The organism is Rheinheimera sp., assembly GCF_037442345.1.
In the GTDB taxonomy this organism is placed as follows: Bacteria; Pseudomonadota; Gammaproteobacteria; order Enterobacterales; family Alteromonadaceae; genus Pararheinheimera.
In genome coordinates this window covers 56943-114291 of record NZ_JBBIQL010000004.1, presented here as the reverse complement: position 1 = coordinate 114291, position 57349 = coordinate 56943, and the positions used below count along the sequence as shown (strand labels likewise).

General features: G+C 52.5%; 52 protein-coding genes (2 of these 52 only partly in view). 20 read left to right on the top strand and 32 right to left on the bottom strand.

All coding sequences use genetic code 11. The features are described 5' to 3' along the window. The 4 genes from WKJ04_RS03405 to WKJ04_RS03390 form a co-directional block, all read right to left on the bottom strand. Nucleotides 1–505 carry the beginning of a Na(+)-translocating NADH-quinone reductase subunit A gene (locus tag WKJ04_RS03405; protein ID WP_337879124.1) on the bottom strand. Its footprint begins 833 nt before the window's first position, so only the first 505 of its 1338 coding nucleotides appear in the window; its start codon is at nt 503–505; its stop codon lies beyond the left edge, outside the window. A gap of 357 nt (nt 506–862) precedes the next feature. Then, a complete protein-coding gene (gene fabV / locus WKJ04_RS03400) occupies nt 863–2053 on the bottom strand; it encodes an enoyl-ACP reductase FabV (RefSeq protein ID WP_337879123.1) in 1191 nt (396 codons plus the stop codon). Nucleotides 2054–2214: 161 nt separating this feature from the next. Next, nucleotides 2215–2553: a BolA/IbaG family iron-sulfur metabolism protein gene (locus tag WKJ04_RS03395; protein WP_337879122.1), complete on the bottom strand. Its 339-nt coding sequence runs from the start codon at nt 2551–2553 to the stop codon at nt 2215–2217. A 112-nt stretch (nt 2554–2665) separates the two neighbouring features. Beyond that, nucleotides 2666–3289, bottom strand: a complete 624-nt coding sequence (locus tag WKJ04_RS03390) for an alpha-ketoglutarate-dependent dioxygenase AlkB (RefSeq protein WP_337879121.1) — start codon at nt 3287–3289, stop codon at nt 2666–2668. Nucleotides 3290–3321: 32 nt separating this feature from the next. On the opposite strand from WKJ04_RS03390, the gene WKJ04_RS03385 reads away from it, so the two are divergent. The 5 genes from WKJ04_RS03385 to WKJ04_RS03365 all read left to right on the top strand — a co-directional run bounded on the left by WKJ04_RS03385 (nt 3322) and on the right by WKJ04_RS03365 (nt 7388). After that, nucleotides 3322–4458: a methyltransferase gene (locus tag WKJ04_RS03385; protein ID WP_337879120.1), complete on the top strand. Its 1137-nt coding sequence runs from the start codon at nt 3322–3324 to the stop codon at nt 4456–4458. 2 nt (nt 4459–4460) lie between these two features. After that, nucleotides 4461–5015, top strand: coding sequence for a YajG family lipoprotein (locus tag WKJ04_RS03380; RefSeq protein ID WP_337843051.1), 555 nt, complete (start codon nt 4461–4463; stop codon nt 5013–5015). Nucleotides 5016–5021: 6 nt separating this feature from the next. Then, nucleotides 5022–5621, top strand: a complete 600-nt coding sequence (locus WKJ04_RS03375; RefSeq protein ID WP_337879119.1) for a peptidylprolyl isomerase — start codon at nt 5022–5024, stop codon at nt 5619–5621. A 65-nt stretch (nt 5622–5686) separates the two neighbouring features. Continuing rightward, on the top strand, nt 5687–6007 hold the full coding sequence (locus WKJ04_RS03370) for a hypothetical protein (protein WP_337843049.1): 321 nt from the start codon (nt 5687–5689) through the stop codon (nt 6005–6007). A gap of 61 nt (nt 6008–6068) precedes the next feature. Beyond that, nucleotides 6069–7388 carry an MFS transporter gene (locus WKJ04_RS03365; RefSeq protein ID WP_337879118.1) on the top strand — a complete coding sequence of 440 codons (1320 nt, stop codon included), beginning with the start codon at nt 6069–6071 and terminating at the stop codon, nt 7386–7388. A 32-nt stretch (nt 7389–7420) separates the two neighbouring features. Here the strand turns inward: WKJ04_RS03365 and WKJ04_RS03360 are convergent, their stop codons facing one another. The 3 genes from WKJ04_RS03360 to WKJ04_RS03350 all read right to left on the bottom strand — a co-directional run bounded on the left by WKJ04_RS03360 (nt 7421) and on the right by WKJ04_RS03350 (nt 9076). Beyond that, nucleotides 7421–7666 (bottom strand): helix-turn-helix transcriptional regulator, encoded by a 246-nt coding sequence (locus WKJ04_RS03360; RefSeq protein ID WP_337843047.1) that lies wholly within the window; start codon nt 7664–7666, stop codon nt 7421–7423. 295 nt (nt 7667–7961) lie between these two features. After that, the gene (gene erpA, locus WKJ04_RS03355; RefSeq protein WP_337843046.1) at nt 7962–8303 is read right to left on the bottom strand and encodes an iron-sulfur cluster insertion protein ErpA; all 342 of its coding nucleotides are present in this window, start codon (nt 8301–8303) and stop codon (nt 7962–7964) included. 47 nt (nt 8304–8350) lie between these two features. Beyond that, a complete protein-coding gene (locus WKJ04_RS03350) occupies nt 8351–9076 on the bottom strand; it encodes a DUF6776 family protein (RefSeq protein WP_337879117.1) in 726 nt (241 codons plus the stop codon). Between the two features lie 57 nt (nt 9077–9133). Between WKJ04_RS03350 and WKJ04_RS03345 the strand changes: the two genes are divergently transcribed. The 4 genes from WKJ04_RS03345 (at nt 9134) to hemL (ending at nt 13685) form a co-directional block, all read left to right on the top strand. Next, on the top strand, nt 9134–10828 hold the full coding sequence (locus WKJ04_RS03345) for a chloride channel protein (RefSeq protein ID WP_337879116.1): 1695 nt from the start codon (nt 9134–9136) through the stop codon (nt 10826–10828). Continuing rightward, on the top strand, nt 10825–11250 hold the full coding sequence (gene hemJ / locus WKJ04_RS03340) for a protoporphyrinogen oxidase HemJ (RefSeq protein ID WP_337879115.1): 426 nt from the start codon (nt 10825–10827) through the stop codon (nt 11248–11250). The genes WKJ04_RS03345 and hemJ overlap by 4 nt, the downstream gene beginning before the upstream one ends. Nucleotides 11251–11365: 115 nt before the next feature. Next, on the top strand, nt 11366–12379 hold the full coding sequence (locus WKJ04_RS03335) for an aspartate carbamoyltransferase (RefSeq protein WP_337843042.1): 1014 nt from the start codon (nt 11366–11368) through the stop codon (nt 12377–12379). Between the two features lie 25 nt (nt 12380–12404). After that, nucleotides 12405–13685: a glutamate-1-semialdehyde 2,1-aminomutase gene (hemL, locus tag WKJ04_RS03330; protein WP_337879114.1), complete on the top strand. Its 1281-nt coding sequence runs from the start codon at nt 12405–12407 to the stop codon at nt 13683–13685. Between the two features lie 3 nt (nt 13686–13688). Here the strand turns inward: hemL and WKJ04_RS03325 are convergent, their stop codons facing one another. The 7 genes from WKJ04_RS03325 to WKJ04_RS03295 all read right to left on the bottom strand — a co-directional run bounded on the left by WKJ04_RS03325 (nt 13689) and on the right by WKJ04_RS03295 (nt 25356). Beyond that, on the bottom strand, nt 13689–15767 hold the full coding sequence (locus WKJ04_RS03325; RefSeq protein WP_337879113.1) for a winged helix-turn-helix domain-containing protein: 2079 nt from the start codon (nt 15765–15767) through the stop codon (nt 13689–13691). Nucleotides 15768–15883: 116 nt separating this feature from the next. Continuing rightward, a complete protein-coding gene (locus tag WKJ04_RS03320) occupies nt 15884–16147 on the bottom strand; it encodes a hypothetical protein (RefSeq protein WP_337879112.1) in 264 nt (87 codons plus the stop codon). Nucleotides 16148–16239: 92 nt separating this feature from the next. Then, entirely contained in the window at nt 16240–18360 is a 2121-nt protein-coding gene (locus WKJ04_RS03315; protein ID WP_337879111.1) for a winged helix-turn-helix domain-containing protein, read from the bottom strand. Between the two features lie 13 nt (nt 18361–18373). Beyond that, nucleotides 18374–20632 carry a penicillin-binding protein 1B gene (mrcB, locus tag WKJ04_RS03310; RefSeq protein WP_337879110.1) on the bottom strand — a complete coding sequence of 753 codons (2259 nt, stop codon included), beginning with the start codon at nt 20630–20632 and terminating at the stop codon, nt 18374–18376. Beyond that, a complete protein-coding gene (gene hrpB / locus WKJ04_RS03305) occupies nt 20629–23067 on the bottom strand; it encodes an ATP-dependent helicase HrpB (protein ID WP_337879109.1) in 2439 nt (812 codons plus the stop codon). Before hrpB ends, mrcB begins: the two co-directional genes overlap by 4 nt. A gap of 113 nt (nt 23068–23180) precedes the next feature. Beyond that, a complete protein-coding gene (gene pepB, locus WKJ04_RS03300) occupies nt 23181–24473 on the bottom strand; it encodes an aminopeptidase PepB (RefSeq protein WP_337879108.1) in 1293 nt (430 codons plus the stop codon). Between the two features lie 61 nt (nt 24474–24534). Next, nucleotides 24535–25356: a sulfite exporter TauE/SafE family protein gene (locus WKJ04_RS03295; RefSeq protein ID WP_337879107.1), complete on the bottom strand. Its 822-nt coding sequence runs from the start codon at nt 25354–25356 to the stop codon at nt 24535–24537. 219 nt (nt 25357–25575) lie between these two features. Between WKJ04_RS03295 and dksA the strand changes: the two genes are divergently transcribed. The 6 genes from dksA (at nt 25576) to panC (ending at nt 30744) form a co-directional block, all read left to right on the top strand. Continuing rightward, entirely contained in the window at nt 25576–26025 is a 450-nt protein-coding gene (gene dksA, locus WKJ04_RS03290; RefSeq protein ID WP_337843033.1) for an RNA polymerase-binding protein DksA, read from the top strand. Between the two features lie 2 nt (nt 26026–26027). After that, the gene (gene gluQRS, locus WKJ04_RS03285) at nt 26028–26930 is read left to right on the top strand and encodes a tRNA glutamyl-Q(34) synthetase GluQRS (RefSeq protein WP_337879106.1); all 903 of its coding nucleotides are present in this window, start codon (nt 26028–26030) and stop codon (nt 26928–26930) included. Between the two features lie 177 nt (nt 26931–27107). After that, nucleotides 27108–28427, top strand: coding sequence for a polynucleotide adenylyltransferase PcnB (pcnB, locus tag WKJ04_RS03280; RefSeq protein WP_337879105.1), 1320 nt, complete (start codon nt 27108–27110; stop codon nt 28425–28427). Next, the gene (gene folK / locus WKJ04_RS03275; RefSeq protein WP_337879104.1) at nt 28424–28906 is read left to right on the top strand and encodes a 2-amino-4-hydroxy-6-hydroxymethyldihydropteridine diphosphokinase; all 483 of its coding nucleotides are present in this window, start codon (nt 28424–28426) and stop codon (nt 28904–28906) included. Before pcnB ends, folK begins: the two co-directional genes overlap by 4 nt. Nucleotides 28907–29099: 193 nt before the next feature. Beyond that, nucleotides 29100–29894, top strand: coding sequence for a 3-methyl-2-oxobutanoate hydroxymethyltransferase (gene panB / locus WKJ04_RS03270; RefSeq protein WP_337879103.1), 795 nt, complete (start codon nt 29100–29102; stop codon nt 29892–29894). 7 nt (nt 29895–29901) lie between these two features. Next, nucleotides 29902–30744 (top strand): pantoate--beta-alanine ligase, encoded by an 843-nt coding sequence (gene panC, locus WKJ04_RS03265; protein WP_337879102.1) that lies wholly within the window; start codon nt 29902–29904, stop codon nt 30742–30744. A 47-nt stretch (nt 30745–30791) separates the two neighbouring features. Here the strand turns inward: panC and WKJ04_RS03260 are convergent, their stop codons facing one another. Continuing rightward, nucleotides 30792–30983 carry a PspC domain-containing protein gene (locus tag WKJ04_RS03260; RefSeq protein WP_337879101.1) on the bottom strand — a complete coding sequence of 64 codons (192 nt, stop codon included), beginning with the start codon at nt 30981–30983 and terminating at the stop codon, nt 30792–30794. 134 nt (nt 30984–31117) lie between these two features. Further along, nucleotides 31118–32764, bottom strand: a complete 1647-nt coding sequence (panP, locus tag WKJ04_RS03255; RefSeq protein ID WP_337879100.1) for a pyridoxal-dependent aspartate 1-decarboxylase PanP — start codon at nt 32762–32764, stop codon at nt 31118–31120. 264 nt (nt 32765–33028) lie between these two features. Here panP and WKJ04_RS03250 point away from each other — a divergent pair, with 264 nt between their 5' ends. Next, complete coding sequence (locus tag WKJ04_RS03250; protein ID WP_337879099.1) at nt 33029–34903, top strand: EAL domain-containing protein; 1875 nt, start codon at nt 33029–33031, stop codon at nt 34901–34903. Here WKJ04_RS03250 and WKJ04_RS03245 read toward each other — a convergent pair whose 3' ends face one another. The 14 genes from WKJ04_RS03245 to mpl all read right to left on the bottom strand — a co-directional run bounded on the left by WKJ04_RS03245 (nt 34904) and on the right by mpl (nt 52953). Further along, on the bottom strand, nt 34904–36742 hold the full coding sequence (locus WKJ04_RS03245; RefSeq protein WP_337879098.1) for a M48 family metallopeptidase: 1839 nt from the start codon (nt 36740–36742) through the stop codon (nt 34904–34906). A gap of 8 nt (nt 36743–36750) precedes the next feature. Further along, complete coding sequence (locus tag WKJ04_RS03240; protein ID WP_337879097.1) at nt 36751–37344, bottom strand: LemA family protein; 594 nt, start codon at nt 37342–37344, stop codon at nt 36751–36753. A gap of 88 nt (nt 37345–37432) precedes the next feature. Next, complete coding sequence (locus tag WKJ04_RS03235) at nt 37433–38737, bottom strand: MFS transporter (RefSeq protein WP_337879096.1); 1305 nt, start codon at nt 38735–38737, stop codon at nt 37433–37435. Continuing rightward, nucleotides 38734–39876 (bottom strand): N-acetylglucosamine-6-phosphate deacetylase, encoded by a 1143-nt coding sequence (nagA, locus tag WKJ04_RS03230; RefSeq protein ID WP_337879095.1) that lies wholly within the window; start codon nt 39874–39876, stop codon nt 38734–38736. Before nagA ends, WKJ04_RS03235 begins: the two co-directional genes overlap by 4 nt. Continuing rightward, nucleotides 39873–40865 carry an SIS domain-containing protein gene (locus tag WKJ04_RS03225; RefSeq protein WP_337879094.1) on the bottom strand — a complete coding sequence of 331 codons (993 nt, stop codon included), beginning with the start codon at nt 40863–40865 and terminating at the stop codon, nt 39873–39875. Before WKJ04_RS03225 ends, nagA begins: the two co-directional genes overlap by 4 nt. Further along, a complete protein-coding gene (locus WKJ04_RS03220) occupies nt 40862–41800 on the bottom strand; it encodes a BadF/BadG/BcrA/BcrD ATPase family protein (protein WP_337879093.1) in 939 nt (312 codons plus the stop codon). Before WKJ04_RS03220 ends, WKJ04_RS03225 begins: the two co-directional genes overlap by 4 nt. A gap of 36 nt (nt 41801–41836) precedes the next feature. Then, the gene (locus tag WKJ04_RS03215; RefSeq protein WP_337879092.1) at nt 41837–42913 is read right to left on the bottom strand and encodes a hypothetical protein; all 1077 of its coding nucleotides are present in this window, start codon (nt 42911–42913) and stop codon (nt 41837–41839) included. Nucleotides 42914–42955: 42 nt separating this feature from the next. After that, nucleotides 42956–45220: an alpha-N-acetylglucosaminidase TIM-barrel domain-containing protein gene (locus WKJ04_RS03210; RefSeq protein ID WP_337879091.1), complete on the bottom strand. Its 2265-nt coding sequence runs from the start codon at nt 45218–45220 to the stop codon at nt 42956–42958. 64 nt (nt 45221–45284) lie between these two features. Further along, nucleotides 45285–47945, bottom strand: coding sequence for a TonB-dependent receptor (locus WKJ04_RS03205; protein ID WP_337879090.1), 2661 nt, complete (start codon nt 47943–47945; stop codon nt 45285–45287). A 175-nt stretch (nt 47946–48120) separates the two neighbouring features. Then, nucleotides 48121–49146, bottom strand: a complete 1026-nt coding sequence (locus WKJ04_RS03200) for a LacI family DNA-binding transcriptional regulator (RefSeq protein WP_337879089.1) — start codon at nt 49144–49146, stop codon at nt 48121–48123. A 159-nt stretch (nt 49147–49305) separates the two neighbouring features. After that, nucleotides 49306–50070 (bottom strand): ABC transporter permease, encoded by a 765-nt coding sequence (locus WKJ04_RS03195; protein ID WP_337879088.1) that lies wholly within the window; start codon nt 50068–50070, stop codon nt 49306–49308. Further along, nucleotides 50067–50993, bottom strand: a complete 927-nt coding sequence (locus tag WKJ04_RS03190; protein WP_337879087.1) for an ABC transporter ATP-binding protein — start codon at nt 50991–50993, stop codon at nt 50067–50069. The genes WKJ04_RS03195 and WKJ04_RS03190 overlap by 4 nt, the downstream gene beginning before the upstream one ends. After that, a complete protein-coding gene (locus WKJ04_RS03185) occupies nt 50990–51604 on the bottom strand; it encodes a flavin prenyltransferase UbiX (protein WP_337879086.1) in 615 nt (204 codons plus the stop codon). Before WKJ04_RS03185 ends, WKJ04_RS03190 begins: the two co-directional genes overlap by 4 nt. Continuing rightward, a complete protein-coding gene (gene mpl / locus WKJ04_RS03180) occupies nt 51604–52953 on the bottom strand; it encodes a UDP-N-acetylmuramate:L-alanyl-gamma-D-glutamyl-meso-diaminopimelate ligase (protein WP_337879085.1) in 1350 nt (449 codons plus the stop codon). The genes WKJ04_RS03185 and mpl overlap by 1 nt, the downstream gene beginning before the upstream one ends. A 214-nt stretch (nt 52954–53167) precedes the next feature. On the opposite strand from mpl, the gene WKJ04_RS03175 reads away from it, so the two are divergent. The 3 genes from WKJ04_RS03175 to WKJ04_RS03165 all read left to right on the top strand — a co-directional run bounded on the left by WKJ04_RS03175 (nt 53168) and on the right by WKJ04_RS03165 (nt 56065). Continuing rightward, the gene (locus WKJ04_RS03175) at nt 53168–54139 is read left to right on the top strand and encodes a class 1 fructose-bisphosphatase (RefSeq protein ID WP_337879084.1); all 972 of its coding nucleotides are present in this window, start codon (nt 53168–53170) and stop codon (nt 54137–54139) included. Between the two features lie 72 nt (nt 54140–54211). Continuing rightward, complete coding sequence (gene ppa / locus WKJ04_RS03170) at nt 54212–54742, top strand: inorganic diphosphatase (protein ID WP_337879083.1); 531 nt, start codon at nt 54212–54214, stop codon at nt 54740–54742. A 270-nt stretch (nt 54743–55012) separates the two neighbouring features. Continuing rightward, nucleotides 55013–56065 (top strand): methyl-accepting chemotaxis protein, encoded by a 1053-nt coding sequence (locus WKJ04_RS03165; protein ID WP_337879082.1) that lies wholly within the window; start codon nt 55013–55015, stop codon nt 56063–56065. A gap of 12 nt (nt 56066–56077) precedes the next feature. On the opposite strand, the gene WKJ04_RS03160 is transcribed toward WKJ04_RS03165, so the two are convergent. Both WKJ04_RS03160 and WKJ04_RS03155 read right to left on the bottom strand, forming a co-directional pair. Continuing rightward, nucleotides 56078–56392, bottom strand: coding sequence for a metalloregulator ArsR/SmtB family transcription factor (locus WKJ04_RS03160; RefSeq protein ID WP_337879081.1), 315 nt, complete (start codon nt 56390–56392; stop codon nt 56078–56080). A 95-nt stretch (nt 56393–56487) separates the two neighbouring features. After that, nucleotides 56488–56883 (bottom strand): response regulator, encoded by a 396-nt coding sequence (locus WKJ04_RS03155; protein WP_337879080.1) that lies wholly within the window; start codon nt 56881–56883, stop codon nt 56488–56490. A gap of 119 nt (nt 56884–57002) precedes the next feature. Here WKJ04_RS03155 and WKJ04_RS03150 point away from each other — a divergent pair, with 119 nt between their 5' ends. Next, nucleotides 57003–57349, top strand: partial view of a M20/M25/M40 family metallo-hydrolase gene (locus tag WKJ04_RS03150; RefSeq protein WP_337879079.1) — the 5' end (the start) only. Its footprint extends 988 nt past the window's final position; the window shows 347 of its 1335 coding nt (coding positions 1–347); it begins with the start codon at nt 57003–57005; its stop codon lies beyond the right edge, outside the window.

Genomic DNA, 57349 nt, shown 5'->3' with positions numbered 1-57349 from the left:
GGGCAATGATCAGCGCCGGATCGGCTGCCAATGGATTGGTATCCATCGCAGTGACGAAAATAGCACGAGCGTCACTGTCTACCGCAGGAATGGCACTGAAAGGACGGGTGCGGAAAGCAGCCCATAAACCGGACTGCTGTAAGTTCTTGCGAACCTGTTCACCGGTCAGGCTGGCCAACTGAGCCGCATCGTACTGGTCAAAACTGATGGCATCATCACCATCGGCCTCAATCACCACAGATTGCAGAACACGTTTGGCACCGCGGTTGATCTCTTTGACTGTACCGGCAACAGCAGCGGTAAATAAAACGCCAGGGTTTTTCTTGTCTTCGAAAAGCGCCTGACCTTTTTTAACACGATCCCCAACCTCAACCAGCATTGTGGGACGCATACCGACATACTCTTCGCCAAGTACAGCGACATGTTTGATGGACGGACCATCATGGATTTCTTGTTTAGGACTGCCCGCGAGGGGAATGTCCAATCCTTTTTTGATTTTTATCATACGTACTTGCACTACTTTAACGGAAAGAAACTGGGCCTGGTTTTTCGGCTACTTGCCTTCGCAGCGCATCCTGAAACAGTAATGACTGAGCGACAATCCCACCATTAGGACACACGTACCAAAGTCGCGGATTCTAGCACTATTGCCGCGGTCTATCTATGTTAATCAACAAATTATTCAGGCATTTCGGCCGACCGAAACCTAGTGTAGTCAACTTTGTCGGCTTTGCCTCTGAAGCGACCAAACAAGCAATCCAACTTTAGTTTTAGACGAATTCAGCTCCTGAAAACAGGCGAGATGAGTCGACAGATGATCAGATCACCGGCAAAAAAAAGCCGCATCGCTGCGGCTTCTTCATTACACCAGATTTTTCAATGGCAATAAGGCCTCAACATCTGCTTCGTAGTTCACATGGCTGTAGCCAAAACCAAACAGCCGTAAAAACTCATTATGGTAGCCTTTGTAGTCCGTCAGGCTGTCAATAGTGTCAGTCGTCACCTGGCCCCACAATTCTTTCACAGCCCCCTGAATCTCGTCCGCCAGCTCTTTGCCGTCCATGCGCAGACGGCCAGCTTCGTCGAGCTGACGCTGACTGTTATACAGGCACTGCGTGAACAAACCATAAATCTGCTCGATACAACCTTCGTGGCTGCCCTGCTCTTTCATCACTCTGTACAGCAACGAAATATACAACGGCATAATTGGGATGGCAGAACTGGCCTGAGTCACCAATGCTTTCAGTGATGCTACATAAGCATGGCCTTTTAAGTTGGCTAATTTGTCGGTAATAGCGGTGGCAGCTCTGTCCAGATCCTCCTTCGCTTTCCCTATGGTTGCTTTGCCATAAATAGGCCAGGTCAGTTCTTTCCCTATGTAGGTGTAAGCCACAGTCTGACAACCATCAGCCAGCACACCAGCCGCCTGCAGTTGGTCCAGCCAACGCTCCCAGTCTTCGCCACCCATCACTTTGACGGTATTGAAAATTTCCTGCTCATTGGCCGGCTCCACTGAAACTTCTTCAATTTCACGTTTGCTGGTATTCAGATTCTTAGCCGTGTAAGACTGACCAATAGGCTTCAATACTGAGCTGTACACTTCACCAGAGACCGGGTCTTTCCTGCGTGGAGCGGCCAGGCTGTACACCACTAAATCAATTTTGCCCATCTCACGACGGATCAGATCAATAGCCTGAGATTTCAGCTCATCGGTAAAGGCATCACCGTTGATATGTTTGTTCCATAAACCAGCGGCAGAAGCGGCCTGTTCAAAAGCCACAGTGTTGTACCAACCTGCTGACGCAGTCTTACCTTCGGTTGGCTCTTTTTCAAAGAAAATGCCCAAGGTAGCAGCACCAGAACCAAAAGCGGCACTGATACGGGACGCCAGGCCATACCCCGTAGAAGCGCCAATGACCAGCACATTCTTCGGCCCCTGAGCAATAGCGCCTTGTTGTTTGACGTAATCGATTTGCTCTTTGACGTGTTCAGCGCAACCTACAGGATGAGCATTGGTGCAGATAAAGCCGCGGATCTTAGGTTGAATAACCATAACTAAACCTATTCGTGGTTGAAAATTGCCAGCTAGTTTAAGCCGTTAACCTGAAAAACAGGTCTGATCAGAGAAGATACCTGCAGCTTTACTGCAAATAAAGTACCAGGCGTCTCTTCGACCGAAAAAACCACAGGCAGAAAAAAGGCGCCCAAGGCGCCCTACTCCGTGACTGGCAGTTTATCGCGTTTGCTGCCGCCAAGGCATTTAGGTGATGCCGGTGGTTTTTCAGCGTAATACTCGTACCACTCGCTCGGTGTGTAGGTATGCAAGGCTAAAGCATGGATTTTTTCAGCCAGCTCCTCTGCGACCACAGCATTCACGGAACGGTGCCGTTGTAACAACCGCTGTCCTTCAAAAGCAGGGGTCACAATCACGACTTTAAAATGCGATTCTGCCCCTGGGCCAACACTGTGCATATGGCTTTCGTTCACCACATCCAGGAACACAGGATCAAAAGCGTGCAGCAACTTCTGTTCTATTAACGTATGAACCAACATAGCTCGTCTCCTTGATTGCTCCTCTTCTTCACTCTAGTTAAGGGCATCTGTGTTGTCAGCCCAGCATCGGTGCAAATACGGCTAAGCCTATGCTGCGGCTGAAAAAATATATTTATTTTGCAGTTTTTATCATTTTCCGAAAAGTCAGATTGATACGTCCCTGCTGTGCTTTCGCCATTTTGGCCACCCGGTGTTGCCAGTACCGCTGACACTCGCCGCCCATCAGCAGCAGTGAGCCATGCTGCAACATCAGTTTAAACTGCATCAACTGACTTTGGTGACGAAGTTCAAACCAGCGTGCTTCGCCAAGACTTAACGACGCAATCTGCGGTGCATCCCCCAGTTCAGGCTCATCATCGGCATGCCATCCCATGTGCTGCTCGCCGCTGGAATACCAGTTCAGCAACACCGCATTAAAGCCCAACCCCAGATGCTGATTCAGCCTGTTGGTCAGTTCCAGTACCAACGGATGCCAGGGTTCTGGTTCAAACAATACACCTGAATAACGGTAGCTGCAGTGCGGATCGCCCATCCAGACCTGACGCCTGGGGATGGGCACAGCCCGGCCATAAAGCCGTAATTGTGGTTGCTGCCAGTTCAGCTGGTATTGCAACTGATCAAAATACCTCTGAGCTTCGTTGGCACTGAGCCAATCTGGCCAGTAGTGCAGCGTAGCGCCGGGTAAACAGAGTTGCTGATAAGACTGACCGTTGTCGCCACCTGGGCCTTCTGTCAAAATAGCGCTCCTTTTGTTATGAATGATTCAGCATGACCATCAAATTTTCCTGTGCCGGCCTTGAACTGCAGTTGCACCGTTGGCCCCTGGAACAGAAAAACCGCAGTTTACAGGCCTGGGATGCGGCTGACGAGCTGTTGATTGAACAGGGTCTGCAGGCACTGCAGCATAAAGCCGGCAGTTCGGTGTTACTGCTCAATGACAGCTTTGGCACTTTATCCTGTGCCATTGGCGAGCATCCGCACTGCAGCATCGGGGATTCCTATATCAGCCAACAGGCCGCGTTGTTTAACAGAGCGCAAAACCAACTGTCTGCGTCCGCCTTGAACTGGCTAGACAGCCTGCAGGCCTGGCCGGATAAAGTGGATCTGGTGCTGTTGAAAATTCCCCAGCAACACAGTTACCTGCGTTTTCTGTTACAGAAACTGAGCCAGGTGATTCATCCCCATACTGTGATTCTGGCGGCAGGCAAAGCCAAAGATTTGCATCAGAATCTTCTGGATATATTCCGGCAGGAATTAGGTTCAGTGGAAGCTTCATTGCAACACAAAAAATGCCGTTACCTGCGTTGCCACTGGCATGGCCAGGTTCGTGACTTGTCACCAGCTGCCAGCTGGACTCTTGAGGAATACAACCTTAGCCTGAGCAATTACCCGGCGGTGTTTTCGCGCGAACAGCTGGATATCGGCGCCCGTTTCTTGCTGGAACACCTGCCTGTAACAGAAAATTCATTAGTGGCGGACCTGGGTTGCGGCAATGGCGTACTGGGGTTGGCATTAATGCAACAACAGCCTCAGACCCAGCTGCTGTTTTTTGACGATTCCTACCAGGCCATTGCGTCGGCGCAAGCCAGCTTGCAGGCGAACCCGGAGCTGTCAGCGGCTCAGGCGGAATTCAGGGTTGACGACTGTATGAGCCAGCAGCCGGATAAAAGTCTGGATTGGGTGATTTGCAATCCACCTTTTCATCAACAACAGGCGGTCACTGAACATATTGCCTTGCAAATGTTCAAAGATGCCAAACGTTGTCTGAAAGCAGGTGGCCGGTTGCGGGTAGTGGCCAACCGGCATTTGCCGTACTATGTCCATCTGAAACAAAGCTTTGGTCATTGCAGGCTGGTGGCTGGCAACCCGAAATTTGTCATTTTAGAAGCTATGAAGAGGAACTGATTATGCGTTATCTGCTTGTCGCTTTGTGTCTGGGCTTAACAGCCTGCAGCAACACCACCTCATCTTTTATCGTGTCACCTCAGGTGTTCTGGCATCAGAGCAATGAGTTAAAAGGCGCAGAGTTTAGCCTGCAGGTAATTGATCAACGGAATAGCGATCAGACGTTATTTTTGCGCGATGGTGCCAAAGTGAATTCCCGCCCAACCAGTAACAATCTGGCTGAAACCCTGGAGATCTCATTAACCAATGCATTTCAGGCGCAGGGGGCTCAGGTGGTATCAAGCAGCCCCACCAGCATTACAGTGCAAATTCTCCGCCTGAATGCCGATGCGGATCAACGTACCGTCGAGCATCTGGTGAAAAATGACGTCGAACTGAAACTGATCATTGAAAACAGTGCAGGTTCTTTTGACAAAGCTTATGCCGGTAAAAGCAGTTATTCAGGCCCCTTTAAACTGGATACAGCGGTCGCTGAAGGCAAACTGCGGGTACTGACAGAGCAGGTCCTGGCTGAGCTGTTAAAAGATCAGAGCTGGCACAGCTACGCCAAGGGGTAACAGAGCATGCGTCAGTTTTTGTATTTATGTGTTGCATTGTTGGGGTTCTCTGTCGCTCAGGCTGCAGAAGCCCCAAAAGGGCAGTATATGCAACCAAACAATCTGTTCCCCAAAGTACGGTTTATAACCTCGGCCGGTATGATCACCGTTGAGTTGGATCGGATCCGGGCTCCTATAGCGGTCAACAACTTTTTAAGTTATGTCAGTTTAAAAGCCTATGACAACACCATTTTTCACCGGCTGGAGCCCGATTTTGTGGTGCAGGGAGGCGGTTATAAACAAAACATGGCACAAGTTGAGGAATTTAAACCCATCTTCAATGAATCCGGCAATGGACTGAAAAATCAGTTTGGCAGCATTGCGATGGCGCGGCAGAATGACCCGCACTCCGCGACCAGCCAATTTTATTTTAACCTGAATGACAACAGCAGCCTGGACCCAGGCCGTGGTTGGGGTTACACGGTTTTTGGGCAAATTCAGGAAGGCTTTGAAGTGCTCGAAGCCATCAAAACCATGGAGACTCATACCGACCCCGTGACTGGCTGGCAGAATGTGCCTAAACAACCCATTCTGCTGAAACAGGTGGTGTTGCTGCCAGAGGCTTAAAGCCGTCTATACTTGCTTTCAGGCAATGGAGTTGGCAGGGGCCGGCTCCTCTGAGGGTCTCTGTTATGCTCAGTCGCTTTATCGATGTAAAATCCCGCCAGTTGGTGTTTTATCTCTCTCGCTTTTTACGTGGTCACCTGCCTTACCGTGAACTGCATTTATTTGTCTGGGATACTCTGGAGGAATGGTCGCAACTGAGGGTGCACGATCTGAGGCCTGAAAGTTTTAAAGAGCAGGTGTTCTGGCATCTGCTGTATCAGATTGAATACTGGTCTGAACCAGAACTTCGTCATAACAAACTGTTGCGCCGCGAATTGCAGTATTGCCTGGGGTTTTTGTATGGTCACGGCGATTTACCTCTGAGTTGTGTCGGGGTCCGCCCCTGACTTGACCTTCTGCACCGAACAGGTAAGCTAATCGGCAACGTCCTTCTGCTGGTATCTGTTTTTGTCTCTGCTGTCTTCTGCCCGTTCCGCCATCCAGCTTTATGCCCGTCGTTCGGTCCTGACTGTGTTTATTCTGGGCTTCAGTGGCGGCTTGCCTTTGATGTTGGTCTTTGGCGTTTTATCCTTCTGGTTACGCGAAGCTGGCGTATCACGTGAGCAAATAGGCTATTTCAGCTGGGTGGTGATGGCCTATGCCATTAAATTGTTCTGGTCACCTTTGGTGGACCATTGTGCCCTGCCCTTTTTAAAGAAACTCGGCAGGCGCCGAAGCTGGTTAGCCGCCTCGCAGTTGTTGATCATCCTGGCCATTGTCGCGATGGCAGGAACTGATCCACAACAACAACTGCATTTGATGGCGGCTTATGCCGTAGTGCTGGCCGTGGCTTCTGCGACGCAGGACATTGCGATTGATGCGTACCGCATTGAAAGTGCTCCGGATAAACAACAGGCCGCCTTAGCTGCATCCTATCTGGCCGGTTACCGGCTGGCGATGATCTTTTCGTCCGCCGGTACTTTATGGTTGGCCGCCTGGTTTGGTCAGCACCAGCCTCAGTACCAGCTGGTTGCCTGGCAGTCCACTTATCTGGTGATGGCGGCCTGTATGGGGCTGGCTCTGGTGAATACGCTGTTATCTCCTGAGCCTGAACAGCAGCTGCCACCTCAACATCAGACCACTCAGGCTTCAGCGTTCAACCGTCTGAAGCAGTGGCTCAATACGGCTATTTTGGGACCCTTTATCGATTTTTTCCGCCGTAACGGCTGGAATGCCCTTCTAATATTGAGCCTGATAGCCTGCTACCGCATTACCGACGTGGTGATGGGAGTGATGGCCAACGTGTTTTACGTTGATATGGGATTTAGCAAAGAAGAAGTGGCCAGTGTGTCCAAAGTCTTTGGTGTCATTATGACCTTATTGGGTGCCGCATTAGGCGGACTGCTGATCAACAGCTTTGGTATTTTGCGTATCCTATTGCTTGGGGCCGTACTCAGTGCCCTGACCAATTTACTGTTCAGCTATTTAAGCACCCAAGGACATCAGCTGAATTTGCTGATCGCGGTAATTTCGATGGATAACCTGAGTGCAGGCATTGCCACCAGTGCCTTTATTGCCTACCTCTCTTCGTTGGTGAATTTGCAATACACAGCCACCCAGTACGCGTTGTTCAGCTCACTGATGTTGTTACTGCCCAAATTCCTTGGTGGTTTTTCTGGCGGCTGGGTCGAAGTGCTGGATTACGACCGCTTCTTTATCATGACAGCGTTCATGGGCTTACCCGCCATTCTGCTTTGTTTTTGGCTGATAAAAAAAACGCCGCAATAAGCGGCATTTTTTCAGCTGAAAGAAGACAAGCTTCAGGCGTCTGCCAGCACTTGCCGTAAACCTTCCATAGGATCAATTTCCAATGCGTGGCAATAGCGCACGTATTCAATCACGTCCAGGCGACGCTCCTGATTTTCAACCTTGCCAATAAAAGAGTGGGGAGTTCCAAGAATTTCCGACAGGCTGCGCATCGTATGTCCTTTCTCCTGGCGCTGCCTTTTTAACCATACACAAAGCTTTTTGTTCTCGTCAGAGATTACACTTTTCGTGCCTTTCATTTAATTGTTCTCCTGGCGCATAAACACGCCCTTTTTACTACTTAAACTTCCTGCCAAATAAAAATCCAAAAGCTTATGGGATGTCCCAATAAGCAAAAAAATAAAGCTCTTTCATTAAATCATAGCTTCAGGAGAGCGTACAGCTCAGTGCAGAAAAAACACGGCATTTGTCGCTGATTTTTGTTGATTAAACGATGAAAAACTTGTGCTGTCAGGGGAACAAAGCAAAGAAAAAGATTAAGGAACTAGCTGGATGTGCGCAGCACGTCATGAGCTGACATGCTGCCTCAAGTGATCAGACTGAAAAGCTGGAACCACAACCGCAAGTGGTGGTCGCATTGGGGTTTTGCACAATAAAGCGGCTGCCGGAAAGACCTTCGGTGTAATCGACCGTCCCCCCCATCAGGTACTGCAGACTCATCGGGTCCACCACCATCACCACACCATTTTTCTCAACCACCAGATCGCCGTCATTGACCTTCTCGTCAAAAGTGAAACCATATTGGAAACCTGAACAGCCGCCACCTGTGATATAAACCCGCAGTTTTAACTCCGGATTTTCCTCTTCTGTGACCAACGCCAACACTTTATTGGCGGCAGCATCTGTAAACTGAATAGGAACCTGTAATTCAGACATAAAACCTCCGGTCAAACTGGGCGCGGATTATCCAATACCTGACTAATTTATTCAAGTATTTCGCCAGACTGGCCATTTGGCCAAAAGAAGCTCTTTTCTATACGGCTGCTGCGATTGCCTGCCACTTTCAACTGAACTTCTATTTTTTCAGCAGCAAAGCCTTCGGGCAGGCTGAACTCGCCTTCAATAATCTGAAAGTATTTAAAACTAAAGGCTTTATCACTTTTGCTGAAACCCGCGAGCTTCAACAAGTCCTGGCTGGCTTTTTGGTCCTGCTGCCAGCCGCTGAGCGTCAGCTCCAGCGTGCCTTTGGCGAATTTGCGTTGCTGGTCCTGTTGGATCAGCACCAGATTAAAGCGATAGTTTCCAGGGGCCGCACCTTTACTGATACTGAAACTGTCAATCAACACCCCTGATGCCTGAGGTTCTGACGACATAATGCGTTGGTAAAACGCCAGTTCTTTGCGGGTGTCGAACAACTTTTGCTGCAGGGCCTTCAGATCTTTCTGCAGCAGTTGTGAGGCACTTTTTTCCACTGCCAGTTCAGCCGTCAGGTAATCATTTTGTTTCAGCCGCTCATTCAGTTCAGCCGTCACTTTATTGCTGCGTTGCTGGCTCTCTTCCAGCCGGGACGACAACAGATTCACCTGCTCCAGATAATAATAATTACCAAAGATCTGGCCCGCCCACCAGGCCAGCCCAAGTAAGCCCAAAGTCAACAGCAACTGACGCCAACGGCTGCGTAACCAAAATAACAACTGCACTTGATTCATCAAACTACTCAATAAGTTATGTTACACTTGCCACAGGTTCGAACAGCCGATCATAGCATGTTATTACCCCGAGACTGGCAAGCAAAATTACGCCTCAGACTGGCATTTCCTCTGACCTCAGTGCAATTGTGTCTGTTGGCTGTGGTTGCCGGTGCGGCCGCTGCATTGCTGATCCTGTTGTTCCGTCTGACCATTATTGGTATCCAAAGTTTCTATCTGGACAGAACGGATGATTTTTCCGGCATTGCTGCGGAGTACCGCTGGATCCTGCCCTTTGTCGCAGCGCTGCTGATCAGCCTGATGGTGATGCTGATTGGTCTGGCTCATTACCGGCTCGGCATTGCCTATGTGATCCACCGAGTAAAAACCCGCTACGGTGTGCTGCCTTTTCGAAATACCTGTTATCAGTTTTTTGGCGGCATCATTGCTTTATCCAGCGGATTTTCGGTCGGACGCGAAGGCCCTTCTGTGCATCTGGGTGCTTATGCCGCCGGTCAGCTTGGACACTATCTGCAACTGCCTTACAACAGTATCCGTATTCTGGCTGGCTGTGGTATTGCCGCCGCCATTTCGGCGTCGTTCAACACCCCTCTGGCGGCAGTCATTTTTGTCATGGAAGTGGTGCTGCGTGAGTACCGCATTCATGTATTTATCCCTGTGATGTTGTCAGCCGTGGTTGGGGCACTGCTCAGCCGCGGCGTCTTTGGCATGGGAAACGATTTGGCCGCGCTGCAAATTATCAGCATCAGCGGCTGGCACCTGCCCTATCTGGTGCTCTGTGGTATCGGGATTGGCGCTGCTGCTTATGGCTTTAACCAGAGTATTTATTGGTTGCTAAAACTCAGCAGAGGCTGGCACCTGGCAGTGAAACTGCTGGTGGCTGCAGCATTGACTGCAGCAGTCGGTCATCTGATCCCACAAGCGCTGGGAGCTGAAACAGGCGCTATTTTCTATTCTGTGACCGCCTCCGACCAGTTCTGGTTACTGTTGGGGATCCTGCTGGCAAAGTTTTTACTGACAGTGGTTGCTGTCGGCCTGGCCGTGCCAGGAGGCGCTGTGGGTCCGGTATTTGGTATTGGTGTGCTGATGGGCACCATTTTGTCGATGCTGCCGTCCTGGCTGGCGGATGCGCCTGAATTTTCCGGCACTTACGGTGCTTTGGGTATGGCCGGTTTTATGGCCGCCACTTTGCATGCCCCACTGGCTGCTTTGGTGGCTGTGATGGAGCTGTCATACAACCCCGACGTCATAGTGCCTGCCATGCTGGTGATTATTTGTGCTTATGTCACCACAGTGCAGTTGTTTAAAAACAAATCCATTTTTGTGTTGCAGCTGGAGCTGCAGCAATTGCCTTACAAGCTGGCGCCTGCTGACGACGTGCTGCAGAAAGTAGGGGTGCTGGCCATGCTGGATAAAAACTACCTGTTGCTGCACAACGCCAGCGACCAGGATATTCAGGCCGTGCTGGACCAGAAAGAACCGCAGCAGCTGTTACTGGTGCAAAGCCAGCAAGGTCTGGACTGGCTGGATTACGACCTGACTACCGCGATGACAGAGCAAACTGTGCTGAAACGAGACACAGTACAGAAGCTGGATCATCAGGCCACCATGGCCGACGTGCATGCGGTACTGGATGAACAAAAAGGTGGCCTGGTCGCTATTTACGACCCGGCTCAGGCTGAATCCCTGCTGGGTATTATCCGCTGGGATCAGGTGCGTGTTTTATTGACCAAAGAGAACAATCTGATATGACTTTGTTATGGCTGAAAGCTTTTCACATTATTTTTATGGTGTGCTGGTTTGCCGGTCTCTTTTACCTGCCGCGGCTTTTTGTTTATCACGCCCAAAGTCAGAGCGCCGATGTCGATGCCCAGCTGAACATTATGGAGCGGCGCCTGCTGTATTTCGTCACGCCTTTTGCCGTGCTAACCGCTGTTTTTGGTCTGGCTCTTATTTATCTGTATGGCAACACCTGGTTTGCCGCCAGCCATTGGTTGCATCTCAAACTGGTGCTGGTCAGCCTGCTGTATCTGTACCATGGTTATTGCTTTAAGTTACTGGCCGACTTCCGTCACAGCCGCAACAAACGCAGCGCCAGGTTTTACCGCATTTTTAATGAGCTACCGGTACTGATCCTGTTTGCCGTAGTGATTCTGGCGGTGATTAAACCCTGACATAACAACCTCTGCAGCACAGCAGACAATCGTTTTGTGTCAGCTTTTTTGCTATGATCACGGCCGATTTTTTGCCGTTCCGGCACAGCACAACCTCAGCAGAAGAGCAACTGATATGAGCTTCAAAGGCGAACACATTCTCTCCGTTAAACAGTTTGACCGTGACAAAATTCAACAGGTGTTTGACATTGCCCGTAGCATGGAACCTTATGCAAGACGGCAGAAACGCACCAAAGTGCTGGATGGAGCCATTTTAGGTAACCTGTTTTTTGAACCCAGCACCAGAACCCGTGTCAGTTTTGGTTGTGCTTTTAACCTGCTTGGCGGCGAGGTGCGCGAAACCACCGGCATGCAGTCGTCAGCGCTGTCCAAAGGCGAATCCTTGTTTGACACCGCCAGGGTGATCAGCAGCTACAGCGATGTGATTGCGATGCGCCACCCACAGGCCGGCTCAGTCGCCGAGTTTGCGGAAGGCAGCCGGGTGCCTGTGCTGAATGGCGGCGATGGTGCCAACGAACACCCGACTCAGGCACTGCTGGATTTATTCACCATCGAAAAAGAGCTGGCCGCCAGCCAGCAGCAGATGGACGGTATGCATATTGCCATGATTGGCGACTTAAAATTTGGCCGTACCGTGCACTCGCTGTCAAAACTGCTGGCACTGTATAAAAACATTCAGTTCACCCTGATTGCTCCCAATGAGCTGGCGATGCCGGATGAAATTGTCAGTCTGATTGAAAATGCCGGTCATCAAGTCCGGATCACCGATGTACTGGAAGGCAACCTGAACGCCGATATTGTCTACCAGACCCGCATTCAGGAAGAGCGTTTCCCGTCGCAGGAAGAAGCCAACAAATACCGCGGTAAATTCCGGCTGAATCAGGAAATTTATACCCGCCACTGCAAATCCAACACTGTGATTATGCATCCGCTGCCTCGGGATTCCCGGCTGGAAGCCAATGAGCTGGATAACGACTTAAACCTGAATCCGAACCTGGCGATCTTCCGTCAGGCCGATAACGGCGTCCTGGTACGGATGGCACTGTTTGCATTGACCTTAGGGGTAGAACAACTGGTCAGCAAATACGAGTGTGAAGTGCCTTGGTACAGCAATAAAGGCCAAAGCTAAGCAAGGCTGTTTTTAAGGAAATTTTATGTCCCGTTCCGAACAATTATTTCAACAGGCACAACACACCATTCCTGGCGGTGTGAATTCGCCAGTGCGCGCTTTTAAAAGCGTCGGTGGCACACCGGTTTTTATTGACCGGGCCGATGGTGCCTACCTGTTTGATGTCGATGGCAATAAATACATTGATTACATAGGCTCCTGGGGCCCGATGTTGCTGGGCCACAACCACCCGGCTATTCGCGAAGCTGTGATGAAAGCCGCCGAAAAGGGCCTGAGTTTTGGCGCCCCTTGTCCCGCCGAAATTACGATGGCCGAAACTGTGTCTGAGCTGGTACCCAGCATGGAAATGGTACGAATGGTCAGCTCAGGCACTGAAGCCACCATGAGCGCGATTCGCCTGGCCCGGGGCTTTACCGGCCGCAACAGCATTCTGAAGTTTGAAGGCTGCTACCATGGCCATGCCGACTCATTACTGGTGAAAGCTGGCTCAGGGGCTTTAACTTTAGGTGTCCCCAACAGCCCGGGCGTACCGGCCGATTTCGCTAAATACACCTTAACGGCAGAGTTTAACAATATCATCCAGCTGGAGCAGATGTTTGCTGAACATGGCGCCGATTTGGCCTGTGTGATTGTGGAACCTGTTGCCGGCAATATGAACTGTATCGCACCGGTGCCAGGCTTTTTGGAAGCCTTACGCCGCTTGTGTGACCAGCATGGCACTGTGCTGATTTTTGACGAAGTGATGACAGGCTTCCGGGTAGCCTTGGGTGGTGCTCAGGCCTACTACGGTATCAAACCTGACCTGACCACTTTGGGTAAAATTATCGGTGGCGGTATGCCGGTTGGGGCTTTTGGTGGCCGCCGCGACATTATGCAGCACATAGCCCCTTTGGGTGGTGTGTATCAGGCAGGTACGTTATCCGGTAACCCTATCGCGATGGCGGCAGGTCTGGCCGCCTTAACCGAGATCCGTAAAGCAGGTGTCTATGAAACCCTCGCCGCGAAAACCACTCAGCTGATCAGTGGTGTTAAACAAGCCGCAGATAAGGCAGGCGTTCCACTGGCCACTGCACAGGTAGGAGGCATGTTTGGCCTGTTCTTTACCGCAGAGACTCAGGTGACCAATTACCATCAGGCCACCCGTTGTGACATTGAGGCCTTTAAACGCTTTTTTCACCTGATGCTGAAACAGGGCGTGTATCTGGCCCCTTCGGCTTATGAGGCAGGTTTCCTGTCTCTGGCCCACAGTGATGCGGACCTCGCTCAAACTATTTTCGCCGCAGAACAAAGCTTTAAAGCACTTTAACTGTTACTGCTCAGGATGCAGCCAGACCACATCCATGTCCGTGGTTCTGGCCTGCTCCACAAATAACTCCCCTTGTGACAGATACAACGCCTGCACTGGCTGCGGCAGTTGCCATTGGGTTATATTTTTGCTGTGCCAGTCATAGCGGTTCAGTACCCGATTCAGGTTGGAGACCCAGAATAGTGCCTGTGGATCACTGACCATATGGGCGCTGTCGATGCTGCGCCAGTCCAGTTGAAGGCCCAGATCCCTTAATTTGCCGTGTTCCAGCAGCTGTAACTGATGGTGTGTATCAAATTGCACCAGCAGTTGCTGCTCTGGTCCGCACAGTACCTGAACTGCATGTTCCAGCAGCTTTTTTGGCTGACGCTGATGCCACTCAAACAAAGACCAGCCCACGCTGTCACGCTCAGTCCAATAGAGTCTGTCGTTGCAGATTTCAAAGTGTTCTGCACCTGCACGGGCTTCAAACAAGGGAAGTAGCTGCCCCGTATTGTCATCCCAGCGCCAAAGACGCTGCTCCATCACCAGCCAGAGTTGTTGTTGCCACCATAACAGCTGTTCTACCCGTACCTTCTGCACAAACTGGGTCAGTTGCCTGAGTTTGCCTTGATCCAGCAACCAGAGCTGCGGCAAACCAGAACGCTCCGACATAAAATAATACTGACCAGGGCGGCGCAGCATCAGAGTCTCGCTTCGGTTACTGGGGGAAAAACTGCGTAATTCAGGGACGTCCCCGTCAGCCCATTGCAGCTGAAACAAATCTGTGACTGCGTCTTTAGGGCTGACAGCCAGCAGCGAATCTCCCACCCGGCTGACATCTGCCAGATTGGTGGTCAGCTCGCCAAAAACACGTTCATTGCCTGTACGTAAGGACAAAGCGGCAAAACGCTCAGGCCCATGGTTGATCAACAGCTCCTGTTCATCCCACCAGGCCAGTTGATCAGCGCGGAAGTTAAATAATTTCAGCTCCCGCCAGATCAGCGAATCCAGATCCAGTTCAATCAGCATGGACTGACTGAACCCAAGCTGCACCAACATATAGGCTTTATTCAGACGGTACAGCAGATGACTGACCTCACGCCAGTCGGCCGGGAAATTCAATAACAACTGCTGACGCTGATTTTTCCAGTGCCAGAGCTGCATCTGCCCCGACTCTTGGTCTTTATCCAGCCACAACAATCCATCCGCCAGCCGGACCTGACCTTTTTCGACGAAAAAGTGGCAGGAAAACAAGGTACTTGCCGGTTGAAATTCTGGTTGAACCTGTTGCCGCCAGAATACACATTTGTCGTCCTGTACTGCACGGAAAATAATCTCTTCAGCATTCAGCCAACTGGCTTCAGATAACTGCTGATAGGCCGCATTGTCATGCCGCACCTGCATCGAATTCAGTTGCTGTGCGGCCCAGCGCCATTCCTTGCCATCGCCTGGCCCCTTGTGCTGATACAACAACATCGATTTCAGGTTATCCAACAATGGCATACGTTCAATGCCATCCTGCGCACTGAGCGGCGTCATCTGCAGGTAACGTGGCAGGCTGGCTTTTTGGTTCATCTGATTAAACAAAAACACAAAAGCAAAGCTAAAAAGCAACAGCACTACGCAGCTGACCCAGATATGGCGCGCCTTTTTCAGCCTTAATTTACGCTGCCATTGCCAATGCAGCACTGCTGACCCGTCATGGGCAACAGGCTGAGATATCAGCTGCTGCCCATCTCCAACCGGAATAGCCGGTGCAACCGGCGCCTGCTCCACTTTTACAGGAGCCATCCAGCAGTAGCCTTTTTTAGACAAGGTTGCTATGTAAGTGGGCTGAGTGCGGCTGTCCTGCAAAATCTTGCGCAGTGCGGCAATAGCGCGGGTCAAAGCTTCATCTGAACCAGCCCCATCTCCCCAGACATCAGACAGCAGGGTATCGCGGCTTAATACCAGCTCAGAATGATCAATAAAATAGTTCAGCAGTTTATGCAGACGGGGTTCCAGCGTCAGACTTTCCTGCGCCTCAAAATGCTGCAGTTTGCCCACAGAACGCAGATACCGCCATGGTCCGAAGCTCAGGTACTCTGCTGTTTCCTGCATAAAAAATAAACCCGCCTGTTGCATATGCCCAAGCGGATTATAACGAATTCAGCGGTAATGTTGAGACTCTTAAAAAATGATACAAAAAACAAGCCTCAAGCCGTTACAGGAATTATTCATGCAAGTTCAGATGCAAACTCCTGCTTGCAAGTTGGGTAAATAGGGCAGGTATTAGCCATCAATGGCATCTGTTTTTCTTCGATTGTTACAGTATCTGTAACTACAGATTGAAATTCTTGCTTACAAGTTGGATAGATTGGGCAGGTATTAACCAACCATTGCTGATACTGAGCTCCTAACACAGATTCAACATTTGAATTCCCCTGAACAGAAGCAAACATAAATAAGGAAACAGCTACCAATTTTACTAAGCTTTTCATCGATTTGACCTCAAGTGGTGATTAGACGCCACTGAGTTTGCTCGACAACTTGAAAATTGAGCTGATGAATTACATATAATTTTTTAATTAATTTATGGTGTAACGTTCAGTACCGCTATATCAATATCCCTGGTATCACCAATAACAAGATAAATAAAACGCTCGTCTGAGCTAAGGCTGAAGCGGCTTGTATACAGCTCTGACCCTTCTCCGGTAGCCACTATATTCTGTTCCTTAAAAGAATAAAAAAGCACATTGTTGTTATTCTTTTCATCCTGACCACTAAAATAAATTCCTTGTTCAGAAACTTCGATTCGAGGATCGAATACCAGTCTGTTAAGTAATTCAGCAGACAATTCCATTTCTTTATTCTGATACAACAAGCTATATTTTCGAGTTTCCGCATCTCTTGTTAACAAATAATTTCCTTTGCTGCTGTATTCATATAAATCAGCCCCTGCTAAAACCAGTTCAGAGCTGTTATTTAAAGGATCGTACTTCATCACCTTCCAGCGTCCTAAAGTATTGCTTGAATAAAAAAATGCGTCAGAGAGTGGATCTATGCTGATATTTTTCGTTGGAGTATTGTCTTCAGCTAAGGCTTTTTTGCCACCCTCAGCGGTAAAAACCCAGAGTTGTTGATCAATAAGTGCCAATAAATAGTTTCCTGACATAGAAAACTTCATCTCAGAAATAGTAACCTGCTTCTTAAAATTGCTGATCATCTTCTGTTCGCCGTTGGCAGAAGACAGCCAGATTTGTGGCAATCCCGTCCGCTTAGAAACAACTGCTAACGGCTTATCTGCTTTTGGATTGACAGCAACCAAATTTTCATCTCGGTTTGATTTAAAAACTGTTTCATTCCGTTGCTCCGCATTTACCACTTTGTTGTTATATTTCTTTACGTAATAAGCCCCAAAGCGGCCTATGCTGCCAATAAATCTATTTTGTGGGGTAAGCAAAATCTCATAGATCCTGTTGTCCGTTACTATCGCAGTTTTCTGGACTGGTTTTGCCAGATCAACTTTCTCTATACTGTTGGCAAATGATGGAAAAAAGATCGTTTGATCGTCTTTAGACCAAACCAGATCTCCCGGATAAGCATTTTCCAACTTTAACAGCATCGCAGTTTCCTGACTTCGCAAATCCATCAGCCATAACTGCACCGCTTCACTGGCAATATCCCGCAAAAAAGCGATCTGATCGCCTTTATTAGAGTAACGAGCGACAAAATCACCAAAGCCTTGGGCCGAAGGTAGTAACAGCTTTCTGGCATTTTTTGTCTGAAAATCATAACTGAATATGGCCATCCGAGCTTCTTCAGCTTCGGAGCTCGAATACAACAAAGAATTCCCGTCCGGTGACCAGCTAATTCGGGCTGACACGCTGTTTTTGCCGCAGTCTGTCAGCTTTTCGTCTTTCAATACGGAACGGTATTCATCGTCAGCCAGGGTTAATAAGCGGATTTCGCAGTGTTCTCTGAAGTGCAGGCGTTGGTAAGCAATCTGACGGCCATCCGGACTGAAACCTGCTCCAAAATTATCGGTGCCATTGTCCACCAGGGTGTATTTTTGCTGGGTGGTTAAATCCTGCAGCATCAGTGCATGTTTTAACTGACCGGCTTTGGCATAGCTGTACGCCAGATAGCGGCCATCTTTGGACAGGCTTGGGTAGTATTCAAAACCATCCATAGAGGACACCGGAGCCCAATGACCAAACAGAACTTTATCTTCAGTTTCTTCCGGGTCCGGTTGCAGATAAAACCAGCCGAACACCCCGGCGATCAGAACACTGGCAACCCCAGCAGCCCACAACCACTGTTTAGGTGTTTTCACTGGTTTAGCGTCAGGAGTTGCAGGGGCGCTGATTTCAACGACTTCCACTGTCGCGATAAAGCGATACCCCCTTTTATTGATCGTTTCGATATAAGTGGGGGATTTGACATCGTCAGACAACACATCCCGCAGAATGCTGATCACCCGGGCAATCCGGCCGTCTGTGACCGAACTCAAATGCCAGACTTCTTTTAACAGCTCTTCTTTACTGATCAGGCGGCCGGGGTTCAGCAAAAAATAATTCAGCACACTCTGGCACAAATTATCCAGCTCCAGCTTCTGCTGAACCTTTGCCTGTTCATCCAGCTTCACCAGTTTGTCGAGCTGGGGTAAATACCACCAATCCCCAACTTTTAATTGTGCCGAAGGTCTGTTCAATGTGTCTCCGTGTTCAGTCGCAATCCGATAATGGAAGCCGGGTTATAATCTTAGGCAAAATCAATGCATTATCACAGTAGTCTTCTACTTCCTGACCAGAAAAAACAGAAAAACGGCCTAATGTTACATCCACAGGTACAGCCCTGAACAAGGAATTCGGTGGTGTCTGGCGGAAGTACTGAGCAAAGAGCGTCAGTGCACCTGAACCGCCGGTTAAACCTATCGCTTTATTGTCATCCCGGCCCAGCCAGATGGTCACCGATGTTTCATGATCAAAACCGGTAAACCAGCTGTCCCGATGATCACTGGAGGTGCCGGTCTTGCCGGCAAAACGGACTCCGGGGAACTGAGTTGCCAGTGATTTAGCTGTACCACTGCGGGCGGCCTGCTGCATAGCATACTGCAGCAGATAATCGGCTTCTTCTGTAATTCTTTGTTGCACAATGTTTCTGCGCTGATAAATGGTCTGGCTTTGTGGCCCGGTAATGGCCTCTATGGCAGCCAGCTGCTGGTATTTTCCTTTGTTCGCTATGGTCTGATACAGTTGAGCCACTTCGGCCGGAGTCAGTTCTATCGCCCCTAAAAAGGCCGAAGGTTGCAGTGTTAAATCGCGCTGCAATCCCAGCTGTTGCATACCACTTTTTAATGCAGGCAACCCCAGCATCAATCCCAGCCGCACGGTCGGCACATTCAATGACTCCGACAACGACTGCAACAGGGTCACATTGCCTCTGAATTTTTTATCGAAATTTTTGGGGGCCCAGGGTCCCTGACTGGTTCGCAGCGAAATGGGGCTGTCATCCAGCACGGTCGCCAGACTGAACTGAGCAGGCCTGCTCAGAGCCTGCAGGTACAGCACAGGTTTGACAATACTGCCGATTTGCCGCCTCGCATCGAGCGCTCTGTTGTAACCGGCAAAATGCACATCCCGCCCGCCGACTATGGCTTTGTAAGAACCGGCCTGATAGTCCGTCACCACCATGGCAGCTTCAAGCTTCTCTGACAACGCGTTCAAACGTTGCCGTACCGCTTCCTCTGCCGCCAGCTGCGCCTGCGGGTCCATATAAGTGTAAATTTTCAACCCGGATTGCAGGATGCTTTGCTCCGGAATCAGTTGTTTCAGTTCACGTTTCACCGCATCCAGATAGGCCGGAGCCTTGGCTTTTAAATGCTGCCCCAGCGGGATCACCGCCAGCGGTTGTTCCAGCGCACTTTGGTACTCGGCGGCACTGAGCAACTGCTCGTCCCTGAGCAGTTTCAGTACCAAGTCACGCCGGTCTTTTGCCCGGGCACCAAAACGGCGCGGATCATAATAAGAAGGGCCTTTGACCAGGGCTATCAGCAATGCGTATTCGGCGGGGCGCAGTTCATTCAGTGGTTTACCAAAATAAAACTTACTGCCCAGACCAAAACCATGCACTGCATTGTTGTGAAACTGGCCGACGAAAATTTCATTCAGATAAGCTTCCAGAATTTCGTCTTTGCTGTATCTGTAATCCAGTATCAGGGCAATCAGGGCTTCATTCACCTTACGGATCAGCGTCTTATCTTCTGTCAGGTACATGTTTTTAGCCAGCTGCTGAGTCAGGGTGGAGCCACCTTGCACAGTACGGCCCGCCTGCAGATTGACCCAAAACGCCCGTAACACCGACCAGAGCGACACCCCATGGTGCTGATAAAAATCCCGATCCTCGACCGTCAGTAGTGCATCTTTGATCTTCTCAGGTACATCCTGCAGACTCACCAGTTCGCGGTCTTCCTGCTGTTTGGATACCAGATGATGAATCAGCTGGGGCTCCAGCCGCGCCTTGTTGACTGCTTTTTTCAACTGGTGATCATAAATGGACGCCACCCGGCCAGCACCAAAACTGACGGTAAAGACTTCCTGCTCATCAAAACCATCGGCAAACTGGGCACTGCGCCGGTAAATAATCACCTGCCCCCCTTTTGTCTGGTACTGTCCGGGGCCTGTCAGCTTGTCTACCTTGCGGTACTGCAATAGTTCCAGCTCCTTCAGTAACTGGCCCTGTGTCAGGTTTTTTCCCGGTTTTAATTCCAGACTGCGGGCATAGACCTGAGCAGGAACTTCATACTGATGATTGGAAAACAGTTGGGTAATTTTACTGTCGAGGTAAATCAGGTAAATGCCGAGTGCCAGCATTACCGCCAGGCTTAGTTTAATACTGAGCCACAACAGGTAGCGGCCAAAACCTGAGGTTTTTGCTGTGGCTTTCTTTTTTGTCCGGCTGGTTGTTTTGGTTTTGTCTGTCATTGGTGCATAGCTTTTTTGGTTTTATTGGTTGGCATCGCCTGGGCCGGGTCGTCAGGCCAATAATGTTTCGGATACCGTCCCTTCATTTCCTTTTTTACGTCCTGATAACTGTTGCGCCAGAAACTGGCCAGGTCCTGCGTCAGTTGCAAGGGGCGACGGGCAGGCGATAACAGTTCAATACGTACCGGCTTTTTCCCAAGAACAACGGTAGGAGTGTCAAGCTGTCCGAACATTTCCTGAATACGGATGGAAAGCAACACTTCACCATCGTCCTGATAATGCAAGGGGATCATAGAGCCTGTAGCTGAACGCCAACTGTCTGGGCAGAGTTGCTGCAGTTGCTGCTGGCTCTGGTAGTCCAGCCGTTGCCAGAGCAGCCTGTACAGATCCAGTTTGGCTAAATCTGCCAGCTTATAAGTTCGCCCCAAATAAGGTAACAGCCAATCCGCCGCTTCACGCAATAAGCTTTGTTCATCCATGGCTGGCAGGCTGCTTGCCGACAGGCGTCGTGCCAGTTCAACCCTGTGTTGCAGCTGTCTGGCCTGTTCAGTCCAGGGCAACTGTGCCAGTCCCTGTTCCGTCAGATAGGCTAACCAGCCTTGTTGAATATCCTGCTCCGACAACGCCTGTGTCAGGGTTTTGCGTTCCAGCACCAGTTTACCCAGACAAAGCTGCTGTTCAGCGATGAAACGCCCGGCTTTGTCATCAAAGCCGACAGAATGCAGCTGTTGTAACTGTGGCTGCCAGTTGATTTTCAGTTCATCCAAAGACCAGGGCACCGCCAGACTGGCGATGGCCGTTTCACGAAACAACACATCGGCCACGACCAGCAGTTCTGCACCCTGCAGGCTGCTGTCCGGAAACAGCTGAACCCCGGCACCATTGGCAAGCAAGTACCCCTTACCGCGTTTTTGCGCAATACGGTCCGGAAAGGCCCGGCTCAGTAATAAAGCGGTCAGATGCAAAGGAAACTGAAATGCGCTGTTGATATTCAACTGGCGGGCCTGCAGCCTGGCCTGCTGTAACAAGGCCGCAGGCAATGGCCGGCTTAGCAACTGATCCAGGTGATCTTCGCCACCGGGCCGACGTTGTTCCAATAAGGTCATGAGCACCACGGCTAACCAGGCCGCACCTTGTTCACCTTGCAGTTCCAGCTCCTGTCCATAGTGCAACATAGCCGCCAGTCGGGGGTCGCTGCCTCGTTGCAGCAGCTGGCGGCCAAGCCCAGTAATTTGCTGCTTAGAATCCAAAGCCCCCAGTTGCTGCAGTACCCAACGAGCCTGAGACAGGTTGGCCGCAGGCGGAGCATCGAGCCAGAACAGCTGTTCAGCAGGACAACCCCAGGCTGCCGCCTCCAGCACCAGACCGGTCAGTTCGGATTGAAGAATGGCCGGTTTGGTATACGCCTGCCGGCGTTGCCACAGTTCTGGGCTGTCAAGCCGGTAACAGACCCCGGGCCCTAGACGGCCAGCCCGACCAGCCCGCTGGGTGGCCGACGCCTGACTGATGGCTACGGTTTCCAGCCGGGTTAAACCATGCCGCGGATGAAATACCGCCTCACGCGCAAGGCCGGAATCAATGACCAGGCGGATCCCTTCAATGGTCAGGCTGGTTTCAGCAATATTGGTACAAAGCACTATTTTGCGCCGCCCGGCCGGGCTTGGGGCTATCGCTAACTGTTGTTGTTCCAGTGTGAGCGCACCGAGCAAGGCGTAACAATCCAGCCTTGGGTCTTGATGGTGTTCCAGCAAAAATTGCTGAGCTTGTTCGATTTCACGATGGCCAGGCAAAAACACCAGCATACTGCCCTGCTGCAGCTGGCTTTCCCGCAGCGCCAACCTGGCACATTGCAGCCAGACAGGCTCGGAGGAAGGGGCCTGATAGCGGATCTCCACAGGGTAACTGCGGCCCTCACTTTGCAACACCGGAGCCTCCAGTTGCTTCGCCATCGCTTCCAAATCCAGAGTAGCCGACATAATCAGCAGCTTTAGCTGCTCATTCAACTGCTGTACTTCCAGACACAATGCCAGCGCTAAATCGGCCTGCAATGAGCGTTCATGAAATTCATCGAAAATGATCAGATCGATGCCGGACAGTTCAGGGTCTGACTGAATTTTTCGCAGCAGAATACCTTCGGTGACAATCAGCAAACGAGTGTGGGCAGAAAACTTTTGTTCATGACGGATCTGATAACCAATACGCTGTCCCAAAGGTTCATTCAGCTGAGAAGCCAGATAAGCCGCAATGCTTTTCGCCGCCAGACGCCGGGGTTCCAGCATCAAAATAGTTTTGTGATGCCATTCAGGCTGTTGCAGCAAAAACAGCGGCAAATAAGTGGACTTGCCTGCGCCAGGTGGCGCAGACAACAGGACTTTGCTGTGACGTTGTAAATGGTCCAGCAAAGCAGGACAAATGTCAGCGACAGGTAAGGTCATCGGGTTCTGAGGTTCAGTGTAGATATCCCCATGGTAACGGCTTTTTCCGCTGAACCGAAGCTTGAAAACCCTGACTGCTGAATTGTACAGCAGCCAGCTCTTTTGGAATTGAACTATTCTGCCTGCAGCGTATGGGCGATTAAACGAATGCCCTGGCCTGTGGCGCCAGCCCCCCAGAAACCATTGGCACTGCTGTTGAAAGCTGCGGCCAAATCCAAATGCAACCAGCCTTTGCCGTCATTTGGCACAAAGCGGCTTAAAAAACCTGCCGCATTGCTGGCCCCACCTGTGCCGCCACCTTTGACAGCGCGGCTGTTGGCTGTATCGGCATAGGGTGACGGGCATTGGCCCTGGTGCCATTTTTCCAGCGGCAATTGCCAGGCCGGTTCTGACACTTGCTCGGCATAACCCAGTACCCGGCCAGCCAGCGCTTTATCCAGCGCAAAAACCGCATTGTATTCAGTGCCCAACGCCATCATGGCCGCACCTGTTAAAGTCGCCGCATCAATAATCAGCGGCGCTTTCGATTCAGCAGCGCACATCAGGCCATCCGCCAGCACCAAGCGGCCTTCAGCGTCCGTGTTGACGATTTCGACGCTGACACCATTTTTATAGGTCAGAATGTCGCCCAGTTTATAAGCCCGGCCTGAGATCAGGTTTTCTGCACAGCACAGCACCAGACGGACACGTTTGCTGAAGCCCTGCAGAATGGCCAGAGCCAAAGCCGCCGTCACTGTGGCCGCCCCGCCCATATCGCATTTCATCGTCACCATACCTTCGCTGGCTTTAATGGAATAGCCACCGCTGTCAAAGGTAATGCCTTTGCCCACCAAAGCCGCGGCGACTGGCGCATCCGCCTGACCTGTGGGGTTGTAATCCAGTACCAGCATGGCCGGGTCGCGATCACTGCCACGACCAACGGCATGCAAGCCCACCCAACCAGCATCCAGCAAGGCGGTGCCTGCAATGACCTCGTAACTGACAGCACCTTGAGGCGCAACAGAGGCAATAAAAGCAGCGGCTTGCTCAGCCAGCACCTGCGGCGCTAATTGGTCCGGCGTCTGGTTGATCAAGGCCTTGGCCCAGCTGAAACACTGGTGCAGCTGCTGCAGTTGTTGCTGCTCGGCTGCAGAGCCAGCCCAGCCAATAGCGCCGAGTTTTTTCGCATTACAAAAGCCCTGGTACAAAGCCCACTGAGCATCGACAGTCCAGCCTTCTCCCACCAGTTGTAATTGCTGAATACCTAAGCCATCCAGCTGACGACCGGCTTTCTGCACAGAGCGCAGCAGATCCGTGGCGTTGGCGTGCAGTTGATAACCTGCTGCGGCAGGTGTGAGTAACACATTTTTGCCCCAGCGGCTTTCTGCCGCCTGGGTACCAAAATAAAGTTGAATGGATTCAGACATTACAAAATTCCTATAGCAACTGCAGGCCATGGCCTGCCAGACGGGCCAAGTTTATCACTTTTTAGAGGGCCACTAATACGCTATGCAGCATCTTGGCGCTCAGCAGCACCAGCAATGCGGCAAAAATTTTCTTTAAGGTACTGACCGGCAGCCGGTGCGCCAGTTTCACCCCAACAGGAGCCATAAAAAAGCTCACCAGTGAAATGCAGATCACCGCAGGCCAATACACATAACCACTGCTGTACTGAGGGGTATTCTGTGCGTTCCAACCTGACCACAGGTAACCGACAGTACCAGACAAAGCTATGGGCAAACCGACAGCTGCGGATGTAGCGATTGCATTGTGCACCCGTACATTACACCAGGTTAAAAAAGGCACGGTCAGGGAACCGCCTCCTATGGCCACCAGCGCCGACACGCCGCCAATGCTGAGCCCGGCCAGGCTAAGCCCCCCCCAGCCCGGCAACTGACGGCTGGCTTTGGGTTTGACATTCAACAGCATTTGCAGGGCTATATAGCCCATAAAGCAGCAAAAAAACACCGCAAGCGCCAGCGAAGGCAAAGCACCGGCTATCCATGCGGCTCCTAAAGTACCAGCCACTATAGCCGGGCTTAAACGCCAGACGACGGGCCATAAAATGGCGCCATGCTGGTGATGGCTGCGGATACTGGACACAGAGGTCAGCACTATAGACGCCATGGAGGTTGCCAGTGCCAGATGCACCGATTGCGCTCCGAGGCCCTGCGCCAAAAACATAGAGGTCAGTACCGGTACCATAATACCGCCGCCGCCCACCCCAAGCAGACCGGCAAAAAAACCAACCGCAGCACCTAAGGCTAAATAGGCCAGTAACCATTCCGACAGCATTACCATCTCCATCATGATAAAAATCAATATTTTAATCAAAGATACCACGAAATAAGCTGTTGAATTCCGGCCTGAGACTGAGAAAAAGTGTTCAAAATTTCGAAAAGCGGATGACGCTGCCCCTTTGCCTCTGTATACTTCGGCCGCTTTTTTAATAGTGATTGCGGCTGACATAAATTTCTGCTATCACTAGCCGCCAACTTTTTGCTTGGCACTGTTTTACAGGAGATGATCATGCCAGAAGGCAAAACCATAACAACTCTGGGTCTGTTGGCCCTGGCCGGTGTTGAGCCCTACCAGGCTGCACCAGGCGAAGAGTATATGAACTCAAAACAGCTGGAGCATTTCCGTAAAATTCTGGATGCATGGCGTCAGCAGTTACGTGAAGAAGTCGACCGCACCAAAAACCATATGGCGGACGAAGCAGCCAACTTCCCGGATCCGGTCGACCGTGCCGCTCAGGAAGAAGAATTCAGTCTGGAATTACGCGCCCGGGATCGTGAGCGTAAATTATTGAAAAAGATTGAAAAGACACTGCAAAAAATTGAAGACGAAGATTTCGGTTATTGCGATACCTGTGGTATCGAAATTGGTATCAAACGTCTGGAAGCCCGTCCAACAGCCGATATGTGTATCGACTGTAAAACACTGGCGGAAATCAAGGAAAAACAACTGGGCGGCTAACGATGCCTGAGTTGAACTCCCGCTACAGGGGCCGGTTTGCGCCATCGCCATCCGGCCCTTTGCATTTTGGCTCCTTAGTCGCTGCAGTCGGCAGTTATCTGCAGGCCAAATCCCAACAAGGCGACTGGCTGGTCCGGCTGGAGGATATCGACCAGCCCAGGATGGTCAAAGGGGCTGCCGATGCCATTTTGCGCAGCCTCGAACTTTATGGGTTGCACTGGGATGGTGATGTCTGGGTGCAAAGCCAGCGCTTAGAGCGTTACCAACAGGTACTGGACCAGTTAAGCCAACAACAGCGGGTTTACGGCTGCGACTGTCCACGTGCCAGAACCTCCCAACTCGCGCAAGGCTACGACGGCCATTGCCGGCAACGTCAGTTGAGCCAGGGTTCTTTGGCGTACCGGCTGAAAGCGCCTCCGACGGCCACTGAATTTACCGACCTGCTACAAGGCCAAACCTTGGTCCCTGCGGCTCTGGCGCAGGAGGATTACATCCTTAAACGTCGCGACGGCCTCTTTGCTTATCAGCTCGTGGTGGTGGTGGATGATATCGACCAGGGCATCACCCAAGTGGTACGGGGCGCCGATCTGATTGACGTCACCTCCCGCCAGCAGGCGCTGTTTACCCTGTTGGGCGCTCCGGCACCTTCTTACCTGCACCTGCCTCTGGCGGTGAAAGAGCCAGGCTTTAAACTGAGCAAACAAAACCATGCGCCCGCCATTTCAGACTGGCCCGTCAGCCAAACACTGAGCACAGCGTTAAGTTTTCTGGGCCACCCTCCCCCATCAGAGCTGAAAGGCGCCCCCGCCCATACATTATTACACTGGGCGGTCTGCCACTGGGATCTGGCTGCTGTACCTGCAGTCAGAGAATTGCCACTCACCATGACGCTTCCTGCGCTTTAACCTTTCATTTTCTCCTTACGCTGCGGTATCATAAGCCGCTTTTTTCAGCGCTTGTTCAGGAGCATTATCATCATTTCGCGTGTTTTGGAATTCTGCCGCCGCACTTTCGGCCAGAGAGCATCAGAGGCAGCCGTCAAGGTAAAAGACGGTGAAAAACGCAGCACAGTGTTGCCTGCGATGAAAAAAATCCCCCGTGACGCGCATGCGGTGTCCCGCAAAGACATCAGCCCTAATGCGTTAAAAGTCTTGTACCGGCTCAAAGACGCAGGTTATGAAGCTTATCTGGTTGGTGGTTGCATCCGCGATTTACTGCTGGGACTGAAACCGAAAGACTTTGATGTGGTCACCAATGCGCACCCGGAGCAAATCCGCCAGGTATTTAAAAACTGTCGGCTGATTGGCCGGCGTTTCCGTCTGGCCCACGTGGTGTTTGGCCGCGAAATTATTGAAGTCGCCACCTTCCGTGGCCACCACAGCGGCGATGAAAGCACCCCGAAATCCAGCCAGAGCGATGCCGGCATGATCCTGCGTGACAACGTCTATGGCAGTATTGAAGAAGATGCAGAACGCCGCGACTTCTCTATTAACGCCTTGTATTATTCGGTCAATGATTTCTGCATTTATGATTTTGCCAACGGCATTGAAGCCATAGCCGAACGCAAAATTGAACTGATTGGTGACCCTGAGACCCGTTACCGTGAAGACCCGGTGCGGATGCTGCGGGCCGTGCGTTTTGCCACCAAACTGAATATGCAAATCGCCCCTGGCACGCTGGAGCCTATTCAGGAGCTGGCTGTGCTGCTGAAAAACATCCCGGCGGCACGGATGTTTGAAGAAACACTCAAGTTATTCCTGGCAGGCAAAGGGTTTGACAACTTTATGCTGCTGAACGAGCTGGGCATCATCAAACAAATACTGCCGTTGGTGGCGAAAAACCTGAAACAGGACAGTGAAGGCAAAATGCTGCAGCTGATCACCAGCGCCATGCAGGACACCGATGAGCGGGTCGCCGTAGACAAACCTGTGACGCCGGCATTTACCTTTGCCGCTTTGTTATGGTACCCGGTGGAAGTGCGGGCTCAGACCTTGCTGATCGAAAGCGGCCTGAATGAGCTGGACGCCTTTAATATTGCCATGATGGAAGTGCTGGACGACGTGCAGCGCAGTATTGCCATTCCGAAACGTTTTACCCTGACCATCCGTGATATCTGGTCTTTGCAGTCCCGTTTAAGCAAAAGAGCTGGCCGCCGTGCTTTTAAGCTGCTGGAGCAGACAAAATTCCGTGGCGCTTACGATTTTCTCTGCCTGCGGGCTAAAGCCGAAGGCGGTGATTTACAGGAACTGGCTCAGTGGTGGCATAGCTTCCAGCAGGAAGATGAAGCCGGCCGGGAACAACTGGTGCAGCAGTTGGGCAAAGAAGGCATTGAACGTCGGCCAAAACGCCGCCGTTCTTACAACAAAACCCGGCGCCCCCGCACCGATCAGAGCGGGTCATGATCCGCTGTTACATCGGCCTTGGTGCCAATCTGGAACAACCAGTGCTGCAGCTGGAACAGGCGGTGCTGGCGCTCAGGCAGCTGCCTGACACTACGCTGGTTGCCGTTTCGGATTTCTATGGATCCAAGCCTATGGGACCGCAGGACCAGCCAGATTATGTCAATGCAGTGGCAGCGCTGGATACCGAACTGGGCCCGGAAGCCTTGCTGGACCAATTGCAACAGATTGAACAGCAACAAGGCCGGCAACGTAAAGCCCTGCGCTGGGGCCCCCGCACACTGGATTTAGACCTGTTACTTTACGGCAATCAGCATATCCACAGTGAACGGCTGACCGTACCGCACTATGGCATGAAACAACGCGAATTTGTGCTTTACCCTCTGCACCAGCTGGCACCTCAGTTGGTACTGCCTTGTGGTACGGCGCTCACCAGCCTGCTGGCGCTGGTCCCTGAAAACGGCTTAACGATACTCAAGTAACTTGACGTTGCGGGGAGACGGCAAGCCAGTGAGACCCCAGGATCATAGTACTCTATGTGACTGGGGCGAAATGGCGCAGCCAACAAAGCCGCAACCTCAAGTACGACGGGTATATACTTTAACCCTTGCTGGCGGCGTAAATTTATGCGAAGGTTCGCGCCGAAAACTCCCTTCGTGGTCGGATGAGAATAAGATGGCCAAAATTACCACTTCAGCCCTGCTGAAAATGAAACAGAAGGGCGAAAAAATTACCGCCCTCACCGCTTATGATGCCAGTTTCGCCAAGTTGTTTGCTGACGCTGGTGTGGAAGTTTTGTTAATTGGTGACTCGCTGGGCATGGTGTTGCAGGGGCACAGCGACACACTGCCGGTGACCACAGCAGATATTGCTTACCATACCCGCAGCGTCCGTGCCGGTGCGCCTTTGGCTTTTGTGATTGCCGATATGCCTTTTATGAGTTACGCCTCTGTTGAGCAGGCTCTCAGCAATGCCACCCCTCTCATGCAGGCTGGCGCCAATATGCTGAAACTGGAGGGGGGCAACTTCTTATTGCCTACCATTCAAGCCATGACAGAACGGGGTATTCCGGTGTGCGGCCACCTGGGTTTAACGCCTCAATCTGTGCATGTGTTTGGCGGTTTTAAAGTGCAGGGGCGGGACGAACAGGCGGCAGAATCCATGTTGCAACAAGCCCTGGCTTTGCAGGACGCTGGCGCTCAGTTGTTGGTGCTGGAATGTATACCCTCCACCTTGGCCAAACGGATCAGCCAGGCCCTGACCATTCCGGTGATCGGCATTGGTGCCGGTGCTGACACCGACGGCCAGATTTTAGTGATGCACGATTTACTCGGCATCAGCTCGGGTTATATTCCGAAGTTCTCGAAAAACTTTCTGCAGGAAACCGGCGATATCAAACAGGCCATCATCAAGTATATTCAGGACGTCAAATCCGCTGCTTTTCCTGGCGCAGAGCACAGTTTCAGCTGAGGTCGGTATGAAGATTATTCAGGATATCCACGAGTTACGTGCCACAGTTCGGGCCTGGCGTCAGGCCGGTGAACGCATTGCCTTTGTGCCCACTATGGGCAACCTGCATCAGGGCCACTTCAGTCTGATTGATGTGGCGCACCAGCAGGCTGACCGGGTCATTGCCAGTATTTTTGTCAATCCGATGCAATTTGGCCCAACCGAAGATTTGGATAACTACCCCAGAACCCTGCAACAGGACTGTGACGGTTTAATTGCTCATCAGGCTGACGCTGTGTTTACACCAACCCCACAACTGATGTACCCGCGTGGCCTGGACGTGCAAAGTTATGTCGAAGTGCCAAAACTCGGCGACCACCATTGTGGTAGCAGCAGGGCCGGTCATTTCCGCGGAGTCTCCACCATAGTGACCAAGCTGTTTAATCTGGTGCAGCCCGATGTCGCCTGCTTTGGCCAGAAGGACTACCAGCAGCTGGCCATTATCCGTCAGATGGTCGAGGACTTATCGATGCCCATTGAGATTATTGGGGTGCCGACCAGCCGGGCTGAGGATGGCCTGGCGCTGAGTTCGCGCAATGGTTACCTGAGCGCAGAACAACGGGCCGTTGCACCAGCGCTTTACCAGAGTCTGCAATGGCTGAAAGCACAACTGCAGACGGGGACCGGTGATTTACGCGCGCTGGAGCAGCAAACCAAACAGCGTTTAGTGGACGCAGGCTTCCGGCCGGATTACCTGAATATCAGCCACCGGCAAACACTGGAACCTGCAAGCAGCACCGCAGAGCCATTGGTGGTGCTGGCCGCCGCTTATCTGGGCAGCACCCGGCTTATCGATAATATTGAAATTTAACCCCTGGGGTCAGAGTACGACTCTGACCCCAGCATGTGTTAAGTTGTTCAGTCTGCTTTAGGCATCAACAGCCACAGCACCAGGTACACCAAAATGCCGGGGAAAGCCGCAGACAACAGACTGATCAGCATATAGAGCAGCCGCACCACGCCCGCAGACCAGCCAAAATAATCGGCAATGCCACCACAAACCCCAAAAATCCATTTGTCGTTGGACAGTTTCAGTACTTTTTCGCTCATCAGCAATCCCCTTTGGCCTTTTGCTCTACCCTAAAGGGCCTGGTGCTGAACTGCAAGCGGCAAAACGCAACAAAATTTGTCGGAAAAAAAACAGCGGCAAGCCGCTGTTTTTTTATGCCTTCTTGGACACCTCTTCAGGCTGCACTATCCCGCGCCAGTTGCAACAGCTTGGGTAAATACTCAGTGTCCTGTGCCGCGATCTGTTGTTGCTCAACCAACACATCCTGCAGGATCTGATCAGTCGTCAGCGGGTTCGCCAGCACCACCCGGAATACCACTGTGCCTTGCCTGTGGTACTGTGCTGGCTGAATACGGGTACGGGACACAAAAGACAGACCCTCTTCGCGCTGACGTTTCTGAATAAAACGGGTCAGGCCGTTGAGCAGCTCATTAAATTTTTGCAGTCGCTCGGCATTGGCCCCTTGCATAGCGGCCTGTACTTCGGCCGGCACATAACGGTAAGTCAGCAGGCAGAGTTCAGGTTCTGTGATCAGTTCAAATTCGCTGTGCTGCTGAATTAATCCGGCAAAATAACGCGCTTTGTCCAAAGAACGGTTAATCAGAATTTCATAACCTTTGCGGCCAATCACCTGCAGACAGGCATGCACCAGCATCGCCATGCCTGGACGGGACCCCTCCAGCGTCTGGCTGCCTAAGTCTTTGGAGCCTTTACGCAGAATATATTCGGCATGATGTTCAATTACATGGGCGGATGAGGGGTGTTTAAACACCACCATACCAGCGCCCATTGGCACATACATTTGTTTATGAGCGTCGATAGTGACCGAATCAGCCCGCTCAATACCAGAGAGCAAGTGGCGGTATTTCTCAGAAAGTAAGGTCGCGCCCCCCCAGGCGGCATCCACATGGAAATGACAGCCCAGTTCGTGCGCTAAATCAGCCAGTTGATGCAAGGGGTCGACATTACCGGTTTCAGTGGTGCCGGCCACGCCGACAATCGCCATCACCTTAATCTGTTTGCGTTGCAGCTCTGCCGCTACCCGGCGCATTTCATCAAGCCGGACTTTGTTGTTCTCGTCAGTCTGCACCGGCACCAGGTACTCACGGCCTATGCCTAACAAGTCGGCGGCTTTGCCCAATGAATAATGACCACGCTCTGACACCAGAATGGCCAAACCTTCATAGCCATAATGCTTCATCGCACGGAATAAACCTTCTTTGGCGACACCTTTAAAATCGCCGTCGGCTTTTAACAAACGGTTACGGGCTATCCAGAGTGCCGTGATATTGGCAATGGTGCCGCCAGAACAGAACGCACCCAGTGAGTGGTTGGCGCTGTGCATCCATTTTTTATAAAAACCGTCCGTTTCGCCGTAGACCAGATGGTGCATCATGCCCAGTACCTGACGCTCCAGCGGGGTAAAGGCTTTGGAGGTTTCAATCTTCACCAGATTCTGGTTCAGCCCCACCATCATCTTCGACAGTGGCAACACAAAATAAGGCAAAGCCGAGGTCATATGCCCAATAAAACTGGGCGCGGCCGTGTGAACTGAATGCGCCACCAGTTGCTGCATAATCTGTTCTGCATAGTCAGAAACAAAACGTGGATCGGCCGGAATTTGATGCGCCTGAAAATCGCGTTCAATCTGCCACAAGGGTTTTTCAACCGCGACAATACTTTCACGCAGAAAACCCGCCAGATTCTGCGAGATATTCTGTTCGATAATGCTTAGCGTAGAATCTGGTGCCTCAGGCACAGTAAAAATCCGCCACAGTGCCTCTTCTGAAGCCGTGGCCAGACGTTTGCTCTGTTCTGTCATTCTATCCTGTCTCGCCGGGTCGGAACTGGCCTGTAATTTTTATTCAGGTGGCCAGATTTTCAGGTCGTTCTAAAAGTCGCCACTGTAATCAATTGCCCGGAAAATGTCTTTAAAAAAATTCATCTGGCAGTCATATTGCGGTGACTGGCAGAAATTGTGCAAATTCAGTGCAGAACCAGAAATCAGCTAAAGGGCTGTCAGGCGGAACGAAATCGGCTAAGCTATCAAAGCTTTGTTTTTAATTCAGTTTTTTTGGGAACATTCATGCTGCGGATCCGTTCAGTGCCTTTTGTGTTGTTTAGCCTGGTGGTCTACCTGGCTGCAGTCAGTGTGTATTGTTACCAGCATTACCAGCACAACTTCCAGAGCCGTCTGGCTCAGGTGGATCAGAAATTGCTCGACGCTGCTCAGGCAGTTCCTTATTTGCTTGGTGAAAACTACCACAGCGGCATCCAGGGTGCGCAGCATATCTCACGCAGCCGTTATCTGGAACTGGCGAAAAACCTGAGTGATTACGCCAAAAAAATCAATATTCAATACCTGTATTCGATGGTGCTGGTGGATGGCAAGGTGCATTTCACTTCGTCCAGTTATACGGAAGAAGATTTACTCAAAGGCCAGTTGAGTTACTTCTACGACTACTACCCTGAAGCCACCGAAGCGAACAAAGCCGCTTTCGCCTCCACCACACCAGTGTTTGAACAATCCGAAGACCAGTTTGGTGAATTCCGTTCCGTGCTGGTCCCCATGACGAGTTCAGATGGCACCGTCTATCTGGTGGGAGCGGATATAGCGCTGGCCGACATTGAGCAGTGGCTGGTGCAAAGTTTAACGGAAGCCATTTCCTCCAGCGCCGTCTTCTTCGCCCTGGCATTATTATTGGCGCTTTGTTACGCCACTTTGCTGCGGTACAACCTGACGACAGATCCTTTATCCGGCTGCCGCAATGGCCTGGCTCTGGAAGAGCATTTACGCAGTGGCAGGCCTTCAAACAGCCAGCTGGCCATAGTGCAGGTCAACAATCTGGAAGAAATCAGTCACCTCTATGGCACAGCTGTGGCAGAACAGGCCATGCAGCTGTTTATCCTCAAGCTGCAAAACCATACCGGTGACGCCTTCAGTATTTACCGGCTGGCCTTTGAAAAACTGGCTATCCGACGCACCCGTGCCGTGCCTGATCAGGAATTACATGAGCTGCTGACCCACTTTGATTTCAATGAAGCGGTGTCAGACGACCCTTACCTGATATTCACTGTGACTTTGGGCATTGCACAGGGGGACGCTCAGTCAGTGCTGGAGAATGCGACTCTGGCAGTCAACTCAGCCCGACTGCAACAGCAACCGCTGCTGGTCTATTCCGATTCGTTATTAGCATTAAAACAGCACCTGCACACCAATATCAAAATGGCCCGCGAAGTGCGTGAAGCCATAGGCCATGAGCAAGTGGTGCCTTATTTTCAGCCAGTGGTTCATATCAGTACCGGCGAGATTTATCAGTATGAATGCCTGGCGCGGATTTTACGCAGTGACGGCAGCATTCTGACACCGGATCAATTCTTAAGTATTATCAACCGCAGCTACCTTGATGCCGAACTGACCAAAATGATGTTTATCAAAAGTGCCAGTCAGTTTGCCCAGTCTCAGGTCAGCTGGTCGATGAATATTAACTGCCGGGATTTGCTGGATGATGATTTACAGCAATTTTTCCTCGACTATCTGTCGCATTACCCGCAGCCACAACGGGTCTGTTTTGAACTGGCCGAGGCTGGCGTGTTGCCTCAGCTCGATCGCTGTAAAACGGCGGTGAAAGCCTTGCAACAGGCGGGGGCCAAAGTGGTGCTGGACGATTTTGGCAGTGCCAGCGGCATTGGCCTGGCAGATTTACTGCAACTGCATGTGGATGGTCTGAAACTGGACGGCAGCCTGACAGAGCTAATCAGCCATGATCCGGATGTTCAGCTCTTTATTGAACATATCAGCTCATTTGCCCGGCAAACCCAATTACTGCTGATTGCCGAAATGGTCGAAAGTAAACAGGCGCTGGATATGCTGGAGCGCAGCGGTATCCGCTATGCACAAGGTTATTATTTTGGTCCGGCGGCTCCTGTACCGCTGCGTTACCAGGAGAAAGGCCTGTAATTAGGCCGGAGCAGTGGTCAGTGCCGCTAACTGCTCAGGGCTCAGCGGTATTTCCAGCAGCAGCGCCAGCACATAAAGCAGCAAGGATTCCTGCTCGTTCACCAAGTGGTCTGCTTGCACGGCCGCCTGCAGCATCTGCCAGAGCTGCTGCTTCACGGCAGGCGCAGCGTGGATAAGCGGAGGTAACGCTTGGTTCAGCTGCTCCAGACTGACGACTGTCAGTGCTCTATCTGCCGCCAGACCCAAAGCCTGCAAGCCTGCCTGCCAGCTTTGTTGCTGCAAGGGCTGATGCGCCGCTAACTCTGCACAAGCCGCCAGCAACACAAGAGCCTGAGCTTGTATTTGGCTGAACTGCCGGCAACTGTCGTTGCGGTGCAACAACTGGGCATCAAACTGCACACCCACCGTATGCTGCAGCCAGCTGATCACACACCACTCATACAAATCTGTCTGCTGGTCATGTCGCACCAGCTGCTCACAAAGCACTGACAACTGGCGAAACTGCGCCGCACTGAGTTGCTTTAAACCAGGCACAGCCACTTGCAACAACTGCAATTTGTGCAGCGCACTCAGTGGCATCACATCAGGCAACAAGCGCTCAACACTGCGGGCAAACTCCTGCCCCAGCTGCCTGGCTATCAAGGCCAGCTGGTTATCTTTCTGGGGTTGCTGCAGCAAACAGGCACAACAGAGTGCCGGCGCCTGCGCTGTCTGCCGAAGCTGACTTAGCAGCACCAGCGGCAAAGCGGCAAATACGCTGGCTACCTTCGGCTGTGGCGTTTTAGCCGCTGCGGGTTTCGCACTGGCAGTTGGGTTGATGGACGAGCCATCCCACTGTGGGTCCAGCCGTAAAATACGTTCTTTCAGTGGCGGATGGGTGGCCAGCAACCGGGTAAAACGCGGCAACGCATCGGCGAAAAACAAATGACTCATTTCAGCCGCATTCGGATGACGCAACCGGCCATGCTCAGCCAACAGACCAATCCGCTTCAGCGCACCGGCAATACCGGCCGGGTTGCGGGTAAACTGCACCGCACTGGCGTCGGCCAGAAACTCACGCTGCCGGCTGACCGCGGCTTTAATCAGGCTGCCAAAGAATACCCCCAGATAACCGAGCAGCATCAGGCCAAGTCCCAAGATCAGCAGGGCATTGCCACTGTCTTTGGAGTTTGCACTGCGACTTCGGCCACCGTGACGCAACAGAAAGTAACCGCTATGGCCAATAAATTCGATACCGTGCAGCAGTGAAATCAGCCGGATATTCAGCCGCATATCGCCGTTGAGGATATGACTGAACTCATGAGCAATCACACCTTGCAGTTCATCCCGGCTCAGCTGTTCAATACAACCTTGTGTCACCCCCACCACGGCATCTGCCGGTGAATAGCCAGCAGCAAAGGCGTTAATGCCCTGCTCTGGGAGTAAATAAACCGGCGGTACCGGCACCCCGGAGGCAATGGCCATTTCTTCCACCACATTGAGCAGCTGGCTCTGCGATGCATCTGCCAAAGCCCGGTCCAGCCGTTGCCCACCCAGCGCCTGCGCCACCGCTGGTCCACCCTGCCCCAACGCGGCCTGTTTAAACAAAATGGCAAGAAGCACAGCGCCACAGATGGCAGCACTGAGCCAGCCCATAGTACTCCAGGGCAAACTATGCAGCCAACGACCATCCGGCCACTGGTGCAAGTCCTGATACTGTGCCGGTTCCAGCAGCCCCAACGTCACCAGTAGCAAAAGATTGGTCATCAGCAGCAATAACAACAAGGCCACGCTGAACAACAGCACCAATAAACGGGTATTGCTGCGGGCCTTGTCCTGCTCGGCAAAAAAATTACGCATAGCAGCGCTTAGAAGCTGACTTTCGGTGCAGCCTGAATCGCGGCGCTGTCAGCAAACTCCAGCAAGCGGGCGTCCTGTTGATGACCAAACAGAGTGGCAAAAATCAGCGGAGGGAAACTTTGTTTGTAGCTGTTGTATTCGGTTACAGCATCGTTAAAGGCCTGCCGGGCAAAAGCGACTTTATTTTCGGTGCTGGTCAGCTCTTCCGACAGCTGCATCATGGTCTGATTGGCTTTGAGATCCGGGTAGGCTTCCATCACCATGCTGAAACGGCTCAGTGCGCCCTGCAATGCCGACTCAGCACCCGCCAGCTGGCCAATAGCCGCCGCATCCGCAGGCTGAGCAGCCGCTGCCTGCAATGAATTGCTGGCACTGTTACGGGCGGCAATCACGGCTTCAAGGGTATCGCGCTCATGCGACATATAAGCTTTGGCGGTTTCGACCAGATTGGGGATCAGGTCATAACGGCGCTTCAGCTGCACTTCTATCTGGGCAAAGGCATTCTGGAAACGGTTTTTCAGCAGCACCAGCCTGTTGAAGATACCAACCGCATAAAACACGAGGATCAGTGCTACCACTGCGGCAACAATCGCAACCCACATAGCCACTCCTTGTTTATCTTTTAACCGATAAGTTCAGCTTTTGTCTGATAAAGCAGCAATGTAGCACCGATACTCTGGAATAAACAGCCTAAGGCCTGCGGCGCAAGGTGCAGCCATGCACTGCGTAATACAGGATCATGGCGTAACAAGGCAACATGATGCTGTAACCGGCAATGGCACCAAACTGCTCAGACAAAGCGCCGTAGCCCAGCGGCAACAAGGCACCTCCGGCTATGCCCATAATCAATAAAGCCGATGCCTTTGGGGTTAAAGACGCCAGACCGGACAGCGCCAGTGGCCAGACCGCGGGCCACACCAGCGCATTGGCCAACCCCAGCAGCGCCACCCAGGCCACAGGATCTGGCAGGGTCCCACTACCACTCCAACCCCACAACAGCTCAGACAACCCATCACTCTGCGGGCTTGAGCCTAAAATGCCAAAGGTGCAGACTAAGCCTAAGACCGCTGAAGCGGCCAGCGCCTGGCGTTGTGACAGGAAACGAGGGACCAGTAGCAAGCCAAGGCTGTACCCCAGCACCATAAAGGCCAGGGTGTAGGACGTCAGAGTGGTGACATTCGGCAATTGCAATGCCGCGCCCAGCATGCCAATGGTGTCACCGGCAATCACTTCCACACCGACATAACAGAACAACGTCAGTACCCCACACATCAGGTGTGGGAATTGCCAGACCGACAAGGCTTCACCCACCTCTGACAGCGCCGGCTCTTCCGGCAAATCAGGCAAGGCAGAAAACCGCAGCGCCACCGCCAACAGCAGCATGGCCAATGCAATACCTGCATAAGGCAACATCAGTTGATGCGCCAGCTGTTGCAACGCCTGTTGCTGTTCAACCGGCGCCATCGCAGCCAGACGGTTCGCGTTCAGGTGGTCCAGGTCGGCCAGCACCAGCCAGGTAAACACCAAAGGGGCCAGCACACCGGCACTTTTATTCAGAATACCCATCAGGGAAATACGGGCAGCCGCCGAGCGCTCAGGGCCGACCCGCACCAGATAGGGGTTCGACGCGGTTTGCAGCAAAGTTAAGCCTGAGCCCACCACAAACTGCGCCAGCAAAAATACGCCAAACAGCTGGCTCAGCGCCGCCGGAATAAACAAAGCGCAGCCCAGAGCAATCAGGCCCAAGCCAATGGACATCGCATTTTTATAGCCGGACCAGGCCAGCACTTTGGCCATAGGCAGCGCCATCACCACATACGCAATGTAGAAACTAAAAGCGATCAGCAGGGCTTCAAATTCACCCAACTGGCAAACCAGCTGCAAAAACGGGATCAGCGCGCCATTGAGCCAGGTGATAAAACCAAACATAAAAAACAGTACGCCAATAATGGCGATTGGTTGCAGGCTGTGCTGCGGTGCAAGCGAATAAGTCATTCTGCGTTCCTCTGAGTTAGCGGTTGGGGTTCGCCATGCAGCCAGCACTGGCTGAGGTTCAATTGTGAGTCCAGAAGCAACATGGAGGCGGAGCTGCCAGCCTGCACTACGCCAAGCTGAGCTAAGCCCAGCATGCGGGCTGGGTTGGTGCTCAGGGCTTTTAAGGCAAAGGACAATGGCAGTGCCAGGTCTGTGCAAAAATGTTGCAAGGCGGTCGTCATGTCCAGCGCCGATCCGGCCAGCGTGCCATCCGGCAAGGTCAGCTTCAGGCCATCACGGCGGATCTCAGTGTTCAGATAGGCCAATGTCTGCAATGGGCTGCCGGTATGCGCCATCGCATCTGTCACCAGGATCAGCTTGTCGTCCCCTTTACAGCGCGCCGCCAGCAGCGCCGACAGCGGATGCACATGCAAGTGATCCAGAATAAGGCCACAATAGGCCGGGCTGATCAGCGCTGCGCCCACCATACCTGGCTCCCGGCTGGTCAGAGGCGACATGGCGTTAAACAAATGGGTAAAGCAACAGGCCCCGGCATCCAGTGCCGCCAGGGCCTGCTCTGCGGTGCAGGCGGAATGGCCCAGACTGACCAGCACGCCCTCGGTGCACAGCTCACGGATTTGGCTGACCGGCACCGTTTCCGGAGCCAGCGTCAGCAGCACTTTGCCCAGGTCAGACCGGCACACCAGCTGCATTTCCGCATCAGTGAAGGGCCGGATTTGCTCAGCAGGATGAATGCCGCGGCGCGCCACCGACAAATGCGGCCCCTCAAAATGAATACCCAGCACTGTATGGTCAGCTTGAGGTAACAGTTCGGCAACTGCATCGGCGCCTTGCTGCATCACCTCAAGGCGGTCAGTGATCAGGGTCGGCAACAAGCCGGTCGAACCAAACTGCAGGTGGGCATCACTGATCCGCCGGAGCGCCGCCACAGTCGGCTGCTGGTTAAACAACACGCCACCGCCACCATTGACCTGGATATCAATAAAACCGGCGCAGAGTGTGCCTTGCAGCTGGGTTTGCTCCGATGGCGGCCGGACTCCGGCCTGTACAGCCAGGATCCTGTCCTGTTGCCAGTCCACCCTGACATCCTGCAGCAACTGCTGGCCATCAAAACATTGGGACACGTACAGGCTGTTCATCGGGTTATGGTTACCTTATTCAATCCCACAGGGGCATCCGGGTTTTTCCCCATGGCCAGAGCCACAGCTTCAATGTCCAGATAAAAACGCTGCATCAGCAGCAAGGGCTGCAACCGTGGATGCACCGCCGACAAACCAGGCACCAAATGCAGTACTTTGCCACCGCGACGTTGCACTTCAGCAACCTGGGCCTGATGCGCCGCCATCGTCTCGTCGCTCAAATCAACATCCAGCAGGGTCAGCGGCTGATTCAACAACGAAATAGGCCCATGTAAAAACTCAGCGCTGCTAAAGGCTTCCGCCTGAATGCCACAGACTTCTTTAATTTTCAACGCGATTTCCCGTGCAATGGCATACCCAAAAGCGCGGCCAAGCACCACAGAATGACGCAGTGCCTGCACTTGCTCGGCCTGCAACTGGGCAGGTTGGTTCAGTATCTGCAGCAATTGCTGTGGCAGTTGCTGCAGCGCCGTCAGTAACTGCCGGTCCTGCTTCCAGTGCGCGACCAGAGACAACAGTGCCGACAGGGTACAGAGATAACTCTTGGTCGCCGCCACCGCTTTTTCCGGGCCAGCCAGCAAAGGGATGGCATAGTCCGCCAGTGCAGCCAGCGGCGAGCTGATATCATTGACCAGTGCCACCACCAGAGCACCACTTTGTCTGGCGGCTCTGGCCTGCGCCAGTAAATCTTCACTGCGGCCAGACTGCGAAATCAGCAGCACCAAAGCGCGCTGCAGTTTGAGCTGCTGGCCAAACAGGCTGGCGACAGATGGCGCAGCAGCTGCCACCACCACGCCCAGCTCCACTTCAATCAGATAACGGGCAAACACGCCGGCATGGTCGGAAGTCCCCCGCCCGACAATGTACACAAAGGCCGGGTCAAACTGGCGGATCTGCTGTGCTATGGTTTGATACAAGGCCGCGTTTTCACGCAGTTGCTGCTCTATCCGCAGCCCGCTTTCGCTGGCTTCCTGGCGCATTAAGGTCATGGTGAAGTCTCCATAAAAAGTTGTCGTGCCAGCGCCACTGCACCGGCTTCTGCTGAGCTCAGCACCGGGCTGAGCTGTTGCGAAAATGAGTCAGGCAAGAGCTGGCTCCAGGCGGGTGCCAGGCCGCCCAGCATGGCAATCCGGTTGGCGCCGGTTTGCTCCAGCCGCTGCAGCAGTGCCTGGATATAAGTCAGCCCCAGCTCCACTATGGCCATCGCCTTGGTGTCGTGCTGTTGGTGCCACTGCAGCACTAAAGGGGCCAGCACTGCATAATCAACCGCTTTGTAGTGCAGGCAACAAGCCACCAGATCCATGTTGCTGCGCACCGCCAAAGTGCGGCACAGCGCCTGTGTCAGACCGCTGGGCGGCTGCAGGCCATCCAACACGTCCAGCGTGGCACAGACAGCCTGCCAGCCCAGCCAGGCCCCACTGGCTCTGTCACCCAGAGGAAACCCCTGAGCACTGAATAAATGCTGCGTGCCAGCCACAGTCGAAAAAGCAGAGGTGCCGGTACCGGTAATGACGATGCCTCCCTCCAGCCCGCCATGGGCGCCAACACAGGCGATATGCAAATCTGTGGTCACTTTGATTTGAGCAAAGGGGTGTTGCCACTGCTCCATACGCGTCAGCGCGCTGGGGACATTCACACCAGCCAGACCCACTACCACCTGGCAGTTGCCAAGCGCCGATTCAGAAAACCCTGCGCTGGCCAGCGCCTGACAACTGGCGTCCAGCACTGAGCGAATGGCCTGCTCAGTGTCCGTCGCCGGGTTGGCAGGCCCGGACAGAGCCTCCGCCAGCACATGACCCGACGCACTTTCCAGTCGGGCCCTGCATTTGGTGCCGCCACCATCTATCCCGATAAAAAGTTGTTGTTTGCGCAGCACAGTTCCCCCTGTGGTTGAAGCCGCTGATTTCGGGCAAGCCGAGGCCATTCCCCCTTCGTCAGGGAGAAGTCCTGCAACACTGCGTTAAATTTTTACGAATATCTTGCGCTTGTAGAGCCACCAGACCGGCAGGTAACACAGCAGCAGAAATGCCACTATCCAGAGTGCGGCGCTGGAAAACCTATCCAGCCCGGCCTGCTGTGCAAACTGCAGATAAGCTTCATGCACAGAAAGCCCGCCCAGCGGCACTTCCAGCAGTTTTTCCAGTGCCACATGCAGCACATAAGCCACGATGGCATTGGCACCGAAGATCAGCGGCACCCGGGTGCCGTAGTGATAACCGCGCACGTCGGTGTACCAAATCAGCAGCCCCAGTACCATGCTGGCCATGCCGCTGGTCACCAGGACAAAGGAGCTGCTCCAGATTTGTTTGATCAGCGGGAAGGACAAACTCCAGAGCAAGCCCAGCAAAAAGCTGGCAAAGCCCAGCACAAAGAGCGCCATCACCAGTTGTGGCAAGTCCTGCTTATAACGCAGCACCAGCCGGCCCATGACTACGCCAAACAAGCCACTGGCTACCGCTGGCCAGGTGCTGAGAATGCCTTCCGGGTCCCAGCTGCCGCGCCACAACATGCCCGGCAGATAAGCACTGTCAAACCAGTTGATCAGGTTCGCCCCCCGCTCCAGTTGCCCGGCCGGTAAGCCAGGCGCCGGTACCCATAAAATCAGCAGCCAGTAACTCAGCAAAATGGCCGCCATGATCTGTACCAGCCGCTTGCTGCTGCAATGCAGTGCCAAAAAGGAACAGCTCATATAGACAATGGCGATACGCTGCAGCACCCCCAGCAGCCGGACGTCACTGAACTTCAGGTACATCAGGTTCACCACCAGCCCAAGAACAAACATGATCAGGGTGCGGCGCAGCACCTTGATCCGTAAGGCCGATAACTCAGCACTGCTGCGCTCTGCAGGCCGAAAGCCAATCGCAATGGCCACGCCGACAATAATCAGGAAAAACGGGAAGATAAAATCAGCAAAGGTAATGCCATCCCAATAGGCATGGGAAAACTCACCATAAGTGTTGGGGCTGTTGACCATAATCATCAGAATAATGGTCAGGCCCCTGAATAAATCTAACGCCAATAAACGTGGGTTCTGCATAGTACTATCCTGGCCGCACCTGAGCTGCGGCCGAAAAAAGGTTTACAAGTTAGACGGAGCCGCCTTGCTGTCACTGATCAGCTGCTGGATTTGTTGCACGGCGGTATAAGGGTCGGCCGGTGCAGCCAAAGGCGCGGCCAGCGGCTGCTCCAGCCAGGCCTGTTCAAAGGCCAGCAGTTTCTGTTCCACTTTGGCTTCGTCCAGCACTTTGCCTTGTATGGCAGCCTGCTTCAGTTCGTCCAGCATCAGCTCCCAGCGCGGCAGGTAATACTGGGCGTACAGGCCATGCCAGGCTTTGGAGGCATAGTCTTTTAGCTTGTTGCCGCCCCAGCGGCTGACCTGCAATCTGGCGTTGCGTTCGTACAGGGCCGCATCGGCTTCATTGTCCGCATAAGCTCTGGCGTCGGCTACCCAGCTGAACAGGCTTTCCTGCTGCCCTGCCATTAAGGCATCGGTCGCCAGCATCAGCTGCTTCGCTTGCTGGCGGCGTAAGTCAGCTTCCGCCACTTTGTGTTGCTGATAGGCCAGCATGCTGTGTTGCAGCAGCATGTCGATATGCTGTGACGCGGCATGGCGGGCAAAATCCACCAGGTCGTAACTCAACAAGGTCGAACGTTCTGTTGCAGGTAATGCTGCTAATTCACGCACAGCCTGATCCAACAGCGCCAGATTGCCCGGTGCACCTGTGTAGCGCAGGTACTCCAGAGACGGGCGTTTGGCCAGCAGATAAGCACCAGCCGAACCTTCCCACCAGCGTGGCTCCCAGTATTTGGTACTGAATACCGCTTTGTAGACTTTGTTCCAGGCCGACAATAAAGCCGGGCTGGTCTGGCCGTAGCGGGCTTTAAGGTAGTGTTCCAGCCAGCTCAGTGTCACCCCGGCCTGCCCTTGCCAGGCCAGATCGAACATAAATTCGTAAGCCACCGAGTTGCTGTGAATGCCTTCAGGGAACACGCCATAACCGGTCAGATTGCCTTTGTCGGGATGCTGCATGGCCACCAAGACTTTATCCCGGTAGTAATCCAGATCGGCATAGACAGGGTTGCTGCCACCATAATTGTGGATAAACCCAAAGACCCATTGTTTGTTGTAAAAACCTTTGGCTTTTTGCCAGACGTCAAAGCGGTCATTGCCAATGTCATGGATCATCAGTTTTTGATCCGGCACCCGGCTTAAAAAGGCTTCAATGGATGCAAGATCCCAAAAGTGCTGGTCGGAACCAAACATCCAGCCCTGCATCACCCACACCGCGTCTGGTGCCGCCTGCGCCAATGATTGATACAAAGCTTCGCCGTAACCGGCCAGATCCTGATAGCGGTGCTGCTCTGACACAGGCGGCAACATCTCGTTAAAGGCGTCCATCAGGTAGTACTGCTGGGTGCCGTATTCGGCGTTATAGAGTTCGATAAAACGTTTGGCAACTTTGGCAAACAAGGGGTCCGCTGGGTCCAGCCAGTAGGTTTCATGGGCGAAGCCAGACCATTTCGGCATGGCTGAAATGTTGGCCTGTGGAAACAGCGTTTTAAACTCTTTTGGCACATAACCGGAAAAGGCTGGCACCACAGGCTTCATGCCATAGTCGCTCATGCGTTTGAGAATTTGCTTTTGCAATACCCGCTTTTTCTGAATGTAACTGTCGGGCAATGGCCCTTCATGGCCTTCAATATTGCCCATGCGCTGCCAGGGCGTAAAAGCTGGCCCAGAAAAATAACGGGCAAGTTCCGTATCAGCCACCCCAAATTCACGCCACAACTGTTGCCAGATGTATTCCTGGCCTTCCATCGCGACCGGATTGTTCACACCATGCAGAGCCATCCAGTCCAACTCCTGCTGCCAGCGGTCCCAACCCCACCAAGGGCTGGAATAGCCATAAGCACAGACATTCAGATAGGCGCGCTGCGCAAACAATGAGGTAACCCGCTGTGTTGGATAGTCAGCAAACTGGGCAGGCCACGCCACTCTGTTACCTTCCCAGCTGACCGACAAAGCACCGGTTTGCCGCAGGTATTGGTAAGTGCCGTAACTCAGTGCCGTCAGCGCATTGGCGCTGACATAAAGCTGGCCGTCTCTAGCCTCCAGCTGATACCAGTCGGGTTCACCATCCTGCACCAATTGAAGGTGCAGATTGGCCGGCGGATTGCCTGTGATGCGCTCAAGCAATTCCAGCACTGGTGTTACCCCGCTCAGCTGCGCAGCGGCTGCAACGGGTTCGCTGCTTTTTACTTCTGGTGCTGGCTGGCAGGCACTTAACAGCCCTGACACCACACAAGCTGCCACCAGAGCCCGCGAAAACTTAGGTAGATACATCAGAAAATCCTGTTGGTTCAGTTGAACAGATCAGCCCGGTTCAGCACCGGGCTGATCCTGCCGGTTACAGATTAAAACTCACGCCCAGGTAATAGCTGCGGCCAATCACACTGGTGGTTTGCCAGGCGCGGGTCAGCTCCTCCCGGTAGGCTTCTTCATCTTTGCCATTCAGGTTCAGTGCACCAAAGTTAACAGCCCACTGTTCATCAATGTTCCAGCCTAACAGCAGATCCACCTGGTTACGACCGGCCACAGTGCGGCCTTCACGGGCAAAGAAGGCATCACTGCTTTCCTGCACATAAGGACTACGGTGGTTTAGCGCGACCCGGGCGCTGAAACTGTCATTTTCCCAATAGGCCGTGATGTTCCAGGTTTGCTCTGACGAGTTGGTCAGCGTAAAACCTTCACTTTCATCCACCAGAATGCGGGTGTAGTTCGAGCTTAAACCAAAACCAGGCACCGGCAACCAGGCACTCAGGCTTTGGTTCCAGCCCACTTCATAGCCTTTGACCGTCAGCTCTGAGCTGTCGTTATAAATGGCGGTGATGTCGTAGATATTGCCTGTGCTGTCTACACACTCAGAGCCGGACATCGACAAAGCGGTGCCGTTGTAGGAATCCGGACAGACCAGCTCACTGACAGTGCCATTTTTGATGTCTTTCTGGAACAGGTTGACGGTCAGTGAATCCCCTTCGCTGTAATACCATTCCCAGCCAAAATCCAGCTGGTTGGCCGTCAGCGCTTTCAGTTCAGGCTGCCCGAGATTCACAGTGTACGTGCGGCTGCCAACGGAGTTGGATGCTGAAGTTTCGGACGGCGCCAACTGAGTGTTGGAGGTCAGGATAGGACGCACCAGCACTTTGGCAGCGGCCAGACGTAATTGCATCTCATCATTTAATTCCAGCACCAGGTTGGCGCTTGGTAAGAAGTTGCTGTAGTCATAGCTTTGTGTCAGCTCACCGATGGCCAGCTTAATTTCTTCGTTGTCCGGGTGGGTGTCGCCGGTCAGGTAGGTATTGACGTCGCGGTCGGTTTGCTCATAACGGCCACCAAAATTACCACGCAGCGGCATGCCGGCAAGTTCAGTTTCAAAGTCAGCCATCAGATAAGCCGCCATAATTTCGCGGTCCATCGAGTAACTGGACTGAGCGGCAAACAAGGTAGGCACAGTCACCCCCTCAGCGGCCAGCGCGTCACGGTAGGCCTGAATATTCGGTGCAATCCAGCTGTGTTGTATACCCATTTTGTTGTCGAGGAAATCTGTCACCAGATAACCTGTTGCCGCCATCGAAGGCAAGTCAGCCGGGTCCGCATCCCCAATGGTGGCACGGTCGGTACGGAACACTTCGCGGGCCAGTGTTTCTTTACGGTACTTCACCCCTGTGGTCAGACGGGTAAACCAGCCCCAGTCCAGACCACGGGTGGCGTCAAACTGGGCAGCAGTTTCATCCGATTCCATCAGACGGGTGGCACCATTCGGGTATTCATTGCGGGGCATCACAGCCGGGTACAGCGCCGGATCGGCCAGGTTATCTGCAATGTCAAACAGCACATTGGACGGGTTGGAAATATCCAGAGTGGCCTGTGAAATCACAGTGGCCAGAATAGCCGCTTCTTCATTGTGGGTGGCATCACCTGAGGTGTAATGCAGCACCGAGCTGAAAGTCCAGTCTTCCCAGTCATAGTCCATTTCCAGCGTGTAAGCGTCAGAGGTCGCGTCTTTCTCTTCCAGCTGGCGGTTATTTTCTGTGGTGAAGTTATTAATTTGAATTTGGTTGTACAGGCCGTTTTCTGCCGCCCCCAACCGGGTGATCTGGTTGGCGTTAAACAGGAACACCTGTTGATTCAGATCTTGCCTGGTGTCGTCCCCCGCATAGACAGCAGTCAGCTTGGCTTCAAACGCACTGCTCGGACGCCACTGCACAGTTCCGTTAAACAACTCACGATCCGTTTCACGATCAATACGGCGGTAACGCGGACGGCGCGGAGTGACATCCCCGGTGGCTGAATCAACAAACCAACGATCCATCCAGAAGTTGTCCACTCTGTCATCCAGTTCCTGGTAGCCCAGATTCAACAGCACGCCGACAGTGCCGTCGGCAAACTGGTCAATGTAAGTCGCATTGGCTTTGGGGGTAACATCCTCGGTCGGAGAAAACTCGGAGTACTGACCTTTGGCAGACACCAGCACTTTGCGGTCGCTGAAAGACAAAGGTGAAGCGGTATCAATATTGATGGTGCCGGATAACCCCCCCGCATCCATATTGGCCGATGGCGATTTGATCACTTCGATGGTGGACGCCAGTTCAGTCTGAATAATGTCAAAGCGGAAACCGCTGGTAAAATCAGCGCTGGCCATACTCTGGCCATTTAACGTGGTGCGCGCATACTGCGAACCCAGACCACGGACACTGATGGTTGAACCGCGGCCATTGACGTTAGAAATCTGCACACCAGGAATACGCTGGATGGCTTCGGCGATATTTTCACTGGGGAACTTACCAATATCTTCTGTGGTGATGGCGTCTGTGACTTTGGTGTCCTGACGTTTGATATCTGCTGCCGCAGCAAGACTGCCACGGAAACTCACCTGTATCACTTCAATATCTTCATCCTCAGTGGCTTTTGCTTGTTGCGCCTGAGTCAAAGCCGGCACCAGTAATGTTGCCATCAGTGATGCGAGAATAGTTTTTTTGCCTACTGTGTATTGATTCAACCTGCTCATAACCTGTGCTCTCTGCGTTGCCAAACGTTGTTTTTGTGATCGCCTCTCCTTCGATCCGGAGCGTTTTGATCGGTGATTTATTCATCACTCTGAGTTCAAGTTATCAGCAACCTGTCAACGTTGTCAATAAAAATACTGACAACGTTGACAGTTAATTTAACCATATAAATTTCAATTACTTAGTTAATTTTTCCACAGAGTCACGGACAACAAGCTGCAAATGAAAGCCACAATGAGGAGGCTGTTCCTCGGGCTCGAGCATCAGTGCAATCAGCATGGCAGCTGCTTTTGCAGCCATGTCAGCATTGGGTTGATGCACTGTGGTGAGCTTGGGCCAGGTCTGGCGGGAGAAGGGGCTGTTTTCAAAACCAACGATGGAAAGATCAGCCGGTACCGCCAGTTGTTTCATCCGGGCAGCGAACAAAGCACCGGCGGCAATTTCGTCATTACAACCAAACAAAGCAGTGGCAGGTTCAGGTAATGCCAGCAACTGTTCCGTCATAGCGACACCGGAATCAAAGGTAAAATCACCGCTGATCACCAGCTCGGGGCAAAGCGGAATACCTGCCTTATCTAAGGCCGTGCAGTAACCGCGGTAGCGGCCGACCGAGGACCGGTGGTCAGCGCGGTAACCAAGAAAAGCGATACGGCTGTGGCCCTGAGCCAACAAATACTCAGTCATGGCGCGGCCAGCCGCTTCGTCATCCACATAAATGGTTGGGCAAAGTTCATCCGGCGGCGCGGCACCTGACACAATGCGTACCACTTTAGCCTGTTGGGCCAGCAGCTGTTGCACCAGTTCGCTGTTTTCCGAAAGCGGCGGAGTCAGGATGACCCCCCCCACCTGATTACTGCCAATCATGGTGCTGAGCTCCTGACGCACTAAATCAGACCCTGAGTCCGTCGGATGGATCACCAGCTCAAAGCCTTTACGGCGACACTCGGATAAAATGCCGTTTTGCATTTCAATCACATAGTGGCTGTTGGGGTTGTCATAAACAAAAGCGAGCGAAAAAGGCGCGGTACGCATTAGCCGGGCGGTGCGGTTAGGCTGATAGTTCAGCGTCTCGATCACAGCCTGAACTTTGGCTTTGATTTCATCACTGACCCAGGCTTCGTTATTCACCACCCTGGACACAGTTTTGAAGGACACGCCGGCCAGGCGTGCCACATCTTTGATGGTAGGTTTTTTAGCGGTCATAGCTTCCATTCTGCTGTGCAGATGTCACTGAACACCAACCGATCAGGATACTGCTTGAACACTCTTAACAGTAAGAGACTTACCGACTTTATACCCTCAATGCTTCACTGTCCAAGCCTGTTTACCCCCATGATTTCATAAGAGCTGCATTTCACCGGGCTAGCTGCGCAAGCCTCTGCCAGTGCTGATCAGGTACATTGCAAAACCAAAAAAGGCACCAATAAACAGCAGGATCACGCCAAACGCCAAGCCCAGATGCACATCACTGACCCCCAGAAAACCATAACGGAAGGCATTCACCATATACACAATAGGGTTGATTTGTGACACCCCTTGCCAGAATGGTGGCAGCAGACTTAAGGAATAAAATACCCCACCCAGGTAAGTCAGCGGCGTCAGCACAAAGGTCGGAATAATACTGATGTCATCAAAGGTTTTGGCATAGACCGCATTAATCAGCCCGGCCAGGGAGAACAGCATGGCCGTCAGTACCACGGTTGAAACCAGCACCAGCGCATGGTGCACCTGAATATCGACAAAAAACAGCGACAGCAGGGTGACAATGACACCGACCAGCAAACCTCGGGCGACCCCTCCCCCCATGTAACCCAGGACTATGATGTAGTTGGGCACAGGCGCCACCAGCAGCTCTTCGACATTGCGCTGAAACTTGGCGCTGAAAAACGACGAAGCGACGTTCGAATAGGAGTTGGTGATCACCGCCATCATAATCAGGCCTGGCACTATAAATTCCATATAACTGAAGCCACCCATATCACCAATTCTGGACCCGACCAGAGCACCAAAAATAACAAAATACAGCGTCATGGTGATGGCGGGCGGCACCAGGGTTTGCACCCAAATCCGCATAAATCTGTTGGTTTCTTTGTACAGAATACTTTGTAAGGCAATACGGTACTTCATGTGTTGGCTCCCCGCCCTTGTTCCACCAGGCTGACAAATAACTCTTCCAGCCGGTTGGCTTTATTGCGCATCGACAGCACGGTAATGCCCTGTGCTGTTAACGCACTGAACACTGCGTTCAGGCCTTGCGCCTTTTCCACATCCACTTCAATGCTGTGGTCGTCCAACTGACGCCATTGGTACTGATCCAGCTGAGGCGCAGGGCCACCGACGGCAAAATCCAGTACAAAAGTTTCTTTGGTCAGTTTGCCCAACAAGGCTTTGATACTGGTGTTTTCCACAATTTCGCCTTTGTCGATAATGGCAATATTGCGGCACAAAGATTCGGCTTCTTCCAGGTAGTGGGTGGTCAGGATAATAGTCACCCCTTGCTGGTTAATCTCTTTCAGAAATTCCCACATCGAGCGGCGCAGCTCGATATCCACCCCAGCGGTCGGTTCATCCAGGATCAGCAGCCTGGGTTCGTGCATCAGCGCACGGGCTATCATCAGGCGGCGTTTCATACCGCCTGACAGTTCACGGGAACGGGCATGGCGCTTCTCCCATAAACCGAGTTGCCCCAGATATTTCTCAGCCCGTACCAGCGCCAGGTCGCGTGACACCCCATAATAACCAGCCTGGTTCAGCACAATTTGCAGCACTGTTTCAAACTGATTAAAGTTAAATTCCTGCGGCACCAGGCCCAGCTGGCTTTTGGCATCTTCCAGCTGCGTATCCAGGTCGTAGTCAAACACCTGCACTGAGCCACTGCTTTTGTTCACCAGGGAACTGATAATGCCAATGGTGGTACTTTTACCGGCTCCATTGGGGCCCAGCAACGCGAAAAAGTCGCCCTGTTTTACATCCAGATCAATGCCTTTCAGCGCAATTGTGCCACTTTTGTACTGTTTCTTCAGACTGCGAATACGTAACGCCAGCGTCATTTTGTTTCTCCATAACCCCAGCGTGGGATTAACTGTTGGGCCAGCCCCAGATGATCCAGAATACGGGCCACCATAAAATCTTCGATATCCTGCAGCGTTTTTGGCTGATGGTAAAAACCAGGCGCCGCTGGCATCACCACAGCGCCGGCTTTACTCAGGCTCAGCAGGTTTTCCAGATGAATGGTACTCAGTGGTGTTTCGCGCGGCACCAGAATCAGCTGGCCCCGTTCTTTCAGCACCACATCCGCCGCACGTTCAATCAGGTTGTCACTCAAGCCATGGGCAATAGCCGCTGCAGTGCCGGTAGAGCAAGGGCAAATCACCATCTGTTTAGGCGCAGCAGAGCCGGATGCGCAAGGTGAAAACCAGTCGTCTTTGCCATACACCGCCAACAGTTCAGCCGGCGCCGCAAACTGCTGCAGAATAAAATCGCGGCAGGCTTCAGGACCGCCCGGCAACTTGATGTTCTGTTCGGTGGCAAACACCACCCGGGCGGCGCTTGAGATCAGCAAATGCACTTTGACGCCCTGCGCCAGCAGGTTTTGTAACAGGCTCCAGCCATAGCCGGCCCCCGAAGCGCCGGTAAAAGCCAGCGTCATTTCTTTGGTCATTATGAATGTTCCAGTGCATCCAGCAGCTTTTGGTGAATGCCACCAAAACCGCCGTTACTCATCACCAGTATATGGTCACCGGCAGAGGCTTTTTCAACCAACGCAGCCACTAATAATTCAATGGATTGAAATACATAAGCGCGGCCAGGCATTTGCGCGGCCACGTCAGCCATCGACCAGCCGGAATTGGCCGGCTCAAACAAATACACGTCGTCGGCCAGTTGCAGTGAATCCGGCAAGGCGGCTTTATGCACACCCAGCCGCATGGTGTTAGAACGCGGCTCCAGCACGGCCAGAATGCGCGCTTTCCCCACATTAGCGCGCAGGCCTTGCAGGGTGGTGGCAATGGCCGTTGGATGGTGGGCAAAATCGTCATACACCGCCACCTGCCGCTTCACGCCTTTCAGTTCCAGCCGGCGTTTGGGTGCGACAAACTGCTGCATGGCATCCAGCGCCACAGCCACAGGGACACCGGCATGACGGGCGGCCGCAATCGCCATCACCGCATTTTCCACATTGTGCTGGCCTAATAAAGACCAGTGCAGTTCGCCCTGCCGCTCGCCCTGATAACAAAGCGCAAAAGCTGAGCCATCGGCTTTCAGCAACTGCACAGTCCAGTCCTGACCATAACGCTGCTGCTCACTCCAGCAGCCCAGCGCCAAAGTTTGATCCACAGCCTCAACATGAGCCGGGCTTAACACCAGACCTGTTGAAGGCACCATGCGCAATAAATGATGGAACTGGCGCTGAATAGCGGCGAGATCCGGGAAAATATCGGCATGGTCATATTCAAGATTATTGATCACCAGAGTACGGGGCCGGTAATGCACAAATTTGGAACGTTTATCAAAAAATGCGGTGTCATATTCGTCGGCTTCAATGACAAAAAACGGCGAGTCCCCCAAGCGGGCGGACACATCAAAATTTTGCGGAATACCGCCAATCAGAAAGCCGGGGGTCAGGCCGGCATACTCCAGGATCCAGGCCAGCATGCTGCTGGTGGTGGTTTTACCATGAGTGCCGGACACGGCCAGCACCCAGCGTTGATGCAGCACTTCTTCAGCCAGCCACTGTGGGCCTGAGCTGTAGGGAATGTTCCGGTCCAGTACATACTCCACAGCCGGATTACCGCGAGACATCGCATTGCCGATAATGACTAAATCCGGCGCGGGCTCCAGCTGAGCCGGGTCATACCCCTGTGTCAGTTCAATGCCCAGTTGCTCCAGCTGGGTGCTCATTGGCGGGTACACATTAGCGTCCGACCCCGTGACTTTGTGACCCAGACTTTTGGCAATAGCGGCTATTCCGCCCATAAAAGTGCCACAAATCCCCAAAATATGAATATGCATACGATCCATCCTCACTACAGCGTTACGGCATTCTATACCCAAACGAAGCGAAGATGCAGATAGCAGCCCGCTGAACTATGACTGACATAAATAAAACCATGGCTTGACTGCAAATTGCGCTGAACTTGATTAAACTAGCAACCGTCAGTCCCACACCTACCCTACACAAAAACGGGGCTACTTATCTAACCTCTGACTAAATAAAGGATTTTTTATGCGTCGTTTGGCTCCGGTACTGCGTCAGGATGGCGCTGATGCAGACCTTATCAGCTTAATCAAAACCATTCTGGCTGCCTGTAAAGAAATTTCATTCCGGGTGGGACAGGGCGCCCTGTCCGGTGTTTTAGGCTCGACACTGGATGAAAATATTCAGGGCGAAACGCAGAAGAAACTCGATGTGCTGGCCAATGAACTGCTCAAAGACATGATTCTGGAAACCGGTCTGGTGATGGCGATTTCATCTGAAGAAGAAGAAAGCACAGTCGCAGGCAACCCAAATGGCCAGTTTCTGGTCACCTTTGACCCGCTGGATGGTTCGTCCAATACCGACATCAACAGCCTGATTGGCACCATTTTTTCTATTTTGCCAGCGCCCAAAAACGCTGACCCGGCCGACCCGGCCATTTTCCTGCAACCGGGCACAGCGCAAATTGCAGCCGGTTATGTACTGTATGGCCCTTCCACCATGCTGGCACTGACCACAGGTAAAGGGACCCGTCTTTATACACTGGATAAAACCTATGGCGGATTTTTGCTGACGCAGGAAGAAGTGGCTATTCCGGGTGTGACGGCCGAGTTTGCCGTTAATATGTCGAACCAGCGTCACTGGGAAGCACCGATGCAAGCCTATATCAATGATTTGTTGTTGGGTAAAGCAGGGCCTCGCGGCAAAAACTACAATATGCGCTGGATTGCCGCCATGGTCGGTGATGTGCACCGTATTTTATGCCGCGGTGGTATTTTCGCCTACCCACGTGATTTAAAAGACCCGAATAAACCAGACAAGCTGCGCCTGATGTACGAAGCCAACCCCATGAGTATGCTGGTGGAACAGGCCGGCGGTGCCAGCAGCACAGGCTACCAGCGTATTATGGAAATTCAGCCGGTGGATATTCATCAGCGGGTGGCGGTGATCCTGGGCTCCCGTCACGAAGTCGACAGTTGTCTGAATTACCATAAAGCCTGATACAGCAAAACGTAGCCATTTTTACGGCCGTCGTTATAATAGGCGGCAAAATTCAGTGAAGAGGATTAGACCATGAGCTTAAGCCAGGTGGCTGCAGGTAAAAATCTGCCAGACGAAATCAACGTTATTATTGAAATCCCGGCCAATGCCGACCCGATCAAATACGAAGTGGACAAAGACACCGGCACCGTTTGGGTGGACCGTTTTATGGCCACCCCCATGTTTTATCCATGCAACTACGGTTTCGTCAATCAGACGCTGTCGTTAGACGGAGACCCGGTGGACGTGCTGGTGCCAACCCCCTACCCTCTGGTGCCGGGCGCGGTGATCAAATGCCGTCCTGTGGCCGTGCTGAAAATGGCGGACGAATCAGGTGAAGATGCCAAAGTACTGGCGGTGCCAGTCAGCAAACTGACCAAAATTTACGACCACATTCAGGACATTGGCGATGTGCCAGAACTGTTGAAAAACCAAATCCAGCACTTCTTCGAGCGTTACAAAGAGCTGGAGCCGAGCAAGTGGGTAAAAGTGATTGGCTGGGGCGACAAAGCGGAAGCCAAAGCGGAAATTGTCAGTTCTTTTGAACGGGCTCAGCAGAAGTAACAAACTGCTTCATCTAAAAAAACGGCACCTGCAGGTGCCGTTTTTTATTGGCGGAAAAAAAATTTCCGCCTAACGGGCAAAACGGATAAAAAAGCGGTGACAGATCTGTTATGTTCACCACTCGCCTGAAGCTCGGTGAACCAGCCAAAGGCACAGTGACAATAACAACAACAGATACTGCCAATGCAGTCAGGGTAGCATTTTATGGGTTTGTTCAGTTCTGCGCTTACGCGTTGCCTTCTCCTTCCTTTTTTTGTCGGTCTCGCTGCTGTGCTGACTTTAGTGCTGACAGGCACTGAGTTATCCGCCTGGTGGACGCTGGGTCTGGTCTTGCTGCTCTGTGCTCAGTGGCTGTGGCAACTGCTGTTGCTGAGTCCCTTTGCCGCAGCCCAGCAGCAACAGCAGGACTGGTTAGTGGCTGCACTGCGCCAGGACAGCAGCACGCTTCAATCGCTGACTGAAACCGGACCATTGGGCCGGCAACATGCTTTACTGAACCAATGGTGGCAGCAGCATCAGGCTGCGCAACAGCGGGTTCAGCTGCAGCAACAGCAACTGCACCAGTTATGCCACGAGCTGCAGCAATTGTCCCAACACGACAAGCACCAACAACAGCACCAGCAGCAAGCCGTGCAACAAACCCGTCAGATGATTGAATCCATGAACCAAAGTGTGCTGGATGAGGTGCAAAGTGCCAATCTGGCAGCGGAAGCGGCCAATCATTCCAACCAGGTAGCGCATCAGGGACAGAAAATTGTCGAAGCCACGGTAGCCAATATTGGCCAGTTGGCCGACTACCTGACTCAGGCGTCCTCCACTATTAGTCAGCTGGAACAGGACACCCATCAGGTCGGTGCTGTGCTGGAAGTGATCCGCGGCATTGCCGAACAAACCAATTTGCTGGCACTGAACGCCGCAATAGAAGCCGCCCGTGCCGGCGAACAAGGCCGTGGTTTTGCCGTGGTGGCCGACGAAGTCAGAACCCTGGCGTCCCGTACTCAACAATCCACCCAACAAATTCAGCAGACAATAGAACAGTTGCAAAACGCCGCGAAAGGGGCTGTGCTGAAAATGCAGCTGAGCAGTGAGCAGGCCAATGCCAGTGTGCAAAGCGCCCATCAGGCTGGGGATGCGCTGAAAGACATCACCGACAGCATAGGCCAGATTTGTGCGATGAATCAGGAAATTGCTACCGCCACTGATGAGCAGCAGCATTTAACCAAAGCGATGGTGGGGTATATTCGCACCATCGATGACGCCATGCTGCAATCTGCAGAGCGTCAGCAGCAATTGCAAAAAACACTGCAGACTCTGGTGGGTTAAACGGAAAGCCGGTCAGGTTGGCCTTTGTCCGCCATACAAAGAATCCAGCAGGCCTATCAAGGCCTGCGCTTCATGGCTGTGCAAGCGGTAGTAAACGGTTTGAGCGTCCCTGCGGGTTTTCACCAGTTTCTGCCGACGCAGCACAGCCAGATGCTGCGACAAAGCCGACTGGCTCAGCCCCAACTTTTCATTCATCTCTGTGACCGATAATTCGTTTTCCAACAAATAACACAGGATCACTAAACGTCTTTCGTTAGCAACGGCTTTTAACAGCCGCGCTGCCTGCGCGGAGTTGGTCAGCATCTGTTCTAAATTCATCTGTGCCATAACATCTCAAAAACAGAGACAGCATTATGCCGCGAAGCCAAATAACCAAACAATATGAGGTGTTCTCGTTTGTCGCGTATTCAGGCCCTTTGGGCTTAGCCAGGCAAAGAGAGGCGGCTTGCTTTCAATACAGGCTGAACCACCTGGTGAATTCGCTCTGAGGCAAAAGGTTTGACAATAAAAGCACCGGCACCACCTGCAACGGCATCTTTGAGGTTTTCCACTGAGGAATAAGCAGAACAGATAAACACCTGGCAATCTGGCTGCTGTTGCTTCAGCTGACGTAACAACTGACGGCCATTCACGTCAGGCAGTTGAATATCCAGAAACACCATATGAGGCTTGTGCTGGTTAAACAGCAGGCTGCCCTGGTAACCGTCGGCCGCTTCATAGACAGGACCAACGCCCAGATGCTTCAGAATTTGGCATAAGTAACTGCGAACTGCCGCAGTGTCATCGATGATCAGGGCCGAACACCAAGAGGAAGTCATTGTTTGTCCTTAAATCTTTTGGCCGCATCACCTTGCTGTTAGTCGAAACAGCACTGCAGCGGTTGAACATCCCGTGTTAGAGTCGGGTTAATTTAACAACTACACCATGGAATGAAAAGATGAAAATTCGCTCACTGCTGTTCGGCCTGAGCCTTAGCGCAATTTTTCCCGTGTTTGCAGCCACAACAGTTTTAAATCAAGATCTGGCGTATCAGTTAGTCGAATCGCTGACCACTGAAATCGGTCCTCGTATAGCGGGAAGCGAAGCCGACCGCCGGGCCGCGGACTGGGCTGTGCGTCATTTTAAAGCCTTGGGTTATGACAAGGTCTGGACAGAGGCATTTGAGATGCCGGGCTGGACCCGCGGCCAGGCCAGCCTGGAAGTCGTCAGTCCTTTTCCTCAGCCGTTGGTTCTGACCTCTTTAGGCGGTTCCATTGGCACTCCGGCGCATGGCATTAGCGCGGA

Excerpts from the sequence above, each read along its gene's own strand:
- fabV (WP_337879123.1), bottom strand. The coding sequence starts at position 2,053 with ATGGTTATTCAACCTAAGATCCGCGGCTTTATCTGCACCAATGCTCAT.
- panP (WP_337879100.1), bottom strand. The coding sequence starts at position 32,764 with ATGACAGAACAGAGCAAACGTCTGGCCACGGCTTCAGAAGAGGCACTG.
- WKJ04_RS03195 (WP_337879088.1), bottom strand. The coding sequence starts at position 50,070 with ATGAAGTACCGTATTGCCTTACAAAGTATTCTGTACAAAGAAACCAAC.
- WKJ04_RS03395 (WP_337879122.1), bottom strand. The coding sequence starts at position 2,553 with ATGTTGGTTCATACGTTAATAGAACAGAAGTTGCTGCACGCTTTTGAT.
- dksA (WP_337843033.1), top strand. The coding sequence starts at position 25,576 with ATGCCAGAAGGCAAAACCATAACAACTCTGGGTCTGTTGGCCCTGGCC.
- WKJ04_RS03220 (WP_337879093.1), bottom strand. The coding sequence starts at position 41,800 with ATGGCCTCGGCTTGCCCGAAATCAGCGGCTTCAACCACAGGGGGAACT.
- WKJ04_RS03245 (WP_337879098.1), bottom strand. The coding sequence starts at position 36,742 with ATGCGTAATTTTTTTGCCGAGCAGGACAAGGCCCGCAGCAATACCCGT.
- WKJ04_RS03200 (WP_337879089.1), bottom strand. The coding sequence starts at position 49,146 with ATGACCGCTAAAAAACCTACCATCAAAGATGTGGCACGCCTGGCCGGC.
- erpA (WP_337843046.1), bottom strand. The coding sequence starts at position 8,303 with ATGTCTGAATTACAGGTTCCTATTCAGTTTACAGATGCTGCCGCCAAT.
- WKJ04_RS03250 (WP_337879099.1), top strand. The coding sequence starts at position 33,029 with ATGCTGCGGATCCGTTCAGTGCCTTTTGTGTTGTTTAGCCTGGTGGTC.
- ppa (WP_337879083.1), top strand. The coding sequence starts at position 54,212 with ATGAGCTTAAGCCAGGTGGCTGCAGGTAAAAATCTGCCAGACGAAATC.
- WKJ04_RS03215 (WP_337879092.1), bottom strand. The coding sequence starts at position 42,913 with ATGCAGAACCCACGTTTATTGGCGTTAGATTTATTCAGGGGCCTGACC.
- WKJ04_RS03325 (WP_337879113.1), bottom strand. The coding sequence starts at position 15,767 with ATGCAGGAAACAGCAGAGTACCTGAGCTTCGGACCATGGCGGTATCTG.
- panB (WP_337879103.1), top strand. The coding sequence starts at position 29,100 with ATGGCCAAAATTACCACTTCAGCCCTGCTGAAAATGAAACAGAAGGGC.
- nagA (WP_337879095.1), bottom strand. The coding sequence starts at position 39,876 with ATGAACAGCCTGTACGTGTCCCAATGTTTTGATGGCCAGCAGTTGCTG.
- hemJ (WP_337879115.1), top strand. The coding sequence starts at position 10,825 with ATGACTTTGTTATGGCTGAAAGCTTTTCACATTATTTTTATGGTGTGC.
- WKJ04_RS03295 (WP_337879107.1), bottom strand. The coding sequence starts at position 25,356 with ATGATGGAGATGGTAATGCTGTCGGAATGGTTACTGGCCTATTTAGCC.
- WKJ04_RS03380 (WP_337843051.1), top strand. The coding sequence starts at position 4,461 with ATGCGTTATCTGCTTGTCGCTTTGTGTCTGGGCTTAACAGCCTGCAGC.
- WKJ04_RS03360 (WP_337843047.1), bottom strand. The coding sequence starts at position 7,666 with ATGAAAGGCACGAAAAGTGTAATCTCTGACGAGAACAAAAAGCTTTGT.
- WKJ04_RS03320 (WP_337879112.1), bottom strand. The coding sequence starts at position 16,147 with ATGAAAAGCTTAGTAAAATTGGTAGCTGTTTCCTTATTTATGTTTGCT.
- hrpB (WP_337879109.1), bottom strand. The coding sequence starts at position 23,067 with ATGACCTTACCTGTCGCTGACATTTGTCCTGCTTTGCTGGACCATTTA.
- WKJ04_RS03155 (WP_337879080.1), bottom strand. The coding sequence starts at position 56,883 with ATGACTTCCTCTTGGTGTTCGGCCCTGATCATCGATGACACTGCGGCA.
- WKJ04_RS03210 (WP_337879091.1), bottom strand. The coding sequence starts at position 45,220 with ATGTATCTACCTAAGTTTTCGCGGGCTCTGGTGGCAGCTTGTGTGGTG.
- WKJ04_RS03240 (WP_337879097.1), bottom strand. The coding sequence starts at position 37,344 with ATGTGGGTTGCGATTGTTGCCGCAGTGGTAGCACTGATCCTCGTGTTT.
- WKJ04_RS03205 (WP_337879090.1), bottom strand. The coding sequence starts at position 47,945 with ATGAGCAGGTTGAATCAATACACAGTAGGCAAAAAAACTATTCTCGCA.
- WKJ04_RS03385 (WP_337879120.1), top strand. The coding sequence starts at position 3,322 with ATGACCATCAAATTTTCCTGTGCCGGCCTTGAACTGCAGTTGCACCGT.
- hemL (WP_337879114.1), top strand. The coding sequence starts at position 12,405 with ATGTCCCGTTCCGAACAATTATTTCAACAGGCACAACACACCATTCCT.
- mpl (WP_337879085.1), bottom strand. The coding sequence starts at position 52,953 with ATGCATATTCATATTTTGGGGATTTGTGGCACTTTTATGGGCGGAATA.
- WKJ04_RS03185 (WP_337879086.1), bottom strand. The coding sequence starts at position 51,604 with ATGACCAAAGAAATGACGCTGGCTTTTACCGGCGCTTCGGGGGCCGGC.
- WKJ04_RS03350 (WP_337879117.1), bottom strand. The coding sequence starts at position 9,076 with ATGAATCAAGTGCAGTTGTTATTTTGGTTACGCAGCCGTTGGCGTCAG.
- mrcB (WP_337879110.1), bottom strand. The coding sequence starts at position 20,632 with ATGACAGACAAAACCAAAACAACCAGCCGGACAAAAAAGAAAGCCACA.
- WKJ04_RS03160 (WP_337879081.1), bottom strand. The coding sequence starts at position 56,392 with ATGGCACAGATGAATTTAGAACAGATGCTGACCAACTCCGCGCAGGCA.
- folK (WP_337879104.1), top strand. The coding sequence starts at position 28,424 with ATGATCCGCTGTTACATCGGCCTTGGTGCCAATCTGGAACAACCAGTG.
- WKJ04_RS03235 (WP_337879096.1), bottom strand. The coding sequence starts at position 38,737 with ATGACTTATTCGCTTGCACCGCAGCACAGCCTGCAACCAATCGCCATT.
- WKJ04_RS03370 (WP_337843049.1), top strand. The coding sequence starts at position 5,687 with ATGCTCAGTCGCTTTATCGATGTAAAATCCCGCCAGTTGGTGTTTTAT.
- WKJ04_RS03175 (WP_337879084.1), top strand. The coding sequence starts at position 53,168 with ATGCGTCGTTTGGCTCCGGTACTGCGTCAGGATGGCGCTGATGCAGAC.
- gluQRS (WP_337879106.1), top strand. The coding sequence starts at position 26,028 with ATGCCTGAGTTGAACTCCCGCTACAGGGGCCGGTTTGCGCCATCGCCA.
- WKJ04_RS03335 (WP_337843042.1), top strand. The coding sequence starts at position 11,366 with ATGAGCTTCAAAGGCGAACACATTCTCTCCGTTAAACAGTTTGACCGT.
- WKJ04_RS03225 (WP_337879094.1), bottom strand. The coding sequence starts at position 40,865 with ATGACCTTAATGCGCCAGGAAGCCAGCGAAAGCGGGCTGCGGATAGAG.
- pepB (WP_337879108.1), bottom strand. The coding sequence starts at position 24,473 with ATGTCTGAATCCATTCAACTTTATTTTGGTACCCAGGCGGCAGAAAGC.
- WKJ04_RS03190 (WP_337879087.1), bottom strand. The coding sequence starts at position 50,993 with ATGACGCTGGCGTTACGTATTCGCAGTCTGAAGAAACAGTACAAAAGT.
- pcnB (WP_337879105.1), top strand. The coding sequence starts at position 27,108 with ATGAAAAAAATCCCCCGTGACGCGCATGCGGTGTCCCGCAAAGACATC.
- WKJ04_RS03345 (WP_337879116.1), top strand. The coding sequence starts at position 9,134 with ATGTTATTACCCCGAGACTGGCAAGCAAAATTACGCCTCAGACTGGCA.
- WKJ04_RS03375 (WP_337879119.1), top strand. The coding sequence starts at position 5,022 with ATGCGTCAGTTTTTGTATTTATGTGTTGCATTGTTGGGGTTCTCTGTC.
- WKJ04_RS03260 (WP_337879101.1), bottom strand. The coding sequence starts at position 30,983 with ATGAGCGAAAAAGTACTGAAACTGTCCAACGACAAATGGATTTTTGGG.
- panC (WP_337879102.1), top strand. The coding sequence starts at position 29,902 with ATGAAGATTATTCAGGATATCCACGAGTTACGTGCCACAGTTCGGGCC.